Genomic DNA, 57,671 nt, shown 5'->3' on the forward strand with positions numbered 1-57,671 from the left:
CCCGTTTGAGATTCGTATTGAAGGATGATAACAAAGCAGACCTCAAGGCACTGGATCAGCTCGAAGGCGTGCTCAAGGCACAAAATTCCGGTGGACAGGTTCAGGTTGTTATCGGTGCCAAAGTAGACGCGGTATATAGTGAAGTGAAGAATCTAACTTCTGACAAGATTGGCGAGCTTACAGAGTCTACAGACAGTGGGCCGAAAAAGAGACGTAACCCCGTCAACGTAGTGCTTGAAACCATCGCAGGTATATTCACGCCTGTTCTGCCAGCACTTGTTGGTTGCGGGATGATCAAATGTTTGGCTACCGTTATAACTGCCATGGGTTACCTAGAAGGCTCCGGTTTCCTGACAATCATTAACATGATCGGGGACTGCATTTTCTACTTCATGCCGTTTTTCCTGGCTGTCAGTGCAGCAAACCGTTTCAAAACCAATCCCTATTTGGCGGTAGCTCTTGCTGCGGGACTAATGCATCCAACCATTTTGAACGCTGCGGCTCAGATTGCTGAGACGGGTGTAAATAGTATTGATTTTCTCGGCATGCCGATTCTATTGATGAAATATTCCTCTTCCGTCATTCCAATCATTTTGGCGGTATGGATTATGAGTTATGTGTATCCGATCGTCAATCGAGTGATTCCCAAGTTTCTACAGGTCCTGCTTACCCCAATGATTGTTTTGTTCATTATGATTCCAGTGGAACTGATCGTGCTTGGCCCAGTAGGTTCATATATCGGTGACTGGTTGACGAATGGCATTAACTCATTGTTCTCCACTGCAGGTGTTCTTGCTGGTGCGATTCTTGGATTTTTCAAACCGATCATGGTTATGTTCGGTATGCACTATGCCATCATGCCTATTCAGGTTCAACAAGTGGCTACACTGGGCGCAACCGTGCTGTTACCAACGGCACTGGCAGCAAATTTGGCTCAGGCTGGAGCAGCCTTCGGTGTGTTTGTACTGACGAAGAGTAAAACGATGAAATCAGCAGCTGCTTCGAGTGGATTCACCGCGTTGTTCGGGATTACCGAGCCCGCGATCTATGGTGTAACGCTGAAATACAAACGTCCGTTTTTCGCAGGTTGTCTGGCAGGAGGATTAGTTGGTGGATTCTACAGCTTGGTGCATACAACAGCGAATGCAATTTCACTTCCAGGTGTATTGGCAATTGGCACGTATTCATCGGATCGTTACATGTATGTCGTTATTGGTTGTGTTGCCGCAGTTGTACTCGGGTTTGTGTTCACGCTGTTGGCGGGCATCAAGGAAGATACAGATGGAAATAAATCGAAGCAACAAGCTACGAATAAAGTAAATAGCAATCAGACAGCCGTTGCCACAGAGGCAACTACAGCGTCCGTATCATCACTGACATCCACGTCTTCTGACATGCTTATCGTTAGTCCAATGACAGGGGAGATCAAACCGATCTCTGAAGTGGAGGATCAAGCGTTTGCCCAAGAATTGATGGGTAAAGGCATTGCAATCGTTCCGACAGATGGCAAGGTATATGCTCCATTTGACGGGGTAGTCGAAGCGCTTTATCGCACCAAACATGCTATCGGATTGAAAGCTGCGAATGGTGTCGAGATCCTGATTCATATCGGAGTGGATACCGTCAGTCTGAAAGGGAAATATTTTAACGCCCATATCGAACAGGGACAGACAATCACGGCTGGGGATTTATTAGTGGAGTTTGATCCGAAGGGCATTACGTCAGCAGGTTATAACACCATTACATCGATTGTGGTAACCAACATGCAACAGTACGGAGATGTGCTGACTACAGCGACCAGCGGCCCGATCCGGGAGAGTGAACCTTTGATCAAGCTGATTCCGTAAGAACTGTTCATCTTTTCATTGGTCCAGCTACGAGTTACAAGCTAGATGGTCTTAATAATACGTAATAACAGGAGGAAACTAAAATGACGAATTCCAATTTTCCAAAAGATTTTTTATGGGGCGGTGCACTGTCTGCCTGTCAGGCAGAGGGAGCTTATAATGTAGATGGTAAGAGTCTGACCATTCCAGAAGTGATGAAATTTAACGAGAAGAACGACCGTAAAGTGACCAAGCAGATCAGGGTTAATTGGGAGATGATTGAAGAGGCCAGGAATGACCCGGATACCGTGAAATATCCGAAGCGCCGGGGAATCGATTTTTATCATAACTTCCGTGAGGATATCGCCTTGTTTGCTGAAATGGGCTTCAAAGTATTCCGTTATTCCATTTCATGGGCCAGAGTATTCCCGGGTGGCGACGATGCTACTCCGAATGAAAAGGCATTAGAGTTCTATGATCAGGTTATTGATGAATGTCTTAAACACGGTATGGAGCCCCTGATCACTATCAGTCACTTTGATACACCAATTGTACTGATGGACAAGTTCGGAGGATGGTATAACCGCAAGCTGATCGATCTGTATGTGAACTATTGTGATGTGTTGTTTAATCGCTACAAGGGCAAAGTGAAATATTGGGTGACATTCAACGAGATCAACATGAGCGTGAAAGCATCGGCCAAAACGCTGGGAATCATTGATTATGATGCTCCAAATTATGAAGAAATGCTGTTCCAGGGGCTGCATCATCAATTTGTAGCTGCGTCCAGAGCAACCAAGATGGCACATGAGATTGATCCGAATAACCAGATCGGAAGTATGGTGGCTTATTTTACAACGTATCCTTACACTTGCAAGCCGGAGGACGCACTCCAGATGCAACAGGATGATCAGATGAAAAATCAGTTCTATCTCGATGTGCTCAATAAAGGCAAGTACCCTTACTATAGTAAAACGTATTTCAAAAACAAGGAGATCCAGCTGAATATCGAGGATGGCGATCTGGATAGCATTCGCGCGCACACGGCTGATTTCGTGGGGATGTCGTATTACAACTCGATGATTTCCAGTAGTGATACCGAACAACTCGAACTAACGGCAGGGAATGTACACAGTGTCTACAAAAACCCGCATCTGCCCGCTAACGAGTGGGGTTGGCAGATTGATCCGATTGGACTGCGGTATACACTGAATCTCGTCTATGATCGGTATCAAAAGCCTGTCTTCATTCTGGAGAACAGCTCAGGCTTCTACGACAAACTGAATGAGGACGGAACGATCAACGATCCTTACCGGATTGATTTCCTGAGCAAACATATCGAACAGATGGGACTCGCCATTGCTGATGGGGTCGAGGTGTTGGGATATACGATGTGGGGACCAATCGACATGATCAGTTCAGGGACCTCCGAGATGAGCAAACGGTACGGATTTATCTACGTCGATCAGGACGACTACGGCAATGGTACGCTGAAAAGATATCGTAAGGATTCCTTCTTCTGGTATCAGAATGTGATCCGTACCAACGGAGCAGAACTGTAACGCACCATGAACATTTTGGGTCGTATCAAAAAAATACCCGGCGGCTTGCTGATTGTTCCTATGCTGGCCGCCGCGGTCATCAACACGGTGTTTCCATCATTTTTTCAGATCGGAGATCCAACAACAGCGCTGTTCACATCGAAAGGTACCATGGTGCTGATCGGTATGATTTTACTGATATCAGGAACACAGCTTAACTTGTCACAGCTTCTGGTGACCTTGAAGAGAGCAGGGGTGCTCTGTATTTCACGTATCCTCATCAGCTGTCTGTTCGGCTGGGCGTTTGTGCACTTTTTTGGCATAAGTGGGGTCGGGGGAGTTTCTGCGGTAGCCTTCATTGCCGTTCTGACCAGTTGTAATCCAGGATTATATCTGGCCTTGATGAACACATATGGAGATGATGTGGATCGGGCTGCGTTTGGCATTCTGAATCTGATCGCCGTACCGGTTATTCCGGTCATGATATTGAATTCGGCAAGCGGTGTCGGTATCGATTATCTCAGTGTACTTGCTACACTAGTACCTTTTTTGATCGGGATACTGCTTGGTAACCTGGATAGCAACATACAGAAGATGTTCGCTCCGGGAACACTGATTCTACTACCTTTTCTAGGTACCAGCTTTGGGTCCAATATTGATCTGCGTATTGCATTTCAGTCCAGTCTGTCCGGTTTGTTGGTCACCGTGTTATTTTTGCTGATCTGCATGTTGCCGCTCATTGGAATCGATCGCACGATATTAAGACGGCCCGGTTACGCAGCGGCTGCGACATGTTCGGTTGCTGGATTATCCATGGTGGTGCCTTCGATGGCTGCCGGGTTCAATCCGGCGTATGCACCATATGTAGACACAGCTATCGCTCAGATTGCGTTTGCCGTGATCCTGACGTCGGTGACCGTGCCTTACATCGTGAAGCGTTTGGCTGGAGGAACAGCAACGGAAGCTTCTGCTTCGACAAATCACTAGAAAAAAACAGCATGTGTTCTGTCAGATTATGACGGATCACGTGCTGTTTTGCTTTGTACATCTATATGATCTCCTGGGGGAGGAGAGGGATCGATCGGTTTATTTTACAGACCCAGCAGTTGTTTAACACTTTCAGCTACAGCTTTGCTAGATTGCGGATTCTGTCCTGTGACCACGCGGCCATCTGTTGTGACATAGGAACTGAAGGCAGCAGCTTTATCATATTGTGCAGCGCGTTCTCTCAAAGCATCTTCCAGCAGGAAAGGAACATACTCGGTTTGTTGAGCCAATGTTTCTTCTTCATTCGTGAAGCCGGAAACGGTTTTGTCGTTGATCAAAAGCAGGCCGTTGGACAGCTTCACATTCAACAGGGCTGTAACCCCGTGGCACACGCCGGATACAACGCCACCTTTTTCATAGATATCACGAGAAAGCTCTTGAAGTTCGGCATTGTCCGGGAAATCCCACATTGTACCGTGACCTCCTGTGAAGTAGATTGCATCGTAGTCACTTGCATTCACTTCGCTAGGTTTCAACGTATTTTTCAATTGGTTCATGAACATTTCGTTCTCGAAATAGGCTTTGGTGCTCTCATCCAGAGAGTCGCCCAGACTTTTCGGATCAAGAGGTACGTTCCCGCCTTTAGGGCTAACCAGATCGATTTGAACATTGTCATTATGGTCAAACTCTTCAATAAAATGAGTTGCTTCGCTCAGCCACAAGCCAGTAGGCTCGTCCTTTGTTGCGTACTTATCTACATTTGTTAGAACAACCAGTATCTTTTTCATATTAAAACCTCCCGTAAAATATATAACATAAATTTATAATAAATATCACAAAATTAAATTGTGTAAAATATATTATTAAATATAACATAACCATTTTCTAAAGTAAAATCATGAGCGTATCGTCGATCTCCAATGTGACTTTCAAGCGTAGGAGTAAAGAACAATCTAGTCGTAGTAAATATGCCTGTAAGAATGCACTTTTACTTATTATGCCCTGCTTAATTTACTCAAATTGTAAGCGGAGGTAGGCGTGTGTAAGGGGAAACGAAATTAATTCAAATTTGAAGTTAATTTGATTGTACAACTAGTTCTTTTGATTTAGAATGGCGGAAGATGCCAACAAAAAACTGGTACAAATTACATATATACTTGGAGGAACATTCATGAAACGTTCAGGCAAATTTTTCGCTTCAACAGTGGTTGCTGCTGTTGCTGCAGTATCCATCGTCTCTTCAGCTTCAGCGAGCACAGTTTCAGTCTCCAACATCTCTGGCGTAACACCTATCAACATTAGCAGTATGGATATCGAAACGGCTTTGATGATGGTTCAGAGCGAACGCGCCAAATTGCTGGATGCGCAATTGCAAACGCAAATCCAGGAAGTACAGAACCGTAATCAACAGATCGCGGAGTTGAACTCTCAATTGCAGGTAGCCCAGCAAAACGGGGATGAAGCAGCTGTTCAAAAGCTGAAAGGTCAAATTGATGCTGCAAGCAACTCGCAACAGATGGACATGCTTCGTCTGCAGTCCATGTCCAACAAGCGCAATGAAGCGTTTGATGTCATGACTAACTTTGTCAAAAAAATGCAGGATTCAAGATCATCCATCATCGGTAACATGCGTTAAGAACGGATAATTAACTGCAACAACACAAAAAAAGCGAAGCCGGAATTTACTTTCCGAAACTTCGCTCTTTTTGTATTTCTCTTTTTTATGATATATCTAATCTAATCCAAGTTAGCCCGACCAGTCACGACGCCGAGTGAACAGATCCTGCAACTCATCCGTCGACAATTCGGTAATCCAGTTCTCGGAGCTTGTGATGATGTTATCGCTGAGCTGCTGTTTGCTCTCCAACATCTCGTCGATCCGCTCCTCCAATGTGCCAAGAGAGATGAACTTATGCACCTGAACATCCTTGGTCTGACCCATCCGGTAAGCCCGGTCGGTGGCTTGATTCTCAACAGCAGGGTTCCACCAGCGGTCAAAATGGAAGACATGATTGGCTGCGGTCAGATTCAATCCCACACCGCCTGCCTTGATGGACAGAATGAAGACGGACGGTTGCTTATCCTCAGGCAATGTACGGGATTGGAATTCCTCAATCATACGATCCCGTCCCGTTTTGGACGTACCCCCGTGCAGATATAGCACAGGTTCCTGCAACTCCTGACGCAATACCTGTTGCAGCATCTGTCCCATACCGATGTATTGGGTGAAAATAAGGCATCGCTCGCCTTCGTCCCGCAATTCCCGGACAAGTTCCATCAGTCGTTCCAGTTTTGCGGAGCGACTAATCAGCATCGCCATATCTTGCGGACTGTACACGTCATAAGCAGATGTTAATGCGCCGTCTTCAGGCAGTTCCTCAGGCAAAGCCTCTTTGGTCAACAGCAGAGGGTGGTCACACAGCTGCTTGAGCTGGGTTAACGCCGATAGAATGGCACCTTTGCGCTTGATGCCTTCCAGCTCTTTCATTTTATCCATCAGGGCCTGTACGGACTGGTCATACAATGCACTTTGTTCGCCCGTAAGATGAATGTAAGTCTTCATCTCGTTTTTGTCCGGCAGATCAAGCTGGATATTGGGATCTTTTTTCTTACGGCGTAGCATGAATGGTTTCACCAATTGCTGTAGATCCTGCATGCGCTGCTCATCTTTATCTTTTTCAATGGCACTGATGAAGCGAGTCTGGAATGCCCGGGCGTTGCCCAGATATCCTGGATTGATAAAGTCATAGATCGACCACAGCTCGGACAACCTATTCTCGATCGGCGTACCTGTCATGGCAATGCGGTGTTTCGCAGGGAAGCTGCGGACAGCCAGCGACTGTTTGGTCTGGGCGTTTTTGATATTCTGCGCTTCATCGAGACAGATGCATGACCACGTATAGGTTTGTAACATCTCCTGATCCAGTGTAGCCGTAGCAAAGGACGTGATAATAATATCCACCTGCTCGGTCTGATCCCGGAATTCTTCTCCACTTAATCGGCGTGCGCCATAATGCAGACTGACATTAATGGAGGGTGCGAAGCGGCTAATTTCCTTTTGCCAGTTGCCCAGTACGGAGGTTGGGCAGATCAGAAGAACCGGGGCTTGTCCCGGCTTACGTGGTTCATGATCCTTGATGTGTAACAGATACGTGATGAACTGAATGGTTTTCCCGAGACCCATATCATCGGCAAGACATGCCCCAAGGCCAAATCTGCGCAGGAAACCAAGCCATGCAAAACCTTCCTTCTGATACGATCGCAACTCGGCATGAAGCCCTGTCGGAATGGGCAGGGAAGGTGCGCCGCCTTGTCCGCCCCCGAGTTGTGCAATAACCCGGTTCAGGTGCTCATTCAGTTCTACTTCCAGCCGAATGTTCTGATCATCCTGTGGTGGCTGCTCTTCCTCGGTTTGTTGTCCTTCCTTCCATTTCTGGTTGCGATATTCCCGTTGCTCATTGTGCAGCAGATGCAGGTGCAGAATATCCTGGAATGAGAGTCCCTGTTCCCGATCTACACCGCCCATGGCACGACGTATCTGTTCCAGCAGATCGGGGTCGAGAGGAACCCATTCTCCACGGAAGCGAACCAGTCGTTCATTACGGGCAACAAGGTCGGCGAACTCATCTTCGCTGAGATCGGTGTCACCAATCGCAATTCGCCAGTCAAAATGAATAATCGAGTCCAGTCCAAAGAACGACTGTCCCCGTTCACTGCCTTCCTCCGGCTGCACCTTAGCACGCAGCTTTGGTTTCTTCTTACGGGCTGCTTCCCACCAACCAGGCAGCAGAACTTGCCAGCCCTCTGCGAGCAACCTGCCGCTATCCTGCGTCAGGAACTGCCAGGCTTCCTGATCTCCCAAAGGATCACTCAGCACATCCCGCCTACCACTAATGGAGCTTCCAAGACGCGGCAGATGTGCACGCAACTGATCCAGCCATCCGGCGGAGCGATCCAGAATGAACGGTGTCCATACCTCTGGCCATTCGCCTTCAAGTCTGCCCCGTGAATCCAGCATGACGGGCACCAATACAGCGGCATCCAGCTTGTTCTGCAACACCAGTCGCAGCCGCCAAGATGGCTCATCCTCGTCCGGTTCCTGCAACTGCAGCATGGGTCTGAATGGTGCGGCATCTGCTTTCCAGCCAATAGATACGAGCCAGGACTGGGCGTCCATTCCGGCTGTCTTGGGTAGAGTGCCGCGCTCTGGGAACAACTGCGGGAATTCACGTCGCAGATCGGTTGCCGCTTCCTCCGAACTGTACCAGCGCTGGAACACAAAGGCGGAGTAGGCCGCCCCAAGTCCTTCGGCATAACTCTCGTCCGTTTGCTGAATCGCTTTGGTAAGCGATGCCCGATCCTGCTTTTTCAAGCTATCCGGGTCCCAGGTCCACTGAAGCTGTCCTGCACGGTAGGCCTCGAAGCTAGGTACGTATTTGCGTTTTTCGATAGATGCTGCGAGCGCGGGAGCTAGTCGAATCAGATGTTCCGCTTGCTCGTCCCACTTCCATTCAATATGAAGCAGAGTATGCATCTCGGCAAAAAAGGGAATCACTTCTTCCGCAGGCAGAACAACCAGCTCAACCTCCTCAATCTGCCGAACTTCCAGTTCGGTACCGTAGAAGGAAGGTGCATGCCAAGCGAACAATCGCTGCTTAAGCGACTGTCCCGGTACAAAGTGGTGTGTGTTGAGTGCTCCGTAAAACAATGCATCGCCATATCCGGTTAAAGCGACGTGAACCTCAATCGTTTCAGTGTAAGGATGAATTAAGCTCATGAGATCAGTTTACCTTTCCGAAGCTCTTCCTGCAGTGCGCGCAGCCGACTGTTACGAACGGCGAGTGTGGTGATGAATTGCTCCCAGTGCGCTTCTTGCTTCATTTTTTTATAGATTTTGGACAGACGTTTCAACAGCTTCACCGCTGCTTTGTATCCGTCCCTGTTTTTGTGTCCGATATAACGCTCCACTGCCTGATGATAGAAGGGAAGCAGCAGCTCAGGTGCATCTTTTTCGATTGGTTGCAGCATCGCTACGCGGAATTCCAGAGGTTCCGTTCCCGTACTCAGCTGAAAATCAATCCATCTGCGCCACTGTCCACGCGAATGCATAGCATCCTCGTAGGCGGGGCGGGAGTGGGGAAGCATACTGACAAGCGTGTCCCACATACGGTTCTCTGCATCGGGCAGATGTTGAATGGCCGTATCCCATAGATGCATGTAATCATTCAAAGGTGTATTACGCCGATTCGCCAGAAGGGGGCCAAGTTGTACCAACCAATCCCCAAGTCGCTTCCATTCAGCCGAATCTGCGAGTACATGGAGAAAATGCAACAGTTGTTCTGGCGGGAAGCCGTAGGCCGAGCTTCCATGGATGAGTCGCTGCCATGCCTGATCATCTTGCCCCAGATGGAAGTGTATCCAGCTCTGCGCGAGTATGAGTGGTAAAGGCAGTGTTACGGCTTTGCCTGGTCTATCACTACTACTTCCATTATTTTGAGCGCTACCCAAGACACTCCCACCTGACTGGGAAGGTGACGAAGCGGCGGTTATATTGCGTTCTATATCATCTAAGATGGCCTGTTCCGACACTAACATGTCCCGCGACCCTTGCAGCTGAGGTACGATCCAGTTCAACCACAGTTGTCGATAGATCGGAGTGAAGAACATCATGCTGGCTGTCTCAGGCATCATCTGTTTGCGTAAATAAGCCGAGGTTTCGGCCAGTCTGTTCCAAAGTTGTTCAAGCTTGTTTCCCTTTAGACCTGACAGGTCTAGCGGATGGTTAAAGATCCGTTCAATGTCTTTCAGAAGTGCATCCACCGCGAGCTGGGCAGGGTAGCTCAAGTACACGGGGGTATGAGTGATTGAATTACGAGCCGGCGGCACGCAGAATCGGATGAGGTGCAGCTGCACATGTAGTTCAAAAAGTTGGTCCATTGCAGCGGACAGCCTTGGTTTAATGGCATACAGCTCGTCCGTTGCTTCCTGTACGTAGGATGTGCTTGCTGTGCCAGTACCCAGCCGTCTCAGACAGGAGTGGAATAGTTCGTGCCATTCCGAGATTTCGAGATCAGCAAGCTCTGTTGCACGTTCCTTGATCTGGCTGTATTGGTTGTCCGGAATGTCCATATCCTGTTGTTCATCGGCATCTGCATAGCTGGATAGTCCTGCGGACATGGCCCCGACGGGTTTAGTCGTTTGTTTGAGCGAAGTACTGGAGTGCGCATTCACAATGGCATGGACAGGTCGCTCAAGTTGCTCGGCATAACTCATCAATACAGCCGTCATATGTTTGCATACGGAACTCACCGGGCAGGTACAATGACTTGTAGTCAGGGATTGCATGCTAAGGGTGACCTCATATTCTTCCGATCCTTGTACAACGGCCGAGATCCCTTGTTGTTCGGAATAGGTTAATGGTCCGACACGTTTCTGTTTATAATATTGGAATCCACGCATGATCGTCAGGTTATTAAAATGCTCTGCAACCTGCCTGATCAACTGTTGCCACTGCGCATCATCCATCCTCATGTTATTCGGTATGTTCATCATTCCATCTCCTGGGGTAAACATAGGTTCAGTAATCACCACGTCTATGACGTGATGTTGTAAATTTGTTGTATCCATCATATCAGTTATGAGCCGATCCGTGCATGGGTTATGAAGAATTTGAAGTTATTTTAGACCAACTGGAATCAGGATGAACACGTCGGTTCTGCTGGCGGACGGAATGCATGATTGCACCATATTGTGTATGCTTATGGTATGTATTCCTTTCAGGAACGATACAGGCCGGGGAAACGGCCATATTACACACAACAGGAGAGAGCATATGAAAATACTTACGTTAAACACACACGCTTGGGCGGAAGAGGATCAACTGAACAAGATCAGTCAGCTGGCTGATTTTATTAATACACATCAATTCGATGTGATCTCCATGCAGGAGGTCAACCAATCGATGCAGGAAGTCGCGCTTTCTGAAGAAGAACTGAAGATGTATTATGCTACTGAATCCGATGCTGTGATTAAAAAAGACAACTATGCCTACGTCCTGCTTCAGCAGCTGACAGAGCAATATTACTGGACGTGGATTCCGGCTCATGTCGGGTTTCAAAAATACGATGAAGGACTGGCGATCCTTAGCCGGACGCCAATTAAGCAGGCTTTTGGGGAATACGTGTCCCACATGCGGGATTATAACAACTATCGTACACGCAAAATTGTGGGAATCCAGACGGTCGTCCAAGGTGAAGCAACCTGGTTTGTGAACGGACATTATAACTGGTGGGATGATGCGCAGGAACCTTTCAAGGGACAGTGGGAGTTGACGGAGAGCAAGCTTGCCCCCTACATGGACCAGCCGTTATATATAATGGGTGATTTCAATAATGTCGCGGAAGTGCGTGATGAAGGCTATGATTATATGATGAGCAAAGGATGGAATGACCTGTACAATACAGCATTGCAAAAGGATGAAGGAGCAACCGTGGTGAAGGCCATTGCCGGCTGGGCAGATAACAAACGCGATCTTCGGATCGACTATATTTTCTCCAATCGTCCGATTCAGGCTAAATCTTCTACCGTGGTCTTGAACGGTAAAAACGGGCCGGTCGTGTCTGACCATTTTGGCGTCGCTGTAGAGATATAACAGCTATACGACTATAAATGGGCTATCACCTCAAATACGAAACAAAGCCTTCGCTGACTTCCTGTAAAGGGAAGTGTAGCCGGAGGCTTATTTGCATTCAAACATGATTTCCTATGTACATGTAATATGGTTTGTTCTTCCTGTTACTGTGGAACTGGCCTACTACTCGAGTGCCAGCATCTGATGTACAAACTTTTTCAGATTCGCGCTTGTCTCACTAAGCTGTTCAATACTTTCCATGAACTCGGTAACAAGCTTGGCCTGATCCACTGTTGCGGTTGTAATCTGACCGATCTCCTGCTCCATATGTTTCATGGAATCTTGCACGCTGCCTAGGGACGATTCGATATCAGCTGCTGCTTGTTTCGTATGATCCGACAGTTTACGTACTTCACTGGCCACCACACCGAATCCGGCCCCCTGATCGCCTACACGGGCTGCCTCTATCATGGCGTTGAGTCCAAGCAGGTTGGTTTGTTCCGATACTTCACGAATGACGTTTGTTACTTTACTTACACTGACCGAGTTCTCTGAAGCTTTTTTGGAGTTGCGCAGAATCTCTTCCGATGTCGCGGAGAGTTCCTCGGAATGTGCAGCAATCTGCTGAATGCCGCCGACGAGCGCATTAATGGTTGTTTCATTTTCACGGATCAGCGTTTCCAGTGTCATGTGACTATCCAGTGCGTAGTTCACACCCAATATACCCACGACCTGATCGTTCTCTTTAATAGGGATTAGAATGGCATCAAAAGGTCTGCCCTGCAGATCACCAGGCATGCGTGCCACGGTACGGGAATCTCTGTTAGTCAGCATTTTGAAATGTTTATAATCATCATGCAGCTCATCCCCAACCTTCACGCCAATCTCCAGACTTTTTGCTTCGGAAAAATACAATACTTTCTCATGATCATTAATGGATATGGATATGTCGTCACGGAACATTTGGCTAACAAAAGGCATAGCATTTACCAGAGATTCAAGAGTATTCAATGTGCATCTTTCCTTCCCGATACAAAAAGTGGAATTTTTCAATCTATATAAGTTGAACTAAAGATATATTCACACGTACACTCCGATGACAGAATAACCTTCCAATCGCTGTTATCCCCAGATTTTTTTGATTCCCTTTTCTCAAGGGAAAAATCCGGTGATAGCGTATGCTTACGATGCAGCTTTCTTTCAGAAAGCTTTTAGGCGAACGCTTCGCTTTTTCAGTTTTTTCTGTCCTCTACGTTTCTGTGTAAATGATTAGTTCAACATATATAGTTTCTATATCGGTAACATTTTCCGTTTTTTTGAATTAATGTCCCAATGAAGGTGTAATTGGCGAAGTAAAAACCGAATTTTCTGATTTTTTGAAAGCGTAATCAAAAATCTGTAGCCACCACAGAACATGTCAGTTATACTGGGATTATTATTCGGCTATTCAGAAGATAACCAAGGGACATACCTATTTCCCGGTAAGGGGATTACCCACCTAGGTTAAGCGCTATACTTTATTACTGCATATTAGTTTAGTGCTCTAGTGTGGACGGTATGAATGCTATGATATAAGACTTTATTTCAACAGAAGAAGGGTGTGTGCCATCGATGACGACCTATTTCAGTGAACCGCAGAGCATGTATTACCGATTTGGAGAAGATCAGGATCAGGTGTTGAAGGTACTGGCCGAGAGGTATATTGGAGCCAATGCACAGGCTGATTTTGTATATCGGGTATTCCAGAAGTCTGGTATTTTGCAAAATGAAAAAGGGCTTTATGATCTGAATTTAGGTAAACGCTTTCCTGATGCGCCTAAAGACCATATATCCTACGCAGCTGCATTGGTTTGGGGGGACGAGGACCGGAATCTGGACGTGTTGGTCCGCTGTTATGGGCCTGTTCGTTTCTATTTCAATGAGCAGTTGGTCTATCGCTCTACCGTAATGGATGAGATTAGTCCAGACGCAACGGTGAAGCTCAGCATCGATATCAAGCCTGGTTGGAACACCATTTGGCTGGAGATGAAAAACACCCCTGCCGGATTTGGCTGCCAATTTGGGTCAGATGAAGGAAAAGTGCGCATTTTGAATGTATATGCTCCATTTCAGGAGAGACAGGGGCAAGCGGGGTGGGTGTTCTCCCAACCGAACCCAGCCACGAGTAAACAACCGGACCTGCTTGGAAAAGAATCAGACGTCAGCTTGAACTGGCTGCCTGAGACAGGCTGGTCTAATGAAGATAAAACCAAGCCAGCTTTCGAGCGAATATTCGGAAATCTTGCTGGTAAGCATGCTTATGCTTGGACCCATCTGAACAATAACGATTCAACCGGGAATGCAGTGCGATTGTCAGGTCAATCTTCCGGTTCTCTAAGTATATGGATTTGCGGCAAGCCTGTGGCGCAAGTGAAGGAAGCGGGTCCGTTCGAGGTGGATGTACCAGCCTCTTTTGGGCGGAGTGACCTGCTTGTCCGAAGTGAATATGACGATACGGCTGGACCTTGGCATTTTAATTTGAACGCAACCGTGTCGGGTAAGCCGCTCTCACTGGAACTTCCTCAGCGTGTGCACGGAGCTAATGGAGAGTCTTGGTTATATGTTGGACCTTTTGAGTCGGAGGTTGAACCGGACTTGGCGGATCTGACTCGAACGGACCGAGTGTATCAAACGGGGCAAGGACAGACATATTGGCGCTTAGATCGACCGGATGCTTGGATCAGACCTTATTATGAGAATGCTATGTTGAGCAACAAATGGACAGTGGGCAGTGTGACCAATTATGGTCGCTGGGATTATCCATTGGGTGTCACTGTATATGGTCTATTACGGACGGGGCGTTATTTGCAAAGACCGGACATTACACGTTATGCGGCTGAGCATGTGCAGGCATGTACCCAGATGTATGAATACTCCTTATGGGATCGGGAGCAGTATGGTTTCCCGGCAGTCAATCAACAATTGGTCATGCTGAAAATGCTGGATAACTGTGGTTCTTTTGGTTCGGCCATGCTAGAAGCGTATTCCGAGTGTCATGAACCAACGTTTCTTCCGATTGCTGAACGGATTGCAGATTTCATGCTTTCCCGCCTGGAACGGCAGGAGGATGGTGCATTTTATCGCACATGTGTAGGGGAGTATGCCGAGAATACCATGTGGGCAGATGACCTCTATATGAGCACGCCGTTTCTCGTTCGTTATGCACGGGTGACAGGCAACTCAGCCGCATTGGATGAAGCCGCCAGACAATTTTCACTGTATCGGAAGTATCTGTTTATGCCTGAGTTCAAGATCATGTCCCATGTGTATGATTTCAAATACGGACAGGCAACGCAGATTCCATGGGGACGGGGAAATGGCTGGACACTGTTTTCCTTGACAGAGGTATTGGAAGCTTTGCCAACAGAGCATCCCGAGCGCCCAGCCTTAATAGATTTCTTCAATGAGCTGTGTGAGGGGTACGCAGCGCTTCAAGGGGAAAGCGGGTTGTGGCATCAGGTGTTGAATGTTCCGCAGACGTATGAAGAAGCCTCCTGCACGGCGATGTTTGCCTATGGTTTTGCGAGAGGTGTACGCTTTGGCTGGTTCAAAGACCCGGAAGTTTACGTCACAGCTGCCGAGCGGGCTTGGAAGGGACTTATCTGCAAAGCCATTGATCGTCAAGGGAGTGTGCATGGCGTGTGTAGCGGATCACGATATGCGTTTACGGCAGAGTATTATGATCAGGACTTGCGTACCGTTACCAATGACAATCACGGAATAGGCATTATGATGCTGGCAGGAACTGAAGTAGCAAAAATGAAGAAACATCTGGCTGAACACAGGGTGTCTTCACCTGTGGTCTCCCATTCTTAACAGACCACCGAGGTCTGATTTTCATACTATCGTTCCTATACAACAAGTTGTCTTCTGCTCCACGTAATACGGTTGTATATCCGTAATCATATTTGAGACGGGATCATCACCGCCGGGAATATCATTCCTGGTGGTTTTTGATTCCTGTAACTCCTTACTTTTTTGACAGGAAAGCTTACTTTTGTTTATGTCATGTGCAGTAATAGACCGATAAAATAGGTTTTGTAAGCGATTCCATAAATGCAAAAAGGGGAGGAAATTCATTTATGATGATTACAAAAAAGTGGGTAACCCTGTTCTGTCTGTCCCTGTTATTGTTCGCTACAGCCTGTTCTGGAGGGGCCACCGATACACCATCTTCTTCTGGGGAAGCAAGTGGAAGTGAAGGAGATTCATCAGGCAAGATTGAACTGCGCATGACCTGGTGGGGATCACAGACCAGACATGATCTGACGACCAAAGTGATCCAATTGTTTGAAGAGAAACATCCGGGAATCACCATTAAACCTGAATATTCCGGTTGGGACGGTTACTTTGACAAGTTGACTACACAGGTAGCCGGTTCAAATGCACCAGATATCATCCAGATGGATTACGCCTTTTTGACTGACTTTGCCCGGCGTGGTGCCTTGCTTGATCTGACTCCGTTTGCAGAGAGCAAAGAGCTGCGGACAGAGGATCATGATCAGAGCATGATTACAGCCGGTTCGATTGACGATAAATTATATGCAATTACCCTCGGAGTTAACGCACCAGGTGTCATCTATGACGCCACCGTATTTCAGGAATTAGGTATAGAAGAACCACAAGAGAGCTGGACATGGAAGGATTTTGGGGATATTGCAACCAAGATCGCCGCAGCCAAAGGTGAGGGGTTCTATGGATCGGCAGACATTTCCGGTACAACGAACATGTTTGAAGTGTTTATTCGGCAATCCGGGAAAGGATTGTTTGATGGTGGCACAATGACAGCTACCAGCGAGGAGCTTCAACAATGGTTCGATATGTGGAGCGCACTACGCGAGAATGGTGGAGTGACTACAGCGGAGATAACGGCATCCACAACCAATGCGCTGGAGACACGACCGATCTCACTGGGCACAGCCGCCATGGACTTTGCATGGTCCAATCAATTGCTGACATTCCAGCAGGTGAACAAAAACCAGGATCATAAGCTTGGCATACAAGTGCTTCCGCATGGTGTAGGTGAAAAGCAAATCGGTGAATATCTGAAACCAGGCCAGTTCCTCTCCGGTTATGGTAAAACCAAACATCCAAAGGAAGTTGCCATGTTCATTGATTTCATGGTCAATGATCCGGAAGCAACCGCTATTCTTGGTTCTGAACGTGGGGTGCCGGTCAATTCCAGCATTCGTGAACAGATGCAGCCTACGCTACCGGAAGCGGAGCAAACCATTTTCCAATTTATCGATACGGTATCGAAGAACTCCAGCGAGATTGACCCGCCATACCCGCAAGGATTTGCTGAAGTGGACACAAGTTTCAAGAGCGCAAGCGAGCAGATCGCCTTCGGTCAAGGTAATACTCCAGATGTCATTGCCCAGTTTATTGAAGGAGCCAAGGCTACGCTTGGATCGAGTCAATAATGATTGAAACTGTCTCACACTTCTAATTCTGCGGGGAGGTTGCGAAGATGACGACATCACAGGTCAGTCAAGCCCGAATCGAGCGTGTAACTACCCGGCGGGTCAAACGGAGATATGCGCATAATGGAGCCGCACTTCTGTTTCTCGCCCCATGGCTTGTCGGATTGTTATTCCTTACCCTAGGTCCAATGTTGGTATCGTTATACATCTCGTTCACCGATTACAGTATCCTGGCCGCCCCTTCCTGGGTCGGTCTGGATAACTACACCACGATGTTTACATCGGATAAACTGTTCACCCAGTCGCTCAAAGTCACCTTCACGTATGTCGCTGTATCCGTACCGGTCAAATTGATTTTCGCGCTGCTTGTAGCGATGTTGCTGAACAAAGGGATTCGAGGACTCGGTATTTACCGTACGGTGTATTACATCCCGACATTGCTTGGAGGTAGCGTGGCGATTGCAATGTTGTGGCGTAAAATGCTGGGTGGGGACGGGCTACTCAATAGTGTGCTTGCCATGGTGGGCATTAAGGCGCCCGATTGGGTTGCTAATCCGAAGTATGCCCTGTACTCCATCGTCCTGTTATCTGTGTGGCAGTTCGGATCATCCATGATTATTTTCCTAGCAGGTTTGAAGCAGATTCCACCCGAATATGATGAAGCCTCAGCGGTAGATGGTGCAGGTCCCCTGCGGAGATTCTTCTATATAACGTTGCCGATTCTGTCACCCGTTATCTTCTTCAATCTTGTCATGCAGCTGATTACATCCTTTCAATCGTTCACGCAGGCTTTTGTTATCAGTAATGGTAGCGGAGGGCCAGTGAACTCAACCCTAATGTACTCTCTGTATCTGTACAAAAAAGGATTTTCATTCTTTCAGATGGGCTACGCTTCTGCGATGGCCTGGGTGCTGGTCATCCTGATTGGCGTATTTACATTGCTCGTATTCCGCAGTAGCAAGCTGTGGGTGCACTATGAGGATGGTGGGAAATCATGATTGGACAACGGAACTCCACAGCATGGGTCGTCAGCAAACATGTGTTGATCTCAGGCATCGCCTTTGTCATGCTCTACCCGATCCTCTGGATGCTGGGCAGCTCATTCAAACCGGGACATATGATCTTTACAGAGACCTGGTTTTGGCCACAGGAATGGAATTGGCAAAATTACATGAATGGCTGGTCGGGAATTCAGGGCAACCCGTTCTCCCGGTTTCTAACTAACTCTGTCGTTCTATCGCTTGGCGCGGTGCTGGGCAATGTGATTTCCTGCTCTATGGCGGCGTATGCCTTCGCCCGACTGAATTTTCGTTTCAAAGCCATTTGCTTTGGCCTGATGCTCATGACGATCATGCTGCCCCATCATGTGACGCTGATCCCGCAGTATATTCTCTTCAACCACCTGGAGTGGGTGAATACGTATCTGCCGCTTGTGGTGCCAAAATGGCTGGCGACAGACGCCTTCTTCGTTTTTCTCATGGTACAGTTCTTCAGGGGATTGCCTAAAGAGCTGGATGAGGCGGCCACCATTGATGGATGTGGTCCTGTGAAAATATACACCAAAATCATCATTCCACTGGCTTTCCCAGCATTGGTTACCACAATGATCTTTACGTTCTTGTGGACATGGGACGACTTCTTCAGTCAGTTGATCTACCTGAGTGACGTTAGCAAATACACCGTGCCGCTGGGTCTGCGCCTGTTCCTTGATTCCAGCTCTCAATCCGATTGGGGCCCGATGTTTGCCATGTCGGTGTTGTCGCTGGTGCCATGTTTTATCGTATTTATCGTGTGTCAAAAGTACTTCGTGGAAGGAATCGCGACCTCTGGGCTCAAAGGGTAATTCCAAGACGAAACGAGTTGATTTTTCCATGAGGAAAGGAAGATGGTCTTCATTTATTAATCAAAAGCTGCAACAAAGCAAGCTCTCCACATTGATGGTGACTTGCTTTATTGCGTTTAACCTCCTGCTCGTCTCGGTTGTGGTCTGGCTGGCATATCAGTCTTTCTCAGCAGTCACCTTTGCCGAGATTAGCAAAGCACGCCTGGCTCTTCTGAACGAAAGCACACGTCGGGGATTTGATTTCATCACAGGGGTAACCGGAACTTCCTATGCTTTGGCAAGCAATCGGGAACTGTCCAGTCTGCTCGAAACGGCTGATACGGGCAGGCTTGCACAGATTCACCAGCGGAGAGAGGTCTCTCGAATTCTGGATCATACCATGGTCGTGAGTGAAGGCATCACTTCCATCGAACTGTATACGGATGTCTTCAATGAAGTGACAGTGACTATGGCTGATCGCATATTTCCGGTGGACACCATCGCACACGACTCTTGGTTTGCTACGCTGGAAAAGGCTGATGCGGCTTGGGTTCCGCTGCGTGAGAACGAATCTGGCCAATCCCTGGTCGGATACGCCCAACGGATTTTCGACAGTCGTGGCGGGACGGTTGCCTATGTGCTCATTCGACTGAGTAGAGCCGACATCGTACGCAGGTTTGCTGATGTACCCATGGTGCTTGATGGAAAAGTCCTGTTGGTAGATACGGCTGGTAATGTCGTAATGCAGATGGGGAGAGTTGATCCAACAGGGGAGAATGAACGAGTGGATCGAAGAAATGAAGCGAGTACAGTACAGGAAACGGGGGAAGCTGTAAATTCATCTTCTTCTATTATAGATAGTGCATGGATTCAGGAACATGTCCAGCATGGTGCAGACGGGTACGAAGTAGTTTCCGGCCAACCTGGAGGTGCTCAATTGGTGCTGTACTCCAGGCCAGCCATGCTTCAGTGGCGCCTCGTACAGACTATTCCGGTATATACACTGTTATCTCCGCTCAGACAAGCAGGCTGGCAGATCCTTGGCATCGCCGTGCTGGGACTATTATGCTCGGCTGTGCTGGCGTACCTGTTTGTAAGGCAGATCATCCGACCTTTGCGACAATTAATCAGACGAATGAGACAACTGGAGAAAGGGGACTTCGATACCCGGGTCCAACTTTCGTTTACGGAGGAATATGCCCATTTGGCTTATGGATTTAATCACATGGCTTCACAGCTCACGACGCTGATGGAACAGGTGAAGGATGAGAGCCGGGCCAAGCGTGAAGCCCAGACGGGCTTGCTTGAGGCCCAGATCAAACCCCATTTTTTATACAATACCCTCGACATGATCCACTGGCGCGCACTTGATTACGAAGCCAAGGATATCAGTCGCATGATTGTACAACTAAGTAAGCTGTTACGGATCGGACTGAGTGGAGGGAGACTGTTTATACGGGTTCGTGATGAGTTGGAACATGCCCGTTGCTACGTTAACATCCAGTCAGAGCGGCTACCGTTCTCCATTCAATATCAGGAGCAGATCGATCCGCATATTCGCGGTTGTTACATTCCCAAGATCATTTTGCAGCCCTTTATCGAAAATGCCGTTATGCACGGGCACCCTGAAGAAGGCACACTTCGAATTCAGGTGCATATGCACGAAGAGGTTGGCCCGCATGAGGATATCGTCATTCGTATCACGGATAATGGGCGGGGTTTGCCGGAGGGGTGGAAACTCGAAGAGACGTGTGGCATCGGCGTACGGAATGTACATCAGCGCATTCAGCTTTATTGTGGGAAGAGGTATGGTGTTCAACTGAGCGATAGAGAGTCAGGTGGAGTGGAAGTGACCATTACGCTGCCGCGTATTGAGACCGACGAGCAATTAAATCTATGGCTGGACGGTGAAAAATGATGAAGACCATTATGCTTGTTGATGACGATCCTCATATTGTAAAGGCATTAACAGATCATATCGATTGGCCTTCTATGGGCCTCAGCATTGCAGGCACTGCTTCCAATGGCTTGGATGCGCTGGAGCTGTTTCACCGCATGCATCCAGATGTCGTTATGACTGACGTATATCTACCGGGGATGACCGGGCTTGAGATCACACAGACGTTGCGACGTGATCATCCCCACTTGCCGATCATCATTCTTAGTGGATATGACGAATTCGAGAACGCCCGGGCAGCCATGCGCTGGGGGGTGAATCACTTTTTGCTGAAGCCGGCAGAGGTTGAGGAGATTGAGTCTGTGCTGCGTGAGGTGTTACTGGAACAAGATGTGCGAGAGCGGCATGAGCGACTGGAGCAGACGTACAAGCAGGAGGTCGGACGGGTACTTCCGTATTTGCGCAAACAATTTCTTCACGAACTGCTGACTACGCGATATCGGGCAGACGAGCTTCCCAAAGAACGCATGGACTATATAGGCATTCATATGTCCTCCCAGACACGCGCCATTAGCCTGCAACTGAATCGCCCCGTATTTTTGACACGAATGAAAGAACGGGATTGGCAGCTTCTCCGCTATGGGGCGGCCGATATTATTCAGGAAACGGTGAAGGAGCAAGCGGCGCGCATGAATGGTCAGGTAGAGATTGTTGATTATTCGGATCAGGTATTTGTGTTGCTTCTATTAGGAGATAAAGATCATCTGGAAGAATGCCTGCCATTCGTGGAGAGGATGATCGATCAGATCTTTACGTATCTGAAAATTGAAGTGAGTGCTGGAATCGGAAGATCCAAGAGTCACCCATGTGAGGTGATAGATTCCTATCTCGAGAGCAGGGAAGCGGTGGAAAAAGCAGAGTTTCAAGGTGGAAGTCGTATCTACCACTATGAAACATCAGAGGAAACAGAACCAAGTGTGACCGATTATTCATTATTGCTTCGTCAATGGAACGAGGCTTGGGCGGATATTCGACCTGACCTGGCGGAAGAGGTATGGCATCATATTTGCCTTTTGCTGAAAGAGGGGAAATGTGTTGGGATACAGGATGTACAGGTTGTGGCCGTCAGTCTGTTCGACACGTTGATGCATAGCTGGAACCGACTTCATCCTATGTCAACGCCGCCGCTGGCGATGAGTGATTTTTTGCGTGAAATTCAATCGAAATATGCTTTGCATGATCTGGTAAAGTGGATGGATCGTATTATCTGCGACTGGCTGGAACAGATACGTAAGGAGATGAGCGAGAAGAAAAGCAATAAACTTATCGAGCAGGTGAAACAGTATGTAGAGCTTCATTACGCCGAAGAGATTAGTTTTGAAGCGATCGCCAAGGGGCTGTTTGTACATCCGAAGTATCTGAGTCAACTGTTCAAAAGGGTGACCGGTGAGAATTTCGTGAGTTATTTGAACGGGTACCGGATTCAGAGGGCGTTGGAACTGTTGCAGTCGGGACATTACATGGTATATGAGGTGAGCGAGATGACGGGGTTCCGTAATGCAACGTATTTTAGCCAGGTGTTCAAAATGCTTACGGGCAAGAGTCCGTCTGAGGTGGGGTAGAGCGATACAGGTATAGTAATTAAATAAAGTGGAAGAGGAGGTATGGTTCTTATGATGATCGATCAGCAGGAATATTACATTAAAGGCTTATGTTACTCCATTAGATCGGCAGAGGAAAAGGATGCTGAGGCCTTGTCTTCACTACGTGTACAAATCGATGGGGAGACCGAGAACATGGATCGTGAAGAGGGCGAGGCGTATATCGACGCAGCCGGGTTTAGGCGAATCATCCATTTGGACACTGAGAAGTCACGGAATCTGTTCCTTGTTGCTGTAGTAGAGGGTGAGATTGTGGGATACTCCCGATGTGAAGGTACAGTGCTGAAGCGCTTTTGCCATAAAGTTGAGTTCGGCGTGTGTGTGGCCCGAGAGTTCTGGGGGCATGGGATTGGCAAGAACTTGCTGGAGAGGTCGATAGAATGGGCAGACCGGACTGGTGTAGAGAAGATGACGTTGAACGTGCTGGCATCCAATGAAAAGGCAATCGAGTTATACCAAAAGAGTGGCTTCGAGATCGAAGGTATTTTGAAAAAGGATCGGCGACACACGGATGGACAGTATCACGACACGATAGTGATGGGCAGGTTCAGAGACTAATAGTATAAAAAGTGAAAATCACAATCTATATAAGCCCACAGCTTATGGAGTTCAGTTATTAGATTCGAAATCCACATAACAGATAGCAGCGTTATTGAGTAGAGGTATTATGTTTCTTGTTTTATAGAACGAATGTAATGATGTTGAATGGGTCTGTTCACAACCTATATGAGATAGATTAGACCGGTGAGTGTATATAGGATATAGTAAGAGGATATTGCCATTGGAAAAAGAGATTATGAAGAGATTGAATCGAATATATAATCAGTTTTCATATGGGATATTTTACAAGTAGCAATTGTGTTGTGTATATGATATATTCTAATTCCGGCCAAGAAAACACGGTTTACACGGTGCGGTAAGCGAATGAAATAAGCTTCGAAAGAAACTTGAAAAAAAGAGCTTGCTAAGTTGGTTCGGAAGTGTTATGATATAAAAGTTGCTGAGGAGAACAATGCTCGGTAACGAAAACAAGTTTGATCTTTGAAAACTGAACAACGAGTGAGTAAACATTCTGCTTGCAGAATGAATGCGAAAGTTTGAGACAAGCCTTGGTTTGAATCGACTGGAGCACAAATGAGATTTTTAATCTCGTCAGATTCAAAATGAGCTTATCGCTCTTTTCAATACTTTATTGGAGAGTTTGATCCTGGCTCAGGACGAACGCTGGCGGCATGCCTAATACATGCAAGTCGAGCGGACTTGAAGAGAAGCTTGCTTCTCGGATGGTTAGCGGCGGACGGGTGAGTAACACGTAGGCAACCTGCCCTCAAGTTTGGGACAACTACCGGAAACGGTAGCTAATACCGAATAATTGTTTTCTTCGCCTGAAGGAAACTGGAAAGACGGAGCAATCTGTCACTTGGGGATGGGCCTGCGGCGCATTAGCTAGTTGGTGAGGTAACGGCTCACCAAGGCGACGATGCGTAGCCGACCTGAGAGGGTGATCGGCCACACTGGGACTGAGACACGGCCCAGACTCCTACGGGAGGCAGCAGTAGGGAATCTTCCGCAATGGGCGAAAGCCTGACGGAGCAATGCCGCGTGAGTGATGAAGGTTTTCGGATCGTAAAGCTCTGTTGCCAGGGAAGAACGCTTGGGAGAGTAACTGCTCTCAAGGTGACGGTACCTGAGAAGAAAGCCCCGGCTAACTACGTGCCAGCAGCCGCGGTAATACGTAGGGGGCAAGCGTTGTCCGGAATTATTGGGCGTAAAGCGCGCGCAGGCGGTCATTTAAGTCTGGTGTTTAATCCCGGGGCTCAACCCCGGATCGCACTGGAAACTGGGTGACTTGAGTGCAGAAGAGGAGAGTGGAATTCCACGTGTAGCGGTGAAATGCGTAGATATGTGGAGGAACACCAGTGGCGAAGGCGACTCTCTGGGCTGTAACTGACGCTGAGGCGCGAAAGCGTGGGGAGCAAACAGGATTAGATACCCTGGTAGTCCACGCCGTAAACGATGAGTGCTAGGTGTTAGGGGTTTCGATACCCTTGGTGCCGAAGTTAACACATTAAGCACTCCGCCTGGGGAGTACGGTCGCAAGACTGAAACTCAAAGGAATTGACGGGGACCCGCACAAGCAGTGGAGTATGTGGTTTAATTCGAAGCAACGCGAAGAACCTTACCAGGTCTTGACATCTGAATGACCGGTGCAGAGATGTACCTTTTCTTCGGAACATTCAAGACAGGTGGTGCATGGTTGTCGTCAGCTCGTGTCGTGAGATGTTGGGTTAAGTCCCGCAACGAGCGCAACCCTTATATTTAGTTGCCAGCACTTCGGGTGGGCACTCTAGATAGACTGCCGGTGACAAACCGGAGGAAGGTGGGGATGACGTCAAATCATCATGCCCCTTATGACCTGGGCTACACACGTACTACAATGGCCGGTACAACGGGCTGCGAAATCGCGAGATGGAGCCAATCCCAACAAAGCCGGTCTCAGTTCGGATTGCAGGCTGCAACTCGCCTGCATGAAGTCGGAATTGCTAGTAATCGCGGATCAGCATGCCGCGGTGAATACGTTCCCGGGTCTTGTACACACCGCCCGTCACACCACGAGAGTTTATAACACCCGAAGTCGGTGGGGTAACCGCAAGGAGCCAGCCGCCGAAGGTGGGATAGATGATTGGGGTGAAGTCGTAACAAGGTAGCCGTATCGGAAGGTGCGGCTGGATCACCTCCTTTCTATGGAGAATCGTTTCCTGCAACGGAAACATTCAAATACGCAGCTTAGCTGCAAAACACTCACTCGTTGTTCGGTTTTGAGAGCTCAAACTCTCAAACAGCTTGCTTTTGCATGGAGCTTGTTCTTTGAAAACTAGATATCGAAACGAAACAAACGCGAATTAGAACATTCCTTTTTAGCTGAACTTGTGTTAAACAAGTTTCAATAAAAACGGTAGTCAAATTGCTTTTGTGATGGTATCGGGTGAGAGCGACTTTTGGCTTTGCGCAAGCAAAACAAGGGAAGCGAGCGACCGAAACCGGAACAAAATGGTTAAGCTACTAAGAGCACACGGAGGATGCCTAGGCGCTAGGAGCCGATGAAGGACGTGGCGAACAACGAAACTGCCTCGGGGAGCTGTAAGCAAGCTTTGATCCGGGGGTGTCCGAATGGGGAAACCCAGCTGGGGTAATTTCCAGTTACTCACAACTGAATACATAGGTTGTGTAGAGGCATACCAGGGGAACTGAAACATCTAAGTACCCTGAGGAAGAGAAAACAATAGTGATTCCGTCAGTAGCGGCGAGCGAACGCGGAGAAGCCCAAACCAGAGAGCTTGCTCTTTGGGGTTGTGGGACGTCTCACATGGAGTTACAAAGGAACCGGTTAAGCGAAGAGGTCTGGAAAGGCCCGCCAAAGAAGGTAAAAGCCCTGTAGTTGAAAGTTGGTTCCCTCCGAGACGGATCCCGAGTAGTGCGGGGCACGTGAAACCCCGTATGAATCCGGCAGGACCATCTGCCAAGGCTAAATACTTCCTAGCGACCGATAGTGAAGCAGTACCGTGAGGGAAAGGTGAAAAGCACCCCGGAAGGGGAGTGAAATAGAACCTGAAACCGTGTGCTTACAAAAAGTCAGAGCCCGTTTTAGGGGTGATGGCGTGCCTTTTGTAGAATGAACCGGCGAGTTACGTTCCCGTGCAAGGTTAAGGTGAAGAGCCGGAGCCGCAGCGAAAGCGAGTCTGAATAGGGCGACTTAGTACGTGGACGTAGACCCGAAACCGGGTGATCTACCCCTGTCCAGGGTGAAGGTGCGGTAACACGCACTGGAGGCCCGAACCCACGCATGTTGAAAAATGCGGGGATGAGGTGGGGGTAGCGGAGAAATTCCAATCGAACTCGGAGATAGCTGGTTCTCCCCGAAATAGCTTTAGGGCTAGCCTCGGAAAACAGAGTCGTGGAGGTAGAGCACTGATTGGGTGCGGGGCCCGCAAGGGTTACCAAGCTCAGTCAAACTCCGAATGCCATAGACTTACTTCCGGGAGTCAGACAGTGAGTGCTAAGATCCATTGTCAAAAGGGAAACAGCCCAGACCATCAGCTAAGGTCCCCAAGTGTGTGTTAAGTGGGAAAGGATGTGGAGTTGCACAGACAACCAGGATGTTGGCTTAGAAGCAGCCACCATTGAAAGAGTGCGTAATAGCTCACTGGTCGAGTGACTCTGCGCCGAAAATGTAACGGGGCTAAACACACCACCGAAGCTATGGCTTGATGCTTTGCATCAGGGGTAGGGGAGCGTTGTATAAGGGTTGAAGGTGTACCGTAAGGAGCGCTGGACATTATACAAGTGAGAATGCCGGTATGAGTAACGAAAAGATCAGTGAGAATCTGATCCGCCGAAAGCCTAAGGGTTCCTGAGGAAGGCTCGTCCGCTCAGGGTAAGTCGGGACCTAAGGCGAGGCCGAAAGGCGTAGTCGAAGGACAACAGGTCGAAATTCCTGTACCACCGTAAGCCGTTATGAGCAATGGGGGGACGCAGTAGGGTAGTGACGCGGACTGATGGATGTCCGTCTAAGCAGTAAGGCTGATGTGTAGGCAAATCCGCACATTGTAAGGCTGAGCTGTGATGGGGAGCGAAAATTATAGTAGCGAAGGTCATGATCTCACACTGCCAAGAAAAGCCTCTAGCCAGGTGATGGTGCCCGTACCGCAAACCGACACAGGTAGGCGAGAAGAGTATTCTAAGGCGCGCGGAAGAACTCTCGTTAAGGAACTCGGCAAAATGACCCCGTAACTTCGGGAGAAGGGGTGCCCCGGTAGTGTGAATAGCACGAGGGGGCCGCAGTGAAAAGGCCCAAGCGACTGTTTAGCAAAAACACAGGTCTGTGCGAAGCCGTAAGGCGAAGTATACGGGCTGACGCCTGCCCGGTGCTGGAAGGTTAAGGGGAGTGGTTAGGAGCAATCCGAAGCTGTGAACCGAAGCCCCAGTAAACGGCGGCCGTAACTATAACGGTCCTAAGGTAGCGAAATTCCTTGTCAGGTAAATTCTGACCCGCACGAATGGCGTAACGACTTGGGCGCTGTCTCAACGAGAGATCCGGTGAAATTTTAATACCTGTGAAGATGCAGGTTACCCGCGACAAGACGGAAAGACCCCATGGAGCTTTACTGCAGCTTGATATTGAATTTGGGTACGATCTGTACAGGATAGGTGGGAGCCTTTGAAGTGTGAGCGCCAGCTTGCATGGAGGCAACGTTGGGATACCACCCTGATCGTATCTAGGTTCTAACCTGGTACCGTAATCCGGTGCGGGGACAGTGTCAGGTGGGCAGTTTGACTGGGGCGGTCGCCTCCTAAAGAGTAACGGAGGCGCCCAAAGGTTCCCTCAGAATGGTTGGAAATCATTCGAAGAGTGCAAAGGCATAAGGGAGCTTGACTGCGAGACCTACAAGTCGAGCAGGGACGAAAGTCGGGCTTAGTGATCCGGTGGTACCGCATGGAAGGGCCATCGCTCAACGGATAAAAGCTACCCTGGGGATAACAGGCTTATCTCCCCCAAGAGTCCACATCGACGGGGAGGTTTGGCACCTCGATGTCGGCTCATCGCATCCTGGGGCTGAAGTAGGTCCCAAGGGTTGGGCTGTTCGCCCATTAAAGCGGTACGCGAGCTGGGTTCAGAACGTCGTGAGACAGTTCGGTCCCTATCTGTCGTGGGCGTAGGAAATTTGAGAGGAGCTGTCCTTAGTACGAGAGGACCGGGATGGACGTACCGCTGGTGTACCAGTTGTTCCGCCAGGAGCACCGCTGGGTAGCTATGTACGGACGGGATAAACGCTGAAAGCATCTAAGCGTGAAGCCCCCCTCAAGATGAGATTTCCCAGTATGTAAGACCCCTTGAAGACGACGAGGTAGATAGGCTGGGGGTGGAAGTGCAGCAATGCATGGAGCTGACCAGTACTAATCGGTCGAGGGCTTATCCAATAGCAAGTTCTAAATCGCGTATTTCGTTTCGAATCTAGTTTTCAGAGAACGATCTCTGAATGTAAGCTAAGCTACGCGTTTGGTGGCGATGGCGGAGGGGTTCCACACGTACCCATCCCGAACACGACCGTTAAGCCCTCTAGCGCCGATGGTACTTGGACCGCAGGGTCCTGGGAGAGTAGGACGCCGCCAAGCGAAACCCCATTGGGGTATTTTTTTTCGAAAATTGATAAGGGCCCTTAGCTCAGTTGGTTAGAGCGCACCTCTGATAAGGGTGAGGCCGGTGGTTCGAGTCCACCAGGGCCCATAGCAAGACCACAACAAGAAATACACCAGAGTATGGGGCCATAGCTCAGCTGGGAGAGCGCCTGCCTTGCAAGCAGGAGGTCAGCGGTTCGATCCCGCTTGGCTCCACCATTCCCTGATAGCTCAGTTGGTAGAGCACTCGACTGTTAATCGAGTTGTCACAGGTTCGAGCCCTGTTCGGGGAGCCAGTAAGGCCCGTTGGTCAAGGGGTTAAGACACCTCCCTTTCACGGAGGTAACAGGGGTTCGAATCCCCTACGGGTCATATTATGGAGGCTTAGCTCAGCTGGGAGAGCATCTGCCTTACAAGCAGAGGGTCGGGGGTTCGATCCCCTCAGCCTCCACCATATAAACTTTATAACGACGCGGGGTGGAGCAGCCCGGTAGCTCGTCGGGCTCATAACCCGAAGGCCGCAGGTTCAAATCCTGCCCCCGCAATTATACTTTCCTTTGAGAAAGTGATCTGGAACCGTGGTGTAGTTGGCCTAACATGCCTGCCTGTCACGCAGGAGATCGCGGGTTCGAATCCCGTCGGTTCCGCCATTTTTTTATTCTAGTAAGGCTCGGTAGCTCAGTCGGTAGAGCAGAGGACTGAAAATCCTCGTGTCGGCGGTTCGATTCCGTCCCGAGCCACCATTTATAACACCATGTAATACGCCGGTGTAGCTCAACTGGTAGAGCAACTGACTTGTAATCAGTAGGTTGGGGGTTCAAGTCCTCTCGCCGGCACCATGTAATCCTGGAGGATTAGCGAAGCGGCCAAACGCATCAGACTGTAAATCTGCTCCCGTACGGGTTCGGTGGTTCGAATCCATCATCCTCCACCAGTTTTTCTATGAGTCATTAGCTCAGTTGGTAGAGCACCTGACTTTTAATCAGGGTGTCGAAGGTTCGAGCCCTTCATGACTCACCATTATATGCGCGTGTGGCGGAATTGGCAGACGCACTAGACTTAGGATCTAGCGTCTTTGACGTGGGGGTTCAAGTCCCTCCACGCGCATCCTTTATTTGCGGAAGTGGCTCAGCGGTAGAGCATCGCCTTGCCAAGGCGAGGGTCGCGGGTTCGATTCCCGTCTTCCGCTCCAATATTTTGCGCCCTTAGCTCAGCTGGATAGAGCGTTTGACTACGAATCAAAAGGCCGGGAGTTCGAATCTCTCAGGGCGCGCCATTATAACTTCATATTTTGCCGGCGTGGCGGAATGGCAGACGCGCTCGACTCAAAATCGAGTGGGAAACCGTGGAGGTTCGAGTCCTCTCGCCGGTATATATAACGGGATGTAGCTCAGCTTGGTAGAGCACCTGGTTTGGGACCAGGGGGTCGCATGTTCAAATCGTGTCATCCCGATTGTTGTTATGCGGGTGTAGTTCAATGGTAGAACTTTAGCCTTCCAAGCTAATAGCGTGGGTTCGATTCCCATCACCCGCTTATATATTGAAAAAGAAAGAGACGGTACTCACCGTCTCTTTCTTTTTTTCTGCATTCACAGGCATATTGACCATGATTGTATACGAAGATCATGGATTATATAGCTGATTAGCATGTACCAACATGTATCCCATCCTCACGATATATTCCCCTCTCTTTTAAGTCTGTCCTTAGTCATTGTGGAAGTGTTCAAATAGAGAAGGTCTAACACATGTTCGAACACAAGAATATCTTTTCTTTATCACAATTTATAAAAACGCTTACAAAAATAGCTTGCGTAAATCATTAACCTGTAATACCATATCAATTAAGCGCTTAACCTTTAGGGGTAAGGCGCTTAAACTTAACGTAGATTAAGCGCTTAACCCGTAAAGGAAAGGACGGCGATCAAACTCATGAAAACAATTCGACTAACGATGGCTCAGGCACTGCTTCGATACCTGGATCAGCAATATATCTCGGTTGACGGGGTGGAAACCAAGTTTGTGAAGGGAATCATCGGTATTTTTGGACATGGCAATGTAACAGGCATTGGAGAAGCGCTGGAGCGCAGTCCGGGAAGCCTGACGTATATGCAAGGCAAGAACGAACAAGGCATGGTGCATACGGCAGCGGCTTATGCCAAGCAGAAGAACCGTAGACAGATCTATGCATGTACTACATCCATTGGACCTGGTGCTTTGAATATGATTACGGCGGCAGCTACTGCAACAGTGAACCGAATTCCGGTTTTATTGCTTCCTGGAGACAACTTTGCTACACGGGAACCGGACCCGGTACTTCAGCAGTTGGAAGTGAGCAGTGATTATACAATCTCAGCCACTGATCCATTCAAAGCCGTCAGCAAGTACTGGGATCGCATTGTTCGCCCCGAACAGCTGATGATTGCTGTTACACAGGCGATGCGTGTGCTAACCGATCCAGCAGAGACAGGAGCAGTAACGCTCGCACTGCCGCAGGATGTGCAGGCAGAGGCATACGATTATCCAGAATCGTTCTTTGCCCGCAAAGTACATTATCTGGATCGTCGCCCCCCAGTACAGGCAGCCATTGAACGGGCAACGGAGCAGATTGCCCGAGGCAGAAAGCCGCTGCTCGTTGCAGGCGGCGGTGTGTTGTATTCTGAGGCGTCCGTCCAGCTCGTGGAATTCGCCGAGGCATTTGGTATTCCGATCGCCGAGACGCAGGCGGGCAAGAGCGCAGTTTCTTGGGACCACCCACTAAATGTGGGGGCCATCGGGGTTACCGGCTCTCTGGCAGCCAATAGGCTGGCGAGAGAAGCAGACGTTGTGATCGGCGTCGGTACACGGTTCTCGGATTTCACGACGGCGTCCCGCTCTGCTTTTCAGCATCCAGAAGCTTCATTCATCAACATTAACCTGAACGGCATGGATGCCGCTAAGTTAGGCGGGGAAGCCATTCTGGCAGATGCACGCGAAGGATTGCAGGCTTTGCAAAAGGAATTGCAGGAAAGACAATACCGAAGTGCATATGGTGCATCCGAAATCGCTGATCTCCGCGCTGAGTGGAATGCAGAAGTGGATCAGCTGTATGCAGCTCAACATGAAGCAGGGCTGGCACAGACTACAGCAGTTGGCATCGTTAACCGGACCATTGATCCATCTTCCGTCATAGTGTGTGCGGCAGGCAGTCTGCCGGGTGATCTACATCGTCTGTGGCGTGCGGCTGAACCAAAGACGTATCACATGGAGTATGGGTTCTCCTGTATGGGGTACGAGGTAAGTGGAGCGTTCGGAGCAGCACTTGCCGAGCCGGATCGTGAAGTGTACGCCATGGTAGGGGATGGTAGTTATCTGATGCTGCATTCGGAGTTTGTGACCAGTTTGCAGGAACAGAAGAAGATGACTATTTTATTATTCAACAACAATGGATTCCAATGTATTCATAATTTGCAGCGGGAACATGGTAGTGACGGGTTCGGCAATGAGTTCCGTTATCGGGAATCCGAGAGTGGACGACTGACCGGGGATTACATGCCAATGGACTTTGCTGCACACGCCCGAAGCATGGGAGCCAAATCCTATAGAGCGGAGACAGCAGAACAGCTGGAACAAGCACTCCGAGATGCGAAGAACGAAACAGTGAGTACGTTGATTGAGATTCCGGTCGTGCCTGGAACCAACGCAGGTGGATACGAGTCATGGTGGAATGTGGGTGTACCTGAGGTATCTGCCGAAGAAAAGGTAGTTCATGCTCATCACACCATGCAAGCCAACCGTGCCAAAGCAAGACCGATTTAATCCGGTTTAATATAGTGAACCACAATGTTGAACGACAAAGGAGACGTGGGGCAATGAGCAAGCTGCCATTCCAGCTTGGGATTCATCCGATCAATTGGGTCGGTGAAGATGTGAAGGAGCATGGTGATGCGACAACATGTGCGCAGATTCTGGATGACATTCAGCGTCTTGGGCTGACAGGTACAGAGATGGGACGTAAATATCCAACTGATCCTGCTATATTGCGTGAGGAATTGAGTAAAAGGAATATCAAGCTGGTCTCCCAGTGGAAATCGGTGCTATTCTCCGATCCGGCGTATCGTCAGTCGGAGCTGGACAGTTATCGCAGACATGCGGAATTTCTGCAATCCATGGGCAGTAAGGTGATCAGTACGGCGGAGGTAGGCGGGTCACTTCATTTTGATCCAAGACGGACACCGAATGAAAAAGAAGTGCTTAGACTCAGCGAATCTGAATGGCATATCCTCGCTGAAGGATTGAATGAAGCAGGAGCCATTGCCCGTGAACATGGGTTGAAGCTTACGTACCATCATCATGGAGGCACAGTGGTAGAGCAACCGGATGAGATTGATCGACTGATGGAGCTGACAGACCCTTCTCTCGTGTATCTGCTCTATGATACTGGTCATGCCTATTATGGCGGAGCCGATCCGCTTGAACTGTTGCGCAAACATTATGATCGGATCGCCTATATCCATCTGAAAGATATCCGCCCGCATGTGCTGGATGAAGCACGCGCGGAGCAATCTGACTTTGTCGGCTGTATTCGTAGAGGAGTGTTCACTGTACCAGGCGATGGATGCATTGATTTTGCACCAATTCTACAAGAACTGATCACACGAGGGTACGATGGCTGGGCGATGCTTGAAGGAGAGCAGGACCCTGCGATTCATAACCCATATGAGTATGCGAAGCGATCTTTGAACTATATGGAGTCGTTATACCAACACAGCTGATTCGTTTAGCATTGTAGCGGTCAGAGGCCACACCTATGAAGCGAAAAAAGAAGAAGGCCAGCAAGAGTATAAAGTTACGATTGGAAAATAAAACTGACTTACTCTAGCCGTTTACGAGTTCTTACGATGGAATGAGTAACTAGTCTAGATATCCATATACAACATGTAAAATCCCACTACAGAAAGGGGCTCACATGCAATGACTTACGTATCCTTTCCCGTATCCAGGAAGAAGGATTTCACCGCCATTGGTCGCTTGTGCATCGACTTGAACGCCAATGAGATCAATCGCCCGATGGAAGAGACGATGACGTTCACAAAGTATGTTGGCGGCTCTCCGGCCAATATTACGATTGGCATGTCCAGACTGGGTATGGAGACGGCTTTTATCGGTAAGATCGCGGGTGACCAGATGGGCAGATTCATCCAGAGTTATTTGGAGAAGAACGGCATCGACACATCAAATGTAGTTACAGATGACACTGGAGCGGTGACAGGGCTTGCTTTTACCGAAATTAAAAGCCCAACGGATTGCAGTATCCTGATGTACCGGGACAATGTAGCGGATTTGTTATTACAGGCGCAAGAGGTACAAGAGCAGTTGATTGCTGACTCCAAAGTGCTGCTAATCTCAGGCACAGCCCTCGCGCAGAGCCCATCCCGTGAAGCCGTATTACAGGCACTAACGTATGCAAAAAAACATGGCACAGTTATTGTGTTTGATCTGGACTATCGCCCATACACATGGACATCAGATGAAGAGACAGCGGTCTATTACAACCTTGCAGCCGAGAAATGCAATATCATCCTCGGCACACGTGAAGAGTTCGACATGATGGAGACATTCGATCACAATCCGGATCATAGCGATCAGGTGACTGCGCAGAAATGGTTTGATTTCTCAGCGAATATCGTTGTAATCAAACACGGCAAGGAAGGGTCCATTGCTTATACGCGTGAAGGGCTTTCCCACCGCGCGGACAGCTATCCGGCAAAAGTGGTCAAAACGTTCGGCGCAGGCGATTCCTATGCGGCTGGGTTCCTGTATGGATTGATGCAGGGCTGGACAATTGAGCGCAGTATGGCGTATGGCAGTGGCGCAGCAAGTATCGTCATTTCGAGCCACAGCTGTTCGGATGCAATGCCAACGGTCGAACAGGTAAATGACTACATTGAACGTTGCAATCGGGGCGAGATCACCGTGTCTTGAAGCTCGTTGCAATACTTTGAATAACACACTCATACAGATCAACATCAATCATATAAGTTCAACATAAGGGATCACACATAAGCGAAGGGAGACAGGGCTATGGGAAAAGGAATTTCTGAAGCGTCTGCAACAGCGACAATGGTACAAAACTGGATCGGAGGTGCCTGGGTAACCCCAGCGTCAACTCGCACGGAGCCAGTGGTGAATCCGGCTACAGAAGAGGTTATTGCACATGTGCCATTGTCCGAACAAGCGGACGTGGATCTGGCGGTTCAGACAGCACGAGAAGCGTTCAAATCCTGGAGCAGCACACCGGTTCCACGCCGTGCACGTATTCTGTTCCGATACCAGCAGTTGCTGGTTGAACATTGGGAGGAGCTCGCCCGCCTGGTAACGCTGGAGAACGGTAAAAGTTATGCCGAAGCGTATGGCGAGGTATTGCGTGGCATTGAATGCGTCGAGTTCGCGGCTGGTGCCCCGAATCTGATGATGGGCAAACAACTGCCTGACATCGCTACAGGACTGGAGTCGGGCATGTACCGCTACCCAATCGGTGTAATTGGGGGGATTACCCCATTCAACTTCCCGATGATGGTGCCGTGCTGGATGTTCCCGCTGGCTATTGCGTGTGGTAACACCTTTGTCTTGAAGCCGTCCGAGCGCACACCGCTGCTGGCAGGCCGCCTGGCAGAGCTGTTCAAGGAAGCGGGGCTTCCTGACGGTGTGCTCAACATCGTTCACGGTGCGCATGATGTCGTGAACGGGTTGCTGGAACATAAGGATGTTCAAGCGATCTCCTTTGTCGGATCACAACCTGTAGCTGAATACGTCTACACCACTGCATCCAAGCATGGCAAACGGGTACAGGCACTGGCTGGTGCCAAAAACCACTCCATCGTTATGCCGGACGCCGATCTGGATCTAACCGTGAAAGAGATTACCAGTGCAGCCTTTGGCTCAGCAGGGGAACGTTGCATGGCATGTGCGGTTGTTGTGGCTGTGGGTGATGTGGCTGACGAACTGGTACAAAAGCTGGTGGAAGCTGCAGACCGCATTAGCATTGGTAACGGCATGGATGAGGGCGTGTTCCTCGGTCCTGTCATCCGTGGACCACATAAAGAGCGTACACTCAGTTACATTGAAGCCGGAGAGCAGGAAGGTGCGGCATTGATTCGGGATGGACGTAAGGATCAGGCGACAGGTGAATCCGGTTATTTTGTAGGGCCTACGGTATTCGACCAAGTTGATAGCAATATGAAAATTTGGCAGGATGAGATCTTTGCTCCGGTACTCTCGGTGGCAAGAGTGTCTACGCTGGAGGAAGCCGTTGAGCTGGCGAACCGTTCCGACTTTGCCAACGGGGCGTGTCTGTTCACCCGCAGCGGAGCGAGTATGCGTCAATTCCGTGAAACGATTGATGCGGGCATGTTGGGTATTAACCTGGGCGTACCTGCACCAATGGCATTTTTCCCGTTTTCCGGTTGGAAAAAGTCCTTCTATGGTGATCTACATGCCAATGGTACGGATGGTGTTGAATTCTACACTCGCAAGAAGATGGTAACGGCGCGCTGGTAACAACCAGAGCATCACTCGGGCTAAGGGGAACGCCCAGCCCATATGGACGCACATAGGGAGGATAACGGAATGGGCAAGGACAAAGTGAGAATTGGCATCATCGGTGCTGGACGGATCGGCAAAATTCATGCAGACAATCTCCTGCGTAACCCGCATGCCGAGATTGTGGGAATCAGTGACTTGTTTGCAGGTCCTGAATTGGAGGCTTGGGCCTCCGACCGTGGCATCCCTGTTGTAACAACGGATAGTAGCCAGTTGATCTCGATGCCTAATGTAGACGCGGTGCTGATCTGTTCTTCAACTGATACACATGTGCCGCTGATCGAACAGGCCGCCCAGGCGGGCAAACATATCTTCTGCGAGAAACCAGTCAGCATGGATCTGGCACAGACCCAAGCGGCGGTAGCGGCAGTTCAGAAGGCTGGCGTGAAGCTGCAAATTGGATTTAACCGCCGCTTCGATCACAATTTCAGACGGATACGTGCGCATGTGCAGGATGGTACGATTGGTGATCCACATATTATCAAAATTACGTCTCGCGACCCGAGTCCGCCTCCTGCGGAGTACATCCGGGTGTCTGGCGGGATCTTCATGGACATGATGATCCACGATTTTGACATGGCCCGTTATCTGTCCGGGAGTGAAGTGGAAGAAGTGTACGCTCAGGGCAACGTGCTGATCAATCCGGTCTTTGCGGAACATGGTGACGTGGATACAGCGATTGTAACGATGACTTTTGCCAATGGAGCGATTGGTGTTATTGATAACAGCCGTCAGGCAGTATACGGATACGATCAGCGTGTTGAAGTATTTGGCTCGAAGGGCAGCGCCGCAGCGGCGAATGATCATCCAAATACGGCTGAGATCAGTACAGCGGCCGGGCTTATGCGCGACAAACCGTTACATTTTTTCCTGGAACGCTACAATGAAGCGTATGTGCAGGAGACAGCCCTCTTTATCGATGCGATCATTCATGATAAACCGGTTATCGTAGATGGCAACGATGCAGTACAGGCAGAACGAATTGCGCTGGCAGCAAAACTGTCCATGGAGCGGGGAAGACCTGTGAAGCTGAGTGAAGTCCCTGGGGTGTCACTGGAATCGCAAACGGCAACGCCATAGGTGGATGATTAAAGTCACTTTTTTCTAATAGAGCGCAAGAATGGTCCAAGTTTTTGTTTTTTTATAAGTATCAGGTTGTTGTGAACGAATACAGAAAGGAGTGGATGGCAAGATGTCAGAACGTATTGTGAAACCCGTGGTGAACCCGGAGGGAGACGGTACACTTATAAATGTAACACCGGAGTCGGCGGGGTGGGAATATGTTGGCTTTCAGGTAGCGAAGCTGGCGGAGGGGGAGACGCTAACCCGTGAGAGCGGTGATCAGGAACTCTGTGTGGTGCTTCTCAGCGGTTTCGCCAATGTAAGTACCCGGGAGCACACATGGGATAATATCGGAAAAAGAATGAGTGTTTTCGAGAAAATACCTCCGTACTCGGTCTACGTCTCAACTTCCGATCAAGTACAGATCACAGCACGTACCGAACTGGAAATCGCTATATGTGTTGCACCCGGTAAAGGCACGTACCCGGCTCGTCTCATTGCACCCGAAGATGTAGGGGTTGAGGCACGAGGATATGGCAATCTGGAACGCCAGATTCACAACATTTTGCCGGAACAAAAGGAAGCGGACAGTCTGCTCGTTGTTGAGGTATTCACGCCAGATGGGCATTGGTCAAGTTACCCGCCACATAAGCATGATCGGGACGCACTCCCGGATGAATCTTTGCTGGAAGAAACGTATTATTTCCGTGTACAGCCTGAGCAGGGGTTTGCCATTCAGCGTATATACACGGATGATCGTTCTGTGGACGAGACGCTAGCAGTGAAAAACGGTGAAGTGGTGCTTGTTCCGGACGGATATCATCCGGTAGGCGCTCCTCCGGGGTATGAGGTCTACTATCTGAACGTGATGGCTGGACCAACCCGGACCTGGAAATTCCATAACGATCCTGACCATGAGTGGTTGATGAAAAAGTAAAACAGTTCATGCTACGCACATTGTGCTGGCTTCAAGTTGCGTATGCAGACTTCCCCCTGCATAATGAGAAGAAGAGAACAATTATCTATGTATAACGAAATTTATATATAGCACAAATGGGGAAAAAACAATGAAAGCAACCATATACGATATAGCACGCGAGGCGGGTGTATCCATTGCAACCGTCTCGCAGGTCATTAATGGCAAAGGTAAGATCAGTGAGAAGCGGCGCGCCGAGATTATGGAGATCATGGAACGCCTTCATTATCAACCCAGTGCGATCGCAGCTGCACTTACAGGGAAGCAGACGTATACATTGGGGCTGCTCGTACCGGACATCTCAAACCCGTATTTCGCAGAACTCGCAAGAGCCGTGGAGGATCGAAGCCGTCAATTGGGTTACAGCGTGGTCATATGCAGTACGGATAATAAGGACGAGCGGGTAGAGCGTTATCTGAATCTGCTTCAGCAAAAAAGGGTAGATGGAATGATGATCGGAACCGGGATCGATAATGCAGAAATTTTGTCACCCCTCTTGCAGCAGTCCATCCCTGTTGCTCTGATTGCCCGTCATATGCCATCCCTGTCGGTTCATACAGTCACCATTGACGACATAATTGGCGGAGCACTCGCAGCGGAGCATTTGCTTGAACTGGGGCACACCCGTGTAGCGGTTCTGTCGGAACCGTCCAAAGTCAGCAGCAGTCAGGAACGTGTACGTGGATTCCGTGAAACACTGATTAAGGCAGGCCATACGCTGGAACCGAATCAAATCCGAGAATCGGCAGCTGACCTGAGCTCGGCCAAAAAAGAGGCGTTACTGCTGCTCGGTGAGAAGGATCACCCGACAGGTTTGTTCTGTTGTAATGACATTCAGGCCATTGGTGCACTTCAGGCAGCCAAAGAGCTGGGGCTACGCGTGCCAGAGGATGTGTCGATTATCGGGTTTGATAATACCATTCTGGCTTCGGTAACCAGTCCACCGCTTACGACCGTTGCCCAGCCAATTGAAGAATTGGGACATCGCGCTGTAGATCTGTTGATTGAAGAGTTAAAGGATGAACAAAAAGAGCCACAGAAGATTGTGCTGAAGCCTGAGCTGGTTATCCGAGAATCAGCAGGTCGTGTATTGAGCTGAAAACAAATAGTTTTCGGCGTACGCTGAACAGATGTGAGGCCAAGTCTACGTGTGTCATATTCATGGCTCGGGATAAGTGTTATCGTCTTACCTCGTTCTAAATAGGTAATAAAACAATATAACAAAGTAACAAACAAGCCGCGTTCACCCTATGGGAGAACGCGGCTTGTTCATTTAAATGTTCCAATTTTAGTGTAGCCCAAAAACGTCATCGTAATTGAGGGACCAGAGATAAGAAATGACATTGGAACAGAAGGAGTGAGATGTTATACTGGAAAATATCAATAATTACCAATTTATATGTTTTATGTAGATCTAGAGAGGGGATTGGGATGATTAAACGAATCAAGATGATTATGGGTATCGCCATGATTATTGTTTTTTTAGCTATTGCAGTACGTATGTATACCTCTGGTCAATATACTATGTATATCCCCAGCAAACATACGACGTTTCGAGCAGAGGTTACCGATCATATGACGATGCTGGATACATTGGATCGACTGACGATTAGGAAAATTTCCAACAATGAATCGTATAATGAAGATGATGAAATAACGATTACAGATCCCAAAGAGATTAGAGACATGCTGAAGTTATTAAAGGATGTTGAACTTAAAAGAGTACGGGAATTCGACGTTTCCGAAAGGAATCCGCACTACTATGAGTGGCGACTTACCATTAATAAAGAAGGTCGCTTTACCGATGGATTCGGATTGACGTTTTATAATGATAAGTCCATCTCCATCTACAATGAGGCGAAAACGAGAGACCAACTTGAGGACTACGAGATTACCAATGAGATTAATCTGAATGAGATGGACCGCCTTTTTGGAAAGCTGAAGGAGGAGCAAACATGACCATAATATCCAACTATTATGTACGCCCTATTGAAGAACAGGATATTCCTTTCCTGTGGGAGATGTTATACGCATCCCTGCATAGAAGAGAAGGTGATGAACCTTTTCCAATCGAAAGTATTCATACTCCCGGACTGTCCAAATACGTTGAAGACTGGGGAAGAGAAGGGGATCTCGGGTATGTTGCAGTTGACCAGCAGGGCAAGAGACTAGGTTCAATAACATTAAGATTCTATACGGATCAGAATGCGGGATACGGTTATGTGAATGCAGCTACGCCAGAGATGGGGATGGCTGTAACGGAAGATGCACGTGGAAAAGGAGTAGGTACCTTACTGCTTCAGACCGCATTAGATGAGGTTGAACGGCGGGGAATTGCAGCAGTCTCGCTCAGTGTTGACCCGGATAACCAAGCGATTCGCTTATATAAGCGGTTAGGATTTGTGGAGGAGTCCCTAAATGGTACATCAGTAACGATGGTGCGTGTAAGTAAACTTGAATCTTAAATGATGAGCGTTCGGATCACTGGCAAAACTGAGTAAACCACGTGGAACTGCAAAAGAAAAGGCGCTTCCTCATGGGGAACGCCTCTTTCTGTGTGCCATGTACAGCATCGGTATCTCTCTTATTATACTAAGTCCGTAGCACTTCAATATTATTTCAACAAAAATGCCAAAGCCTCGTCATACGTTTCCCATTGGAATTCAGTCTGGTGCGCCGACTCTTTGGAGATCCGATTCAATTGCATTTTGGCGATCGCACCACCTACGGCTACACTGGCTCGCTGCATACCCCACTGTGTCAGTAATTTCTGATGCTCCACAATTTTCTCTTTGGTATCCTGAGGGAAAGCCTTCATGTTCCGCATATCTACTAGCACATCAAACGAATTTCCCAATTGTTCAGCTATTCTCTGAATTTCTGTATTCGTTTGTTCGACATGTTCAGGGGAAACAATACCTTCCCAGATAATTTCAATAATAGGTTTAGTTGAATCCAAACGTCTAACAGACATGTAGGCAACTCCTCGATAATAAAATAATATGTAATATATGAGACTATAAGCCTATTAATTATACCTTTTTATAGCGAGAATGAAAACTGAATTCACAATATAGTGGTTCTTATGGACTACTTATTCCTAGGGAAGTTAAATTCAGGGATTGTTATCTTATCGTCATTGGAAGGAAGGTTAAATAGCTAAAAGCCGCCCAGAGAATGAACTCCAGACGGCCTCTATAACTGTAACATGATAAATTGAAAATCCTACGTAAATTAGAAGCCAATCTTCAAACTGTTACCTTCCGTTGCTACACCTTTGGAAAGGGAAATGCTCAGCTTTTGTTCTGCCGAGAAGCCTAGTGTTTCCCCATCATGCAGTGTGACGTCGTTCTCAACCACATACGTTGTGGTCATGAACATCATCTCAAATACATCGCTTAAGGACTCCGACGATTGCATAATCTCCATCTCTTCTTTACCAAAGTTACGTAGTCCGTAAGTGTAAGCTGAAGCGCCTTCGGCATTTTGGAATAATCCGATGAAAATCCAGAGCGAGACTGGCAACTCATCATGTTTGATCCCACGGCTGGTTTCAACATATTGACTGGCTTCAACAACAAGTGGGGCCATGTATATGGCCAGTGCGTGATCCAACTGTAACAAGGCACTCGCTGTTTGAGTGAACAGAACATGTCCCTCAATAGCATTTGTTGCGTTCAGAACAGAGACAATAATCTGAGACTGGTGCCGTGAGGTAACTTGCTCCGCTTCTCGCCAAAGGATGTTGAGTTTGGCATTCTCCTCAACTTCACGGTCAGGCACAGGCACAGCAATGTGAGCACATACCACCTGCATCCCATTCACTTCGAAAAAGAGATTGCCCTCCTCCGGGCGTTCTTCAATCTCGATATCCCATTCGTTCTTCATGTTCCTGATGAAAAGGTCAAAATCACAATCGTCACGCTCCAGCAGGACAAAACCCACGATGGTTTCACTGTAATTCGTCGATTCGACAGCACCACCTGCAGGTACTTTCTCCTTTTTGCGCCGCCGAAGCTTGTCAAACAATCCCATGACATGTTCTCCTTCCAATTCCAGAACGATTCTGGTCATTGTACACTGCTATCTATTCACTACCTTACCATAAAGGAGTTAACATGAATCGAAGCAATGCACCATTCGACAGAAATTACAGGAACAGAACGAGCAACAATGCAATGATCGCAGGCAAACCTTGTTTGATAATGATCGACCGTGAAGAAGTTGCTCCTCCATAAAGAGCCGCGATAATCACACACGCCAGGAAGAAAATCTGAATATGCTGTCCAACGGCAGCATCCGGATATACGAGTCCCCAGATCAGACCTGCCGCAAGAAATCCATTGTAAAGACCTTGATTGGCCGCGAGAGATTTGGTGGATTTGGCGAATTCCGGCGTGAGATTAAAGGTTTTCATTGTGCGTGGACGAGTCCACATAAACATCTCCATCACCATGATATAGAAGTGTTCGACAGCTACAAGAGCTACAAAAATGATACTAATCAAAGGAAACACCTTGCTTTCTGATATGTAATTTATTTACTTGTCCATCCTAGTATAAGTGTTTGCAACAAGAACGGAAAGAGCAAATTTAATTTGTAACAATTTAATTGCGTATTATTAAAATCATTTTCGTTTTCCAGTTGAGTTATGATGTTGAAATTAAAAAATGGTTACAAAGGTAAGCATACGCCGATTGTCGACAATCCATTCATTGGGTAATAATGAACAATAAAGAAGTAATATTGCTCAGGAAAGGGAGGAGATTACTATGGGAACAGTTCAATTCGTCATGTTGGCTGATGATCCATCCACATTTGTGACCCGAGTTGTACCTTTTATCGACATTGAGCTTGCAGGAATTCCGGGTGACCGTCATTATGGTCTGCTTCGTCCGGCGGACTCACGTCAGAAAATCTACAAGCGTGGCACACCGATTGCGAATCGCCGCCAGATCAGTATTGTGTCTGAGGAAGAATGTGCTCTTATTGCTGAGAAAATGAACATTCCTGAAGTACGTCCAGAGTGGCTTGGTGCCAATATACTGGTCCGTGGCATTGATCGATTGACGGAACTACCTGCTGGAACGCGGCTCCTATTTCCAAACGGGACAGGGTTAATATGTGAAGGGGAGAACCTTCCCTGTGTACATCCGGGAAAAATGATTGAACAATTCTATGAACAGGACGGTTTGCGCAAAAAATTCGTGCCTGCGGCTCGCAAAAAACGTGGGATTGTATGCTCGGTTGAACGGGAAGGTGTAATTCACTCGGGGGATACCATAGAAGTCATTCGCCTGTCCTGATTTTCAGGACAGTTTTCTAATTGATCAGCCCTCGGCGCTCACCATGGGGATGTCTAGAGTGTAAGTATTCCTCTGGTGTACTGCTCATCTCACATTATTTAGGTTCTCTGAACAACAATGCCCGCACAGCAAAGCGGGGTAAAACGAGTTGCCTGCGCCATCTCGAAGGTTGACTGAGGAGGCGATAGAGCCATTCCAGGTTAAGCTTCTGCCATATCGCAGGGGCACGTTTGGTTTTGCCAGCCACGATATCGAGACTGCCTCCAACACCTATGGCTACACGAGCGTTCAACTGGTGGCGATACTTGTTAATCCAGTGTTCCGCATGGGGGGCGCCAAGAGCCACGATAAGAAAGTCTGGTTGAGCAGTACAAATCTCTTCCACAATCTGTTGTTCCTCATCTGCCTGGAAGTAACCATGGTGTCTACCTTTTACGATAACTCCGGGGTAGTGTTGCGCAATAACTTTCACGGCCTCTTCACTGACACTTTCCTCTGCTCCCAACAGGTAGAATGACCAGTGTTTTTGATTGCCTTCCTCTAATAAACGAAACAGCAGATCACAACCGGTTACCCGTTCAGTCAATTGACCGCCCCGAAAACGGGATACCATCACAATGCCAGCACCGTCAGCTGTGACCAACCCGGCTTGATCGACGACTTTCCGAAGAGAGGCATTCTTTTGACAGGACATAACAATCTCGGGATTACCTGTGATGACATGGAATAGTTCAGTACTTTCCTGATCTACGACTTTATCAAGGATCGCAACGGTTTGATCCATCGTTACATTGGGAAAAGGGATGCCCATAATATTCGTTGATTGGCTCATATCTCATTTCCTTTCTGATTCCATCCCATGAGTGAATGGGGAACAAGCTTATGCATGTGAAGTTCATGTATCATACTGTCAATCAGATTATCGAATGCATGTACGTTTGGATCATAGTCGTGTAACAGATACAGTTTGCCCGAACGGCCAATGGCTGTGACTGCGGAATAGTAGTATCCGGTTAATCCAAGACAATAACAATCTTCATTAGCGTATTTCAAGATCGAATGCATCTCTGTGGAACAACGTAGTGTCTCTTCAGCATTCGGAATAAAATGAACTTCATATTCATGCCAGGGGCTTTCAGCCAGCACTTCCCCAGAGATGTGGCTATAGTATTTAAAATATATAATTTCATCTATTCCCCAAAACTCTTCTAGAAACGATCGGGCAGCCGGAAATAAATCTGCGGATGTAGGGCACTGCTCTATGTATGCCGAGATGTCAACGCATCGGTTCTCATACCAACCCGCTTTCTGCAGCAACTGAATCATTTGTTGATAGGGTAACAATGAGGATTGTGACGTTCCAGTCATATTGAACAACTCCTGTTATTTCATTCCAGTTTAGTATATCTGATCTTCTGGGAAAGCACTATATGGGCGCAATCCATTTGGATTATGGTATTACATTCCCGAAAACATAAAGAGCTTATATTTTACCTGTTGTCGCGTTTTTACAATACGGCCTTTGGGGTATAACGATAGGATAGGAGTGCGAGGTTGGCAGATCGCTTATCCAATACATAAAGGGAGTGAGTCCATGGAACTGAAATATGAATTCTATATCAATGCAGGACTGGAAGAGGTGTGGAATGCTTTAATATCACCAGACGGCACTCGGAACAGCTTTTTCGGCAGCGAACTTCGCACCAATTTCCAACCAGGTCAGCCGTTTGCTTATGTAGGACCGGGCAATGATGGTGCGGAGACTGTCCATGTGTATGGAGATATATTGGAATTTGAACCGTTGTCCAGACTTAGTTATCAGGAGCATCCTGGACCGTCGTACCATGCGAATCATGCCGAGCTTCAATCCAGAGTGGTCTTCCAGTTGGAAACGGTAGGTGAGTGTACGAAGCTGACGCTGATCAACGATCAATTTACAGATAACCATCCTTCCATTGCGAATGCACAGAGCAGCTGGTGGATGATTCTAAGCAGCATCAAAACTTGGGTGGAGACGGGGAAAACACTGAATTTTGGCTGGTAGTTGGGAAGAGGTAGTCATTTAAGATTTATTTTCATAAAAAATAAAGGCAATTAATATAAGAACCAGTGCTGTTTCAGCGCTGGTTCTTGTTTTTATACAAAATTAAGACCATTGCTCTACACTTAATGTCTGATAATGTCGAAATATATATCATATGAGCTAAGAGGAGAAATGAGCATGTTTCGTAAACGTACTGAATCGACCAAACACCTTCGTACAGATACTCATCAGAAATTATTGGAGTATAGTCGTAAACTGGTAGCAAACGCAGAAAAGGGCAACTATGACACATGGATCGAAGATGGCATTGAGTTTCAGGATACTGATGAAATAGCTAGTAATATCAAAAAAGCAGTACATATGATGAAAGCTCAAAACGAAGACGTGGAAATGCGCCTTAGAATGCTGAATCAGGCAATGAATGTGGGATTATGGGAATCTGAAATTGTTGCCGGTGATCCACTGGATAACAATAATATCGTTTCATTTTCGAATGAATTCCGCCAAATGTTAGGCTTCCATAATGCCAAGGATTATCCCGATTCATTTGCAAGCTGGGCGAAATCGATCTATCCGGATGACAGACCCCAACTGGTGCAGGAGATTATGAAACATGTGAATGACACAAAAGCAACAACTGCCTATAACGTCATCAGCCGTATGATTACAAAAAGTGGAGAAATTCGCTGGTTCCGATGCCTTGGACAAGTCATCCGAAATCAGGCTGGAGTTCCGGTCAAACTTCTGGGCATCATGTTTGATATTCATGAGGAGAAGAGCAAGTCTGATGAGCTGGAAGCACTCGTCACCCGATATGATCTGGTTAACCGCGCCTTGGTGGAGGCACCGTGGGATATGACCGTTGTGGCTGGAGATGTAGTTAATCCAAACAATGAATTTTGGTGGTCACCCCAGTTCCGTAAAGAGTTAGGGTTTAAAGACGAGCAGGATTTCCCGAATGTGTTCAGCAGCTGGAGCAGCCGACTTCATCCGGAAGACCATGATCGGACGATCAACGAATTTGCCAGACACATGAACGATTACAGTGGTCGTACGCCGTACGATCTGGATTATCGTCTGCAGCGCAAAGACGGGGAGTATCGGTGGTATCACGCGGGTGGGGAGACCATTCGGGATCAGGATGGAGTACCACTCCGTGTAGCTGGAACCATTCGAGATGTTACCCATGAGAAGAATAAGGAACAGATCGTGGAGGCCATGAATCTGAAAACAAAACAATTGTCGGAGTCCATTGGCGAGATGGTACGTGGAATCAACTCGATCACCGATCAGGCACAGGATCTGGTTACTGCACAGGAGTTATCCGCCGATGCGGCCATTCAAGTGAAAAGCAGTGCAGATGATACGAAGAATATCACCGTGTTTATTCGAGAGATTGCCAGTCAGACCAATCTGCTGGGGTTGAATGCAGCCATTGAAGCTGCACGAGCGGGAGAGCTGGGACTGGGATTTGGCGTCGTTGCAGGTGAAGTGCGGAAACTGGCTGATCACAGTTCGGAGGCCACAGTAAATATCGAAGATAGCATGCAGAAAATGAAAACATTGATTGATCAGATTCTTGAGCACATCGGTAATATGTCCACGTTAACGCAAAATCAAGCTGCTCTGACACAACAGGTGAATGCTTCAATGGATGAGATCAACACCATGTCACAGGATCTGGTTAATTACTCGAGGAATCTATAATCTCGAAGCCGTTTGTTGTAACATAACGATCATTGGCAACAACATCAACAAAAAACCACCGGGAAGCATTTCTGCTCCCGGTGGTTTTTTGTATTTCTATTTTATAGCTAAAATGTATAGCTTCAGTTTCAGCTATTGAATTAAACTTGTTGAACTTTGATCAGGTTTGTATTACCGGATTGACCGATTGGAACACCAGCGGACAATACAATGATGTCACCTTTTTCAATGTAACCAGTTTTGATTGCGTTACGCGTAGCCGATTCGAACATTTCATCCGTTGTCGTTACTTTGTCGCCCATAACCGGAATGACACCTGAGAGCAGGCAGATTTTCGCCAATACTTCTTCATGTTGTGTAACTGCGATGATTGGTGCTTTTGGACGATACTTGGAGATCATACGTGCTGTGAATCCACTCTCAGTCGAAGTGATGATTGCTTTTGCATTCAGTACGAGGGAAGAACTTACAGCGCCCTGACTGATAACTTCAGTAATATCAGCGATCTGTTGAGCCGATTTTTGTGCGAATTGCTCTTTGTAATCGATCATTGTTTCAGCACGGCGAGCAACAGCAGCCATCGTGCGCACGGATTGTACCGGATATTTACCAGCAGCTGATTCACCGGACAACATCACAACGTCAGCACCTTGAAGTACAGCATTGGCCACGTCACTAACTTCGGAACGAGTAGGGCGTGGGTTCACTTGCATGGACTCCAGCATGTGTGTAGCTACGATAACTGGTTTACCCGCGCGGTTACATTTATCGATCATTTCTTTTTGCATCATTGGTACGTCTTCGATCGGAACTTCAACCCCGAGATCTCCACGAGCTACCATGATGCCGTCAGATGCTTCAATAATATCGTCCAGGTTGGTCATACCTTCCTGGTTTTCGATTTTGGAGATGATCTGTACGTGATCTACACCGCGTTCTTTCAGAATGCTGCGGATTTCACGGATGTCATCACCTTTACGAACAAAGGATGCTGCGATAATTTCGATATCGTTTTCGATCCCAAATCCGATGTGCATAACGTCACGCTCGGTTACACCTGGCAATGTCGTTTTGATTCCTGGCAAGTTAACCCCTTTGCGTGGTTTCAGAATGCCGCCACTGATGATTTTACAATGGATATCGGATCCTTCCACAGACAGTACAGTCAGATCCACAAGGCCATCATCGATGAGGATACGATCGCCAGGTTTCACAACGAGGTTCAGTTCTGGATAGTTTACCGAGATACGCTCAGCGTCACCAAGAATTTCTTCGGTAGTCAGGATCAGTTCTTTACCCGCTTGCAGATGGCAGGATGCTTCTTTCAGTTTACCGATACGTACTTCCGGCCCTTTGATGTCCATCATGATCGGTATATAGGTGTTCAGTTCGGAAGCTGCTTTGCGGATATTGTTAATGCGTGTAACGTGATCTTCCAGTTCGCCATGAGCCATGTTCAGACGGGCAACGGTCATACCTTCCTGAATCATTACTTTTAACAATTCGATTGAGTCACAAGCAGGTCCCATGGTACAAATAATTTTTGTTTTTAACATGCTAATTTCCTCCTCATATTTAAGCTTATATGTGTATTGTAGCGTTTTCTGTCGAATCAGGGTATGAACTATAGTACAATGATTAGAGTATAGTCCGATAATGAGGTGTGTTATGGTCACTCCACTTGAAGTACGACATATTAATGGTGTCGGTTGGTACGAAGAAGCTGTGCAATCTCAAGAAACTTGGCGGCTTAGTTTGGTTACTTATGGAAAATGTGTATATTGGGTGAACGGTGATAAACAGATCATGGAAAAGGGTGAATTGCTCCTCATTCCAGGTGGTACCCCATATTACGGCAAGAGTATTCCTACAGTAACGCACACACAGATTGTAATTCAACTGCAACGCGACCATACTGAAACTCTGCCTGCACTGGAACGGTATGAGGCTTTGCGGCATAAACCTGGATGTTATGAGCTGATCCATCAACGCATGAGCGCTATTTATCAACAATGGCAGGAGCGTCCGTCTTATTATGTCATGATGAGCCAAGCCTTATTGATGGAAGTGTTGATTTATATGAACAGGGAGCTTGATCGTGGAGTTATCCCGCCGGAGAGGCATAATCATGTTGAACGGATGAAGCGATATATTGAGCGGCATTATCGGGAGAAAGTGACGAAGGAAGAACTCGGGGACGAGATCAATAAAACTCCCAATTATGCTGCCGCATTATTCAAAAGCATGACAAATCAGACCATCAGTCAATATGTCCATGATCAACGGATGAAACGAGCCATATATCTGCTCACTGAGTCACAACTCTCCATCCAGGAAATTGCCGAATTTCTCGGCTACCGGGACCTGTCTTATTTTTACCGCATATTCAAACGTATAACCGGAAGTCCACCGTCTGACCTTCTTCATGAACGACCACCTATAGCGTGAAACGCGTAGTCCAACCCAAATAAAGTTCTTCTATATAAGTAGGTTTAATTAAATGAGTACAAAAAAAGAGGGCCTAGGCCCTCTTTTGCTGTATAGCATGATCATCATCCCACCTGTTACTTATATAAATGTCGTTATACATGACTGCTGGGGTTAGAAGCTGTGAGTGGCTGCTTGCCTTTTTTTCGTGCCTGCCCAAGACGAAGAGCAAAGACATGTACAGTCCAATACGCTCCCTCAGCAAACAAAATGCCTCCAGCGATGTCCAGCAAGGAATGCTGTTTTACAAACACCGTTGAAGCAATAATCAACCACAGCCATGCCGACCAAGAAATCCGTGCCAAAGGCTTAAAGTTCAAGTGTCTGTTGATCACAATAAACAGCAAGTAGCTGGTCAGAACGTGAACACTTGGGAAACAGTTGAAGGGCGCATCATTGGTATAGATAAACTGTACTAACACGCTGCTCAGATCAGTTCCGCCGATCTCCGGGCGCGGGACATGGGTAGGAAACACCGCAAAACAGACATTGGCAGCCATGACACCAACATTATAGGTAATCAACGTACGCCAGAATAGGGACTTGTTCGTCAGACCCAGATAGAGAAATCCAAGATACAGAATGGGCATCCAGCTAATGTACGGATAAATAAATTCTTTGAGAAAAGGAATCTGTGTGTCAATCCAAGCATAATTGTAGAAGACATCACTTCCGGTGTTGCTGCCTAGAAATACGTAAATGGAGCCTTGGAGCGGTATGCACAGAATAGCCAGTAAATGCCCCCAGCGCTGAAAGAATGCTTTCATAGTATCCCCCTGATTTCATTATGCATTGTGAAACTATCGTTATGGGTACTTCATAGATATAAGACGCTGAAGAGTCGCCACACCCCTGCAGCATTGAACTCTTGTAATACTATAATGGACAGATAAAGGTATAAGCCATACCTGATTTTAGGGGAAAAGCAGTCAGGATAAGTCTCTTTTTTGTTACTTTTATAGTTTTATCCATAATAGGAATATTCAATATACGGATGATGTGATACAACTATATTGGCATATAAGTTCTTATGACAACGGAGAACATAAATGAAACGAGGTAGGTAAATGTATGATTAATGCGCAATCCAAGCCAAAACATTCCTTTTCCAAGCGCAAACCTGTGCTCACCGTTGTGATTATTGAGCTGCTTCTTCTGTTAGCCGTATTTGCAGCAGGGGCCATTGCAACGATAAAACAACTGGACTACACTTCCCCTGTACTCATTTCTTTTACACCCATTGCCATTGTTCTGATGATCTATCTGACGTTAAGACGCAAGTGGGGAGAGACTGGCTTCCGATCTTTGCGAAGTATCCCGGCTGGCCACGCAAAGTATTATATTCCACTACTCCTTGTACTGGGTACACTTACCCTGAAAGGATTTGGGGAGCTGAGCTTGTCACGAGTAGCCTTTTTCATCTTTTTTACCTTGCTCGTAGCTTTTGTTGAGGAAACGATCTATCGGGGGCTTATTTTCAAAATATTGCTTCGAAAAAGTGCAGTGGCCGCAGTTGTGACCTCCAGCATCTTGTTTTCCATCACACATCTATTGAACGCATTGTCTGGTCAGGATACGACGGATACGATCATACAATTGATCTATGCGCTGCTCCTGGGAGCTGTACTGGCGTTATTGATGCTGAAGAACTTAAATATCGTACCGCTTATATTGTTTCATTTCATACATAATCTGATTCAATTTCTAGGGAATGATCTGGAGGACACAGGTACACTTCCTTACGATCTGTTTATACTGGCAGTACTGATTGCTTACTGTGCATGGTTAGTGTGGAGCATTCGAACAAATTCGTCTATTCCATCCAAAGGGAGTGAGCAAGCGAATACGGTTGTTCATTAAGGGTATTGCGGGTATTGCTTGAAAGTAGTTATCATACAGTTTCCCGTCAGCAGTTGGATCATGGTATACTTCAGTCTGGCGGGAAGACAGATATGTTCATGATACGAGGTCTGCCTATCCGTACATTAGATTCAGACAGTAGGTGATATTGTGGAGAAGACAGCACAAGGCGTAGCAGAATGGATGGTACAGGAGATTAAATTCACAGGAACACTTCATCAGGAAGCTGCCATAGAATATGTGAAAATCCATTTTGGTGAAGAGTTTGTTTTTGTGAACGAGAACGGCAATACATCATTGTCCAAGGAAGTGAAGAAAGCTTTCCGAAAGCTTCATCGTGGGCAGATCGCCTGGGATCGGGATGCATTTATGTGGGCATGGACATAGTGTGTTATACTGGAGTAAGATGATTCATTGGTTGTGTTGGATATGCATGTCAGAATGTTATATAAAAAATGTATAAGATGGATTAGATCTGCATATCCTTTCATAAGACCGTACATAAGCGGCCACACACATAAGTGTGATAAACCCTGTCCCCGCGCGTGTTAATAACATGTATTTCCAAAGCTGTTTGAAAAGAAAATACAAAGATTTGCTTTTTTGCTGAATTGGAGTTATAATAAAAACAAGTTGTAGAGAGTGGAAAACCTAATTCATATATTGTAAAGGGCGATCACTTATAGGTTTATGACTGGTACCTTTTTCAATGTGTGAATTTTTATTTGCTTGCTGCAAAGAACAAAGGAACATGTTAATTTTTATTTGGAGGTGTAATTCACATGCAAAACGGAACAGTAAAATGGTTCAACGCTGATAAAGGCTTCGGTTTCATCGAAGTTGAAGGCGGAGAAGATGTATTCGTACACTTCAGCGCTATTACAGGCGACGGCTTCAAAACTCTGGACGAAGGTCAACGCGTACAATTTAAAATTGTACAAGGAAACCGTGGTCCTCAAGCAGAAGAAGTTGTAAAACTGTAATTAAAGCATAGCTGCCTTTAACATGTTAAAATGGTAAAGGCAGCTTCTTTTTTTTGATCAGTTATATAAAAGTCGACCCATTAGTTGACGAGGCAGGAGTCCGGTGGGACGTGAAACTTCCGCTAAGTGTAGGCTTCTGTGAAATAACGTCGGTTAGATGTTTTTCCATAACAAAGGGGGTAGAAGTCATGTATAATCGCAAAAAACCGTTGGAAGAGATTCCACAAGCTGATGCGGCAATCTGGGAATGTACGAGTGATACGTGCAAAGGATGGATGCGGGACAATTTTGCGTTTGATAACGTACCTACTTGTCCGATATGTGCTTCTGAGATGGTCAGCACGACTAGGATGCTACCATTGCTTGAGAATTCGAATAGTAATCTGAAAACGATGCCTAAAGGAAATCGGATTTAACATAGCTTACCCGCCTCTAACGAGGTGTTTTTTTTTAAGATTAAATAGACACCCTGTGCGAAGGTAAGGGTATTAAATATGAAGTTCCCGGCATTCGTTTTGGCGAATGCCTTTTTTTGTATCATTTTTTAACAGAAAATATAGTGTAATTGACGTGAATCGTATGAAAAAGATAAAGACCCTTTTCGCTATAAGCAAAAAGGGTCTTTGTTATGACTACAATTTTACCACGATCAGAATGGAATTTAGATGAACAGGAATGGCAGCAGAAACAATGTTGTTACCAGAGCCAGATCGATTCCCGCTCCATAGCCGTAACCCCCACCGTATCCTCCGTATCCATATCGACCGTATGCCGAAGATTTAACTTTTTTTGTTACAACAGCGTTTTTCTGGCTGCTTTTCACCAACTGCTGTTTGGATTTGACTGAACACAGCCGTGGTCCCTCGAAACACCCGTTCAAATAAATTTTGCCATCACGACATTGACTAAGCGTACCATACATATGCTTACCGTCGTTCATAACGAGACAAACGGAACGTCCAACGTGCGGAGAAACCGTTTCTTCACATACCCGATTAATTCTGTACATGCAAATCCTCCTCATTAGATGCGGTTGCCGCTTGAATTCAACGGTTTGTATATCATAGTAAAAAGAAGAGCAATTGGTATGGACGAGTACCCGGAAAATCGAATGGGGAGGAGCCGTTTTTGAATCTGCTCCATACACTGGGAGAAGTGAGGAGGGGATGTCGCGTGGATTATCATGACATGCTGGCTCGGTTAGGGGAGGGAAGTGCCCATCCTGGAGGATTTTTAGCAACACTGAAGTTGCTGGATAGCTTATCTCTGCCTGTGAGTAATCATATTCTTGAGATAGGGTGCGGCACTGGGAGGACTGCGTGTTACTTGGCTAAAGGCGGATATCGGGTAACGGCGATTGATCTTCATCGCAATATGCTGGATAAGGCAGTTCGGCGAGCGAGACGAGAACGGGTGGATGTTCGATTTGTTCAGGCGGATGTAACATCGTTACCTTTTCCGGAAAATCATTTTGATGTGGTATTTGTGGAGTCGGTCACGATCTTCACCCCATGGCGGAGTGCACTTGCTGAGTATAGAAGAGTGTTGAAGCCTGGTGGACTTTTGGTGGATCGGGAGATGGTTCTATCAGGCCAGAAGACCGAATTGATGTGTCGCAGGTTAAAGCAATTTTACGGTATACGAACCCTTGTAACGGCCACAGCATGGAGAAAACGCCTCAAGCAGTGTGGTTTCACCAAGGTAGAGGTCAAAGAACATTCGCGATCCATGGCAAAATGGGGCGTTGATCATGACCCACATCGCGAGATCGATATGAATTGGTTTGAGGATGAACGTATGCAGCGTATGAGTCTTACCAATGATCGTTTGCTCGCGAAATACGGCAAAAAGTTGGGATATGCTGTTTTTGCGGCTAGGGCACCGTTGGAGGTCAAAAACGAAAAATAGGAAAAAGACAACTCACACAATCGTGTGGGTTGCCTTTGGTTTGTTCTGACAGAACGTACTACAGCATATCGTTGTCGATAATCCGCCAGTGATGTTTGAGCAGGGCTTCCAGTTGGTTCTTATCCTTGGCTCGAAAAGCACTTAAAATTTGCCGGTGCTCCTCATTAACTTCGAGCAGTACCTCAGATAGCTTTGGTTTATTATCACTAACATACGACTGCCGGATGAAACTGTTCTTCAATGTGTTTAACATCTCAATGACTGTGGCGTTACCACATCGCTGAATGTACAGATTATGGAACTGATATTGGTTTTTGTTGTAGGCAGCAAGATCAAGCTGGCTGATATCTTCGTCCATTCGAACAACCAGAGTTTCCATCTCCATAAGTTCTGATGGTCTGAGATGGTCTGCTGCAAGTGTGGCAGCGAGTGCCTCCAGCACACCGATCGCTTGGGAGAATTCCAGTTTTTTGCCTGCATCAAAAGGAGTGACAATAAATCCCCTGCGCGGGATGTATTGCAGCAGATTGTCTGAAGCCAGCTGGAAAAGCGCCTCCCGAGTAGGCGTGCGACTGATGTCCAGCTTTTTGCATATTTCTGCCTCGTTGATCTTCTGGTTGGGAAGCAAGGTTCCGTCCTGGATCTTCTGGGCAATGTAATCGTATACGTGATCTTTCAAGGACCGGTATTTGGGTAACTCCATACCGAATCCTCCTTTCTATGTATAGTGAATAAATAGATGGGTGTGAGGCCGTACTGTACGCGCCGTTCAGGAGTTTCAAGTTTTTATCATCTTAACACCGAGGGGGAAGTTGGGCAAGCAAACTTCATGTTTCAGCCGATGTAAATGCCATGTTATATATAGCACATTTTATGGAATTAAAGCGTATAAATGTTTAAATAATGATTGTGATAAACCAGAATGTTTGTTAGTATTACTTACATATAAGTCCATATATTGTCTTATGTATATTGTATACAAACCATTATGTTACTCATTCAAAAAAAGAATAGGGGTATGATGTGTGAAAAAAGTGCTTTTGCCAATGATGCTGTTGTTAGTGGTTGTATTCATGTCCGCATGTGGGCAGGAAAAAACGACAGAGACCGGATCAGACGCTACTTCGTCTTCGGGCAGTAGCTCTGCGGAAAAGGAAGTCATTGTACTTGGAACCAGTGCGGACTATGCACCCTATGAATTTCATAAGAAAATTGATGGTAAAGATACCATAGTAGGTTTTGACATCGAGATTGCCAAAGCAATTGCGGCTGATCTGGGAGCCGAGCTGAAGATTGAGGACATGGACTTTGATGGCCTTCTTATGGCCCTTGGTACAGATAAGGTTGATTTTGTGATATCAGGCTTAACCCCTACCGAAGAACGAAAGAAGAATGTTGATTTTACGGATATCTACTATTATGCAGAGCAGGCTGTACTTGTTAGAGAAGGGGAAGATACCGCATTAAAGTCCATAGATGATCTATCAGGCAAACAGGTTGGCGTGCAAAAGAGTTCCATTCAGGAAGGGATTGCTCAGGAAATAGAGGGAGCAAAGCTCACTTCTCTGGCCAAAATACCTGAGCTGATTCTGGAGTTGCAGACGGGGCGTGTAGACGCACTCATCCTGGAGAAGCCGGTGGCTGAACAGTATGTGAAGAACCAAGAGGGGCTTGTTGTTGCAGGTGTGGAGGTTGAACAGGCTGAAGACGAGGGTGGTTCGGCCATCGCGGTGAAGAAAGGTAATCAGAAGCTGCTGGATCAGATCAACACTACATTGGAAAAGCTCAAAACAAACGGAGATATTGAACGGTTCGTCGTTGAAGCGAATGAGATGCTCGGCGAATAAACCGGACGAGTGAGGGATATGCCGTGAATTTAGATTTTTCCTTTCTATTAGAACATTGGCAGGATTATGCACGAAGTGCGTGGGTCACGCTTGAACTTTCCTTCTTCGGCGTATTGTTTGGTACGTTGCTGGGTGTATTCATGGCGCTAATGCGAATATCCCGAATATGGCCAATTAAATTTGTGGCATCGGCGTATATTGAACTCATTCGGGGAACGCCAATGCTCGTACAGATTCTTATTATTCATTATGGTCTGACGGTTGTAGGTGTGAACTTGCCGGCATTTATGTCGGGGGTGGTAGCTCTGACGATGAATAGCTCGGCCTATATGGCAGAGGTGTTCAGGGCCGGGATTCAAGCGATTGATAAAGGACAGACCGAAGCTTCGCGCTCCCTTGGTATGACAAATGGTATGACACTTCGTTATATTATACTGCCGCAGGCTTTTCGTAACATGCTTCCAGCCATCGGTAATGAATTCATTATTATCATTAAAGATTCTTCGCTTGTCTCCATGATCGGCATAGCCGAGATTATATACACGGCCAGAACGATTCAGGGTGTTACGTTCCAGCCGCTTGCTCCGCTGCTTGTTGCCGCCGGCCTCTATTTTATAATCACATTTACACTGGCTAATTTACTCTCTTGGTTGGAACGTAGACTGTCTACCTCTCGCTAACTATGGATAAAGGATTTGATTCGAGAAAGGCTTGGAGTAGGCTGGAGTGGAAAAAGAGAGATGTAGTCGTAAATGGCGATGGCATCGCATACATTGTTATTGTATTTTGTATACAATATTTTGGAAAGGTGTTGGGTGTGTATGTCAGATTCCAAAATGTTAATTGATTGGTCAGAGCGTTATGCTGCACCTAATTATCATCCGCTCCCTATTGTTATTGAACAGGCGGA

General features: G+C 47.4%; 46 protein-coding genes, 17 tRNA genes and 3 rRNA genes (2 of these 66 running past the window's edge). 53 read left to right on the forward strand and 13 right to left on the reverse strand.

Going from position 1 to position 57,671, the window contains the following annotated elements; genetic code table 11:
- The 3 genes from NSQ20_RS01295 to NSQ20_RS01305 form a co-directional block, all read left to right on the forward strand.
- A protein-coding gene (locus NSQ20_RS01295) for a beta-glucoside-specific PTS transporter subunit IIABC (protein WP_340031661.1) crosses the window boundary here: on the forward strand, positions 1-1,847 show its 3' portion. It extends 82 nt beyond the left edge of the window; only the last 1,847 of its 1,929 coding nucleotides appear in the window; its start codon lies off the left edge, out of view; its stop codon occupies positions 1,845-1,847.
- 83 nt (positions 1,848-1,930) lie between these two features.
- Positions 1,931-3,388: a family 1 glycosylhydrolase gene (locus NSQ20_RS01300; protein ID WP_340031662.1), complete on the forward strand. Its 1,458-nt coding sequence runs from the start codon at positions 1,931-1,933 to the stop codon at positions 3,386-3,388.
- A gap of 6 nt (positions 3,389-3,394) precedes the next feature.
- Entirely contained in the window at positions 3,395-4,354 is a 960-nt protein-coding gene (locus NSQ20_RS01305) for a 2-keto-3-deoxygluconate permease (RefSeq protein WP_036616387.1), read from the forward strand.
- A gap of 104 nt (positions 4,355-4,458) precedes the next feature.
- On the opposite strand, the gene NSQ20_RS01310 is transcribed toward NSQ20_RS01305, so the two are convergent.
- Positions 4,459-5,142 (reverse strand): type 1 glutamine amidotransferase domain-containing protein, encoded by a 684-nt coding sequence (locus tag NSQ20_RS01310; RefSeq protein WP_127546516.1) that lies wholly within the window; start codon positions 5,140-5,142, stop codon positions 4,459-4,461.
- Positions 5,143-5,525: 383 nt separating this feature from the next.
- Here NSQ20_RS01310 and NSQ20_RS01315 point away from each other — a divergent pair, with 383 nt between their 5' ends.
- Positions 5,526-5,990 carry a hypothetical protein gene (locus NSQ20_RS01315; protein ID WP_051447427.1) on the forward strand — a complete coding sequence of 155 codons (465 nt, stop codon included), beginning with the start codon at positions 5,526-5,528 and terminating at the stop codon, positions 5,988-5,990.
- A 111-nt stretch (positions 5,991-6,101) separates the two neighbouring features.
- Here NSQ20_RS01315 and NSQ20_RS01320 read toward each other — a convergent pair whose 3' ends face one another.
- Positions 6,102-9,122, reverse strand: coding sequence for a DEAD/DEAH box helicase (locus NSQ20_RS01320; RefSeq protein WP_340032977.1), 3,021 nt, complete (start codon positions 9,120-9,122; stop codon positions 6,102-6,104).
- Positions 9,123-9,127: 5 nt separating this feature from the next.
- Entirely contained in the window at positions 9,128-10,906 is a 1,779-nt protein-coding gene (locus NSQ20_RS01325; RefSeq protein WP_340031663.1) for a hypothetical protein, read from the reverse strand.
- Positions 10,907-11,186: 280 nt separating this feature from the next.
- On the opposite strand from NSQ20_RS01325, the gene NSQ20_RS01330 reads away from it, so the two are divergent.
- Positions 11,187-12,005, forward strand: a complete 819-nt coding sequence (locus NSQ20_RS01330) for an endonuclease/exonuclease/phosphatase family protein (RefSeq protein ID WP_340031664.1) — start codon at positions 11,187-11,189, stop codon at positions 12,003-12,005.
- A gap of 162 nt (positions 12,006-12,167) precedes the next feature.
- Here the strand turns inward: NSQ20_RS01330 and NSQ20_RS01335 are convergent, their stop codons facing one another.
- Positions 12,168-12,995, reverse strand: a complete 828-nt coding sequence (locus NSQ20_RS01335) for a methyl-accepting chemotaxis protein (protein WP_017691152.1) — start codon at positions 12,993-12,995, stop codon at positions 12,168-12,170.
- A 600-nt stretch (positions 12,996-13,595) separates the two neighbouring features.
- On the opposite strand from NSQ20_RS01335, the gene NSQ20_RS01340 reads away from it, so the two are divergent.
- The 36 genes from NSQ20_RS01340 (at position 13,596) to NSQ20_RS01515 (ending at position 41,084) form a co-directional block, all read left to right on the forward strand.
- Positions 13,596-15,839, forward strand: coding sequence for a glycoside hydrolase family 88 protein (locus NSQ20_RS01340; protein WP_340031665.1), 2,244 nt, complete (start codon positions 13,596-13,598; stop codon positions 15,837-15,839).
- A 266-nt stretch (positions 15,840-16,105) separates the two neighbouring features.
- A complete protein-coding gene (locus NSQ20_RS01345; RefSeq protein WP_053061439.1) occupies positions 16,106-17,446 on the forward strand; it encodes an ABC transporter substrate-binding protein in 1,341 nt (446 codons plus the stop codon).
- A 47-nt stretch (positions 17,447-17,493) separates the two neighbouring features.
- Positions 17,494-18,444, forward strand: coding sequence for a sugar ABC transporter permease (locus NSQ20_RS01350; protein WP_036616398.1), 951 nt, complete (start codon positions 17,494-17,496; stop codon positions 18,442-18,444).
- Positions 18,441-19,289 carry a carbohydrate ABC transporter permease gene (locus NSQ20_RS01355; RefSeq protein WP_340031666.1) on the forward strand — a complete coding sequence of 283 codons (849 nt, stop codon included), beginning with the start codon at positions 18,441-18,443 and terminating at the stop codon, positions 19,287-19,289. Before NSQ20_RS01350 ends, NSQ20_RS01355 begins: the two co-directional genes overlap by 4 nt.
- A gap of 28 nt (positions 19,290-19,317) precedes the next feature.
- Positions 19,318-21,186: a histidine kinase gene (locus tag NSQ20_RS01360; protein WP_340031668.1), complete on the forward strand. Its 1,869-nt coding sequence runs from the start codon at positions 19,318-19,320 to the stop codon at positions 21,184-21,186.
- A complete protein-coding gene (locus NSQ20_RS01365; protein WP_036674640.1) occupies positions 21,183-22,787 on the forward strand; it encodes a response regulator in 1,605 nt (534 codons plus the stop codon). The genes NSQ20_RS01360 and NSQ20_RS01365 overlap by 4 nt, the downstream gene beginning before the upstream one ends.
- A 51-nt stretch (positions 22,788-22,838) precedes the next feature.
- On the forward strand, positions 22,839-23,384 hold the full coding sequence (locus NSQ20_RS01370; RefSeq protein ID WP_340031669.1) for a GNAT family N-acetyltransferase: 546 nt from the start codon (positions 22,839-22,841) through the stop codon (positions 23,382-23,384).
- A 631-nt stretch (positions 23,385-24,015) separates the two neighbouring features.
- A 16S ribosomal RNA gene (locus NSQ20_RS01375) occupies positions 24,016-25,568 on the forward strand.
- Between the two features lie 311 nt (positions 25,569-25,879).
- Positions 25,880-28,805: ribosomal RNA gene (locus NSQ20_RS01380) — 23S ribosomal RNA — on the forward strand.
- Between the two features lie 78 nt (positions 28,806-28,883).
- Positions 28,884-29,000 (forward strand): 5S ribosomal RNA (gene rrf, locus NSQ20_RS01385).
- The 16S, 23S and 5S rRNA genes sit together here with 17 tRNA genes alongside, the layout of an rRNA operon.
- Before the next feature lie 38 nt (positions 29,001-29,038).
- Positions 29,039-29,112 (forward strand) — tRNA-Ile (locus NSQ20_RS01390).
- A 34-nt stretch (positions 29,113-29,146) separates the two neighbouring features.
- Positions 29,147-29,222, forward strand: a tRNA-Ala gene (locus NSQ20_RS01395).
- 1 nt (position 29,223) lies between these two features.
- A tRNA-Asn gene (locus NSQ20_RS01400) sits at positions 29,224-29,299 on the forward strand.
- Between the two features lie 4 nt (positions 29,300-29,303).
- A tRNA-Glu gene (locus NSQ20_RS01405) sits at positions 29,304-29,375 on the forward strand.
- A 6-nt stretch (positions 29,376-29,381) separates the two neighbouring features.
- Positions 29,382-29,457 (forward strand) — tRNA-Val (locus NSQ20_RS01410).
- 17 nt (positions 29,458-29,474) lie between these two features.
- Positions 29,475-29,548: transfer RNA gene (locus NSQ20_RS01415), tRNA-Met, on the forward strand.
- A gap of 27 nt (positions 29,549-29,575) precedes the next feature.
- A tRNA-Asp gene (locus tag NSQ20_RS01420) sits at positions 29,576-29,653 on the forward strand.
- Between the two features lie 17 nt (positions 29,654-29,670).
- A tRNA-Phe gene (locus tag NSQ20_RS01425) sits at positions 29,671-29,746 on the forward strand.
- A gap of 20 nt (positions 29,747-29,766) precedes the next feature.
- Positions 29,767-29,842 (forward strand) — tRNA-Thr (locus tag NSQ20_RS01430).
- A 9-nt stretch (positions 29,843-29,851) separates the two neighbouring features.
- Positions 29,852-29,937: transfer RNA gene (locus tag NSQ20_RS01435), tRNA-Tyr, on the forward strand.
- 10 nt (positions 29,938-29,947) lie between these two features.
- Positions 29,948-30,023: transfer RNA gene (locus NSQ20_RS01440), tRNA-Lys, on the forward strand.
- 6 nt (positions 30,024-30,029) lie between these two features.
- A tRNA-Leu gene (locus tag NSQ20_RS01445) sits at positions 30,030-30,110 on the forward strand.
- 10 nt (positions 30,111-30,120) lie between these two features.
- Positions 30,121-30,195 (forward strand) — tRNA-Gly (locus NSQ20_RS01450).
- Positions 30,196-30,202: 7 nt separating this feature from the next.
- A tRNA-Arg gene (locus NSQ20_RS01455) sits at positions 30,203-30,279 on the forward strand.
- 17 nt (positions 30,280-30,296) lie between these two features.
- A tRNA-Leu gene (locus tag NSQ20_RS01460) sits at positions 30,297-30,375 on the forward strand.
- Positions 30,376-30,382: 7 nt separating this feature from the next.
- Positions 30,383-30,456 (forward strand) — tRNA-Pro (locus NSQ20_RS01465).
- A gap of 10 nt (positions 30,457-30,466) precedes the next feature.
- Positions 30,467-30,537 (forward strand) — tRNA-Gly (locus NSQ20_RS01470).
- Positions 30,538-30,932: 395 nt separating this feature from the next.
- Positions 30,933-32,798 carry a 3D-(3,5/4)-trihydroxycyclohexane-1,2-dione acylhydrolase (decyclizing) gene (gene iolD, locus NSQ20_RS01475; RefSeq protein WP_340031670.1) on the forward strand — a complete coding sequence of 622 codons (1,866 nt, stop codon included), beginning with the start codon at positions 30,933-30,935 and terminating at the stop codon, positions 32,796-32,798.
- Positions 32,799-32,851: 53 nt separating this feature from the next.
- Positions 32,852-33,754: a myo-inosose-2 dehydratase gene (gene iolE / locus NSQ20_RS01480; RefSeq protein ID WP_127551649.1), complete on the forward strand. Its 903-nt coding sequence runs from the start codon at positions 32,852-32,854 to the stop codon at positions 33,752-33,754.
- A 199-nt stretch (positions 33,755-33,953) separates the two neighbouring features.
- Positions 33,954-34,964 (forward strand): 5-dehydro-2-deoxygluconokinase, encoded by a 1,011-nt coding sequence (iolC, locus tag NSQ20_RS01485; RefSeq protein ID WP_076320393.1) that lies wholly within the window; start codon positions 33,954-33,956, stop codon positions 34,962-34,964.
- A gap of 99 nt (positions 34,965-35,063) precedes the next feature.
- Positions 35,064-36,539, forward strand: coding sequence for a CoA-acylating methylmalonate-semialdehyde dehydrogenase (locus tag NSQ20_RS01490; protein ID WP_256704413.1), 1,476 nt, complete (start codon positions 35,064-35,066; stop codon positions 36,537-36,539).
- A 69-nt stretch (positions 36,540-36,608) separates the two neighbouring features.
- Positions 36,609-37,661: an inositol 2-dehydrogenase gene (gene iolG / locus NSQ20_RS01495; protein ID WP_340031671.1), complete on the forward strand. Its 1,053-nt coding sequence runs from the start codon at positions 36,609-36,611 to the stop codon at positions 37,659-37,661.
- 112 nt (positions 37,662-37,773) lie between these two features.
- On the forward strand, positions 37,774-38,580 hold the full coding sequence (gene iolB, locus NSQ20_RS01500) for a 5-deoxy-glucuronate isomerase (RefSeq protein WP_074093115.1): 807 nt from the start codon (positions 37,774-37,776) through the stop codon (positions 38,578-38,580).
- 130 nt (positions 38,581-38,710) lie between these two features.
- On the forward strand, positions 38,711-39,718 hold the full coding sequence (locus tag NSQ20_RS01505) for a LacI family DNA-binding transcriptional regulator (protein WP_282319679.1): 1,008 nt from the start codon (positions 38,711-38,713) through the stop codon (positions 39,716-39,718).
- Between the two features lie 332 nt (positions 39,719-40,050).
- Positions 40,051-40,578, forward strand: a complete 528-nt coding sequence (locus tag NSQ20_RS01510) for a hypothetical protein (RefSeq protein ID WP_340031672.1) — start codon at positions 40,051-40,053, stop codon at positions 40,576-40,578.
- Positions 40,575-41,084 carry a GNAT family N-acetyltransferase gene (locus NSQ20_RS01515; protein ID WP_340031673.1) on the forward strand — a complete coding sequence of 170 codons (510 nt, stop codon included), beginning with the start codon at positions 40,575-40,577 and terminating at the stop codon, positions 41,082-41,084. The genes NSQ20_RS01510 and NSQ20_RS01515 overlap by 4 nt, the downstream gene beginning before the upstream one ends.
- A 149-nt stretch (positions 41,085-41,233) precedes the next feature.
- On the opposite strand, the gene NSQ20_RS01520 is transcribed toward NSQ20_RS01515, so the two are convergent.
- The 3 genes from NSQ20_RS01520 to NSQ20_RS01530 all read right to left on the reverse strand — a co-directional run bounded on the left by NSQ20_RS01520 (position 41,234) and on the right by NSQ20_RS01530 (position 43,126).
- Positions 41,234-41,593, reverse strand: a complete 360-nt coding sequence (locus NSQ20_RS01520) for a hypothetical protein (RefSeq protein WP_340031674.1) — start codon at positions 41,591-41,593, stop codon at positions 41,234-41,236.
- Positions 41,594-41,853: 260 nt separating this feature from the next.
- Positions 41,854-42,693 (reverse strand): DUF4261 domain-containing protein, encoded by an 840-nt coding sequence (locus NSQ20_RS01525; RefSeq protein WP_340031675.1) that lies wholly within the window; start codon positions 42,691-42,693, stop codon positions 41,854-41,856.
- 76 nt (positions 42,694-42,769) lie between these two features.
- Positions 42,770-43,126 carry a DUF1304 domain-containing protein gene (locus NSQ20_RS01530; protein WP_036608019.1) on the reverse strand — a complete coding sequence of 119 codons (357 nt, stop codon included), beginning with the start codon at positions 43,124-43,126 and terminating at the stop codon, positions 42,770-42,772.
- A gap of 265 nt (positions 43,127-43,391) precedes the next feature.
- Between NSQ20_RS01530 and NSQ20_RS01535 the strand changes: the two genes are divergently transcribed.
- Positions 43,392-43,925 (forward strand): MOSC domain-containing protein, encoded by a 534-nt coding sequence (locus NSQ20_RS01535; protein WP_340031676.1) that lies wholly within the window; start codon positions 43,392-43,394, stop codon positions 43,923-43,925.
- 94 nt (positions 43,926-44,019) lie between these two features.
- On the opposite strand, the gene NSQ20_RS01540 is transcribed toward NSQ20_RS01535, so the two are convergent.
- Both NSQ20_RS01540 and NSQ20_RS01545 read right to left on the reverse strand, forming a co-directional pair.
- The gene (locus NSQ20_RS01540; RefSeq protein ID WP_340031677.1) at positions 44,020-44,757 is read right to left on the reverse strand and encodes a WecB/TagA/CpsF family glycosyltransferase; all 738 of its coding nucleotides are present in this window, start codon (positions 44,755-44,757) and stop codon (positions 44,020-44,022) included.
- A complete protein-coding gene (locus NSQ20_RS01545; RefSeq protein ID WP_076254912.1) occupies positions 44,754-45,293 on the reverse strand; it encodes an SUKH-3 domain-containing protein in 540 nt (179 codons plus the stop codon). The genes NSQ20_RS01540 and NSQ20_RS01545 overlap by 4 nt, the downstream gene beginning before the upstream one ends.
- A gap of 226 nt (positions 45,294-45,519) precedes the next feature.
- Between NSQ20_RS01545 and NSQ20_RS01550 the strand changes: the two genes are divergently transcribed.
- Both NSQ20_RS01550 and NSQ20_RS01555 read left to right on the forward strand, forming a co-directional pair.
- Positions 45,520-45,969, forward strand: a complete 450-nt coding sequence (locus NSQ20_RS01550; RefSeq protein WP_017691129.1) for an SRPBCC family protein — start codon at positions 45,520-45,522, stop codon at positions 45,967-45,969.
- 177 nt (positions 45,970-46,146) lie between these two features.
- Complete coding sequence (locus tag NSQ20_RS01555; RefSeq protein ID WP_340031678.1) at positions 46,147-47,676, forward strand: PAS domain-containing protein; 1,530 nt, start codon at positions 46,147-46,149, stop codon at positions 47,674-47,676.
- Positions 47,677-47,816: 140 nt separating this feature from the next.
- Here the strand turns inward: NSQ20_RS01555 and pyk are convergent, their stop codons facing one another.
- Positions 47,817-49,232, reverse strand: coding sequence for a pyruvate kinase (gene pyk / locus NSQ20_RS01560; protein ID WP_036607968.1), 1,416 nt, complete (start codon positions 49,230-49,232; stop codon positions 47,817-47,819).
- Positions 49,233-49,344: 112 nt separating this feature from the next.
- On the opposite strand from pyk, the gene NSQ20_RS01565 reads away from it, so the two are divergent.
- Positions 49,345-50,124, forward strand: coding sequence for an AraC family transcriptional regulator (locus tag NSQ20_RS01565; protein WP_036607966.1), 780 nt, complete (start codon positions 49,345-49,347; stop codon positions 50,122-50,124).
- A 134-nt stretch (positions 50,125-50,258) separates the two neighbouring features.
- Here NSQ20_RS01565 and NSQ20_RS01570 read toward each other — a convergent pair whose 3' ends face one another.
- Positions 50,259-50,930, reverse strand: a complete 672-nt coding sequence (locus NSQ20_RS01570; protein WP_101315122.1) for a phosphatase PAP2 family protein — start codon at positions 50,928-50,930, stop codon at positions 50,259-50,261.
- A gap of 304 nt (positions 50,931-51,234) precedes the next feature.
- On the opposite strand from NSQ20_RS01570, the gene NSQ20_RS01575 reads away from it, so the two are divergent.
- From NSQ20_RS01575 to NSQ20_RS01590, 4 genes are all read left to right on the forward strand, one after another.
- Positions 51,235-52,023, forward strand: a complete 789-nt coding sequence (locus NSQ20_RS01575) for a CPBP family intramembrane glutamic endopeptidase (protein WP_076320399.1) — start codon at positions 51,235-51,237, stop codon at positions 52,021-52,023.
- Between the two features lie 150 nt (positions 52,024-52,173).
- Entirely contained in the window at positions 52,174-52,410 is a 237-nt protein-coding gene (locus NSQ20_RS01580; protein WP_076320400.1) for a hypothetical protein, read from the forward strand.
- A 395-nt stretch (positions 52,411-52,805) separates the two neighbouring features.
- On the forward strand, positions 52,806-53,006 hold the full coding sequence (locus NSQ20_RS01585) for a cold-shock protein (protein WP_017691122.1): 201 nt from the start codon (positions 52,806-52,808) through the stop codon (positions 53,004-53,006).
- Between the two features lie 188 nt (positions 53,007-53,194).
- Positions 53,195-53,422, forward strand: a complete 228-nt coding sequence (locus tag NSQ20_RS01590; RefSeq protein WP_017691121.1) for a cold-shock protein — start codon at positions 53,195-53,197, stop codon at positions 53,420-53,422.
- A gap of 245 nt (positions 53,423-53,667) precedes the next feature.
- Here NSQ20_RS01590 and NSQ20_RS01595 read toward each other — a convergent pair whose 3' ends face one another.
- Positions 53,668-54,015: a hypothetical protein gene (locus NSQ20_RS01595; protein WP_036607959.1), complete on the reverse strand. Its 348-nt coding sequence runs from the start codon at positions 54,013-54,015 to the stop codon at positions 53,668-53,670.
- Positions 54,016-54,179: 164 nt separating this feature from the next.
- Between NSQ20_RS01595 and NSQ20_RS01600 the strand changes: the two genes are divergently transcribed.
- The gene (locus NSQ20_RS01600; protein WP_338707554.1) at positions 54,180-54,914 is read left to right on the forward strand and encodes a class I SAM-dependent methyltransferase; all 735 of its coding nucleotides are present in this window, start codon (positions 54,180-54,182) and stop codon (positions 54,912-54,914) included.
- Positions 54,915-54,972: 58 nt separating this feature from the next.
- Here the strand turns inward: NSQ20_RS01600 and NSQ20_RS01605 are convergent, their stop codons facing one another.
- Complete coding sequence (locus NSQ20_RS01605) at positions 54,973-55,617, reverse strand: GntR family transcriptional regulator (RefSeq protein ID WP_076320402.1); 645 nt, start codon at positions 55,615-55,617, stop codon at positions 54,973-54,975.
- Between the two features lie 322 nt (positions 55,618-55,939).
- Between NSQ20_RS01605 and NSQ20_RS01610 the strand changes: the two genes are divergently transcribed.
- The 3 genes from NSQ20_RS01610 to NSQ20_RS01620 all read left to right on the forward strand — a co-directional run.
- Complete coding sequence (locus NSQ20_RS01610) at positions 55,940-56,761, forward strand: transporter substrate-binding domain-containing protein (protein WP_338707556.1); 822 nt, start codon at positions 55,940-55,942, stop codon at positions 56,759-56,761.
- Positions 56,762-56,784: 23 nt separating this feature from the next.
- Positions 56,785-57,441: an amino acid ABC transporter permease gene (locus NSQ20_RS01615; RefSeq protein WP_076320404.1), complete on the forward strand. Its 657-nt coding sequence runs from the start codon at positions 56,785-56,787 to the stop codon at positions 57,439-57,441.
- Positions 57,442-57,582: 141 nt separating this feature from the next.
- Positions 57,583-57,671, forward strand: the beginning of a protein-coding gene (locus tag NSQ20_RS01620; protein WP_340031679.1) for an ornithine--oxo-acid transaminase. The gene runs 1,132 nt beyond the window's last position; 89 of the gene's 1,221 nt are visible here — the first part of the coding sequence; it begins with the start codon at positions 57,583-57,585; its stop codon lies off the right edge, out of view.

The sequence above is a fragment of the Paenibacillus sp. FSL K6-1122 genome, assembly GCF_037977015.1.
GTDB classification, from domain to species: Bacteria; Bacillota; Bacilli; order Paenibacillales; family Paenibacillaceae; genus Paenibacillus; species Paenibacillus amylolyticus.

Coding starts and splice junctions, on each gene's coding strand:
- NSQ20_RS01355 (WP_340031666.1), top strand. CDS start 18,441: ATGATTGGACAACGGAACTCCACAGCATGGGTCGTCAGCAAACATGTG.
- NSQ20_RS01510 (WP_340031672.1), top strand. CDS start 40,051: ATGATTAAACGAATCAAGATGATTATGGGTATCGCCATGATTATTGTT.
- NSQ20_RS01575 (WP_076320399.1), top strand. CDS start 51,235: ATGATTAATGCGCAATCCAAGCCAAAACATTCCTTTTCCAAGCGCAAA.
- NSQ20_RS01505 (WP_282319679.1), top strand. CDS start 38,711: ATGAAAGCAACCATATACGATATAGCACGCGAGGCGGGTGTATCCATT.
- NSQ20_RS01545 (WP_076254912.1), bottom strand. CDS start 45,293: ATGACTGGAACGTCACAATCCTCATTGTTACCCTATCAACAAATGATT.
- NSQ20_RS01515 (WP_340031673.1), top strand. CDS start 40,575: ATGACCATAATATCCAACTATTATGTACGCCCTATTGAAGAACAGGAT.
- NSQ20_RS01585 (WP_017691122.1), top strand. CDS start 52,806: ATGCAAAACGGAACAGTAAAATGGTTCAACGCTGATAAAGGCTTCGGT.
- iolD (WP_340031670.1), top strand. CDS start 30,933: ATGAAAACAATTCGACTAACGATGGCTCAGGCACTGCTTCGATACCTG.
- iolC (WP_076320393.1), top strand. CDS start 33,954: ATGACTTACGTATCCTTTCCCGTATCCAGGAAGAAGGATTTCACCGCC.
- NSQ20_RS01565 (WP_036607966.1), top strand. CDS start 49,345: ATGGTCACTCCACTTGAAGTACGACATATTAATGGTGTCGGTTGGTAC.
- NSQ20_RS01330 (WP_340031664.1), top strand. CDS start 11,187: ATGAAAATACTTACGTTAAACACACACGCTTGGGCGGAAGAGGATCAA.
- NSQ20_RS01340 (WP_340031665.1), top strand. CDS start 13,596: ATGACGACCTATTTCAGTGAACCGCAGAGCATGTATTACCGATTTGGA.
- NSQ20_RS01540 (WP_340031677.1), bottom strand. CDS start 44,757: ATGAGCCAATCAACGAATATTATGGGCATCCCTTTTCCCAATGTAACG.
- NSQ20_RS01360 (WP_340031668.1), top strand. CDS start 19,318: ATGAGGAAAGGAAGATGGTCTTCATTTATTAATCAAAAGCTGCAACAA.
- NSQ20_RS01310 (WP_127546516.1), bottom strand. CDS start 5,142: ATGAAAAAGATACTGGTTGTTCTAACAAATGTAGATAAGTACGCAACA.
- NSQ20_RS01570 (WP_101315122.1), bottom strand. CDS start 50,930: ATGAAAGCATTCTTTCAGCGCTGGGGGCATTTACTGGCTATTCTGTGC.
- NSQ20_RS01595 (WP_036607959.1), bottom strand. CDS start 54,015: ATGTACAGAATTAATCGGGTATGTGAAGAAACGGTTTCTCCGCACGTT.
- iolE (WP_127551649.1), top strand. CDS start 32,852: ATGAGCAAGCTGCCATTCCAGCTTGGGATTCATCCGATCAATTGGGTC.
- iolB (WP_074093115.1), top strand. CDS start 37,774: ATGTCAGAACGTATTGTGAAACCCGTGGTGAACCCGGAGGGAGACGGT.
- NSQ20_RS01345 (WP_053061439.1), top strand. CDS start 16,106: ATGATGATTACAAAAAAGTGGGTAACCCTGTTCTGTCTGTCCCTGTTA.
- NSQ20_RS01350 (WP_036616398.1), top strand. CDS start 17,494: ATGACGACATCACAGGTCAGTCAAGCCCGAATCGAGCGTGTAACTACC.
- NSQ20_RS01520 (WP_340031674.1), bottom strand. CDS start 41,593: ATGTCTGTTAGACGTTTGGATTCAACTAAACCTATTATTGAAATTATC.
- NSQ20_RS01305 (WP_036616387.1), top strand. CDS start 3,395: ATGAACATTTTGGGTCGTATCAAAAAAATACCCGGCGGCTTGCTGATT.
- NSQ20_RS01370 (WP_340031669.1), top strand. CDS start 22,839: ATGATGATCGATCAGCAGGAATATTACATTAAAGGCTTATGTTACTCC.
- NSQ20_RS01525 (WP_340031675.1), bottom strand. CDS start 42,693: ATGACCAGAATCGTTCTGGAATTGGAAGGAGAACATGTCATGGGATTG.
- NSQ20_RS01535 (WP_340031676.1), top strand. CDS start 43,392: ATGGGAACAGTTCAATTCGTCATGTTGGCTGATGATCCATCCACATTT.
- NSQ20_RS01550 (WP_017691129.1), top strand. CDS start 45,520: ATGGAACTGAAATATGAATTCTATATCAATGCAGGACTGGAAGAGGTG.
- NSQ20_RS01300 (WP_340031662.1), top strand. CDS start 1,931: ATGACGAATTCCAATTTTCCAAAAGATTTTTTATGGGGCGGTGCACTG.
- iolG (WP_340031671.1), top strand. CDS start 36,609: ATGGGCAAGGACAAAGTGAGAATTGGCATCATCGGTGCTGGACGGATC.
- NSQ20_RS01605 (WP_076320402.1), bottom strand. CDS start 55,617: ATGGAGTTACCCAAATACCGGTCCTTGAAAGATCACGTATACGATTAC.
- NSQ20_RS01490 (WP_256704413.1), top strand. CDS start 35,064: ATGGGAAAAGGAATTTCTGAAGCGTCTGCAACAGCGACAATGGTACAA.
- NSQ20_RS01590 (WP_017691121.1), top strand. CDS start 53,195: ATGTATAATCGCAAAAAACCGTTGGAAGAGATTCCACAAGCTGATGCG.
- NSQ20_RS01555 (WP_340031678.1), top strand. CDS start 46,147: ATGTTTCGTAAACGTACTGAATCGACCAAACACCTTCGTACAGATACT.
- NSQ20_RS01315 (WP_051447427.1), top strand. CDS start 5,526: ATGAAACGTTCAGGCAAATTTTTCGCTTCAACAGTGGTTGCTGCTGTT.
- NSQ20_RS01325 (WP_340031663.1), bottom strand. CDS start 10,906: ATGATGAACATACCGAATAACATGAGGATGGATGATGCGCAGTGGCAA.
- pyk (WP_036607968.1), bottom strand. CDS start 49,232: ATGTTAAAAACAAAAATTATTTGTACCATGGGACCTGCTTGTGACTCA.
- NSQ20_RS01365 (WP_036674640.1), top strand. CDS start 21,183: ATGATGAAGACCATTATGCTTGTTGATGACGATCCTCATATTGTAAAG.